Source organism: Gordonia sp. BP-119 (assembly GCF_016924115.1).
Taxonomy (GTDB): domain Bacteria; phylum Actinomycetota; class Actinomycetes; order Mycobacteriales; family Mycobacteriaceae; genus Gordonia; species Gordonia hongkongensis.
This window is the reverse complement of record NZ_JAFFZF010000023.1, coordinates 1-57,671: the sequence shown is the minus strand read 5'-3', so window position 1 is coordinate 57,671 and position 57,671 is coordinate 1. Positions and strand designations below refer to the sequence as shown.

52 protein-coding genes and 6 pseudogenes (1 of these 58 running past the window's edge) are annotated in these 57,671 nt (G+C 64.7%); 43 read left to right on the top strand and 15 right to left on the bottom strand.

Translation table 11 applies throughout. From position 1 onward, the window contains the following. A protein-coding gene (locus JW364_RS14415; RefSeq protein WP_223258964.1) for a cytochrome c oxidase assembly protein crosses the window boundary here: on the top strand, positions 1–1,631 show its 3' portion. 433 nt of this gene lie to the left of the window's left edge; the window shows 1,631 of its 2,064 coding nt (coding positions 434–2,064); its start codon lies beyond the left edge, outside the window; it ends in the stop codon at positions 1,629–1,631. Here JW364_RS14415 and JW364_RS14410 read toward each other — a convergent pair. Further along, a complete protein-coding gene (locus JW364_RS14410) occupies positions 1,569–3,815 on the bottom strand; it encodes a cation-translocating P-type ATPase (RefSeq protein WP_055476901.1) in 2,247 nt (748 codons plus the stop codon). The two genes, JW364_RS14415 and JW364_RS14410, sit on opposite strands and share 63 nt — an antisense overlap. 162 nt (positions 3,816–3,977) lie before the next feature. On the opposite strand from JW364_RS14410, the gene JW364_RS14405 reads away from it, so the two are divergent. Beyond that, positions 3,978–4,349 (top strand): BlaI/MecI/CopY family transcriptional regulator, encoded by a 372-nt coding sequence (locus tag JW364_RS14405; protein WP_055476900.1) that lies wholly within the window; start codon positions 3,978–3,980, stop codon positions 4,347–4,349. A gap of 4 nt (positions 4,350–4,353) precedes the next feature. Further along, complete coding sequence (locus JW364_RS14400) at positions 4,354–5,286, top strand: M56 family metallopeptidase (protein ID WP_055476899.1); 933 nt, start codon at positions 4,354–4,356, stop codon at positions 5,284–5,286. Positions 5,287–5,643: 357 nt separating this feature from the next. Here JW364_RS14400 and JW364_RS14395 read toward each other — a convergent pair whose 3' ends face one another. The 3 genes from JW364_RS14395 to JW364_RS14385 all read right to left on the bottom strand — a co-directional run bounded on the left by JW364_RS14395 (position 5,644) and on the right by JW364_RS14385 (position 8,862). Continuing rightward, the gene (locus tag JW364_RS14395; RefSeq protein WP_055476898.1) at positions 5,644–5,919 is read right to left on the bottom strand and encodes a hypothetical protein; all 276 of its coding nucleotides are present in this window, start codon (positions 5,917–5,919) and stop codon (positions 5,644–5,646) included. Next, entirely contained in the window at positions 5,916–7,706 is a 1,791-nt protein-coding gene (gene ctaD / locus JW364_RS14390; RefSeq protein WP_055476897.1) for a cytochrome c oxidase subunit I, read from the bottom strand. Before ctaD ends, JW364_RS14395 begins: the two co-directional genes overlap by 4 nt. A gap of 229 nt (positions 7,707–7,935) precedes the next feature. Then, complete coding sequence (locus JW364_RS14385; RefSeq protein ID WP_055476918.1) at positions 7,936–8,862, bottom strand: M23 family metallopeptidase; 927 nt, start codon at positions 8,860–8,862, stop codon at positions 7,936–7,938. Positions 8,863–9,305: 443 nt separating this feature from the next. Between JW364_RS14385 and JW364_RS14380 the strand changes: the two genes are divergently transcribed. The 3 genes from JW364_RS14380 to JW364_RS14370 all read left to right on the top strand — a co-directional run bounded on the left by JW364_RS14380 (position 9,306) and on the right by JW364_RS14370 (position 11,874). Then, positions 9,306–9,875, top strand: a complete 570-nt coding sequence (locus tag JW364_RS14380) for a TlpA disulfide reductase family protein (protein ID WP_101821343.1) — start codon at positions 9,306–9,308, stop codon at positions 9,873–9,875. Next, on the top strand, positions 9,872–10,684 hold the full coding sequence (locus JW364_RS14375) for a cytochrome c biogenesis CcdA family protein (RefSeq protein ID WP_055476895.1): 813 nt from the start codon (positions 9,872–9,874) through the stop codon (positions 10,682–10,684). Before JW364_RS14380 ends, JW364_RS14375 begins: the two co-directional genes overlap by 4 nt. Before the next feature lie 248 nt (positions 10,685–10,932). Further along, complete coding sequence (locus JW364_RS14370) at positions 10,933–11,874, top strand: cation diffusion facilitator family transporter (RefSeq protein WP_065629398.1); 942 nt, start codon at positions 10,933–10,935, stop codon at positions 11,872–11,874. A 102-nt stretch (positions 11,875–11,976) separates the two neighbouring features. On the opposite strand, the gene JW364_RS14365 is transcribed toward JW364_RS14370, so the two are convergent. Next, a complete protein-coding gene (locus JW364_RS14365) occupies positions 11,977–12,555 on the bottom strand; it encodes a vitamin K epoxide reductase family protein (RefSeq protein WP_101821345.1) in 579 nt (192 codons plus the stop codon). Between the two features lie 53 nt (positions 12,556–12,608). After that, the gene (locus JW364_RS14360; protein ID WP_055476459.1) at positions 12,609–13,253 is read right to left on the bottom strand and encodes a thioredoxin domain-containing protein; all 645 of its coding nucleotides are present in this window, start codon (positions 13,251–13,253) and stop codon (positions 12,609–12,611) included. Between the two features lie 204 nt (positions 13,254–13,457). Between JW364_RS14360 and lnt the strand changes: the two genes are divergently transcribed. Further along, entirely contained in the window at positions 13,458–14,966 is a 1,509-nt protein-coding gene (lnt, locus tag JW364_RS14355) for an apolipoprotein N-acyltransferase (RefSeq protein WP_226514238.1), read from the top strand. A gap of 15 nt (positions 14,967–14,981) precedes the next feature. Here lnt and JW364_RS14350 read toward each other — a convergent pair whose 3' ends face one another. The 3 genes from JW364_RS14350 to JW364_RS14340 form a co-directional block, all read right to left on the bottom strand. Continuing rightward, on the bottom strand, positions 14,982–17,174 hold the full coding sequence (locus tag JW364_RS14350; RefSeq protein WP_055476458.1) for a cation-translocating P-type ATPase: 2,193 nt from the start codon (positions 17,172–17,174) through the stop codon (positions 14,982–14,984). After that, complete coding sequence (locus tag JW364_RS14345; protein ID WP_055476457.1) at positions 17,167–17,583, bottom strand: helix-turn-helix transcriptional regulator; 417 nt, start codon at positions 17,581–17,583, stop codon at positions 17,167–17,169. Before JW364_RS14345 ends, JW364_RS14350 begins: the two co-directional genes overlap by 8 nt. Positions 17,584–17,780: 197 nt before the next feature. Then, positions 17,781–19,058 (bottom strand): Ig-like domain-containing protein, encoded by a 1,278-nt coding sequence (locus JW364_RS14340; RefSeq protein WP_139104530.1) that lies wholly within the window; start codon positions 19,056–19,058, stop codon positions 17,781–17,783. Between the two features lie 377 nt (positions 19,059–19,435). Here JW364_RS14340 and JW364_RS14335 point away from each other — a divergent pair, with 377 nt between their 5' ends. Together JW364_RS14335 and JW364_RS14330 are read left to right on the top strand one after the other, a co-directional pair. Next, entirely contained in the window at positions 19,436–21,082 is a 1,647-nt protein-coding gene (locus JW364_RS14335) for a cytochrome c biogenesis protein ResB (RefSeq protein WP_374100834.1), read from the top strand. 131 nt (positions 21,083–21,213) lie between these two features. Beyond that, the gene (locus JW364_RS14330) at positions 21,214–21,543 is read left to right on the top strand and encodes a DUF4229 domain-containing protein (RefSeq protein ID WP_055476455.1); all 330 of its coding nucleotides are present in this window, start codon (positions 21,214–21,216) and stop codon (positions 21,541–21,543) included. 253 nt (positions 21,544–21,796) lie between these two features. Here JW364_RS14330 and JW364_RS14325 read toward each other — a convergent pair whose 3' ends face one another. After that, a complete protein-coding gene (locus JW364_RS14325) occupies positions 21,797–22,588 on the bottom strand; it encodes a M23 family metallopeptidase (protein WP_239582609.1) in 792 nt (263 codons plus the stop codon). 518 nt (positions 22,589–23,106) lie between these two features. On the opposite strand from JW364_RS14325, the gene JW364_RS14320 reads away from it, so the two are divergent. Next, positions 23,107–24,129, top strand: coding sequence for an endonuclease/exonuclease/phosphatase family protein (locus JW364_RS14320; protein WP_307814794.1), 1,023 nt, complete (start codon positions 23,107–23,109; stop codon positions 24,127–24,129). A 185-nt stretch (positions 24,130–24,314) separates the two neighbouring features. Here the strand turns inward: JW364_RS14320 and JW364_RS14315 are convergent, their stop codons facing one another. Continuing rightward, positions 24,315–25,850, bottom strand: a complete 1,536-nt coding sequence (locus tag JW364_RS14315) for a long-chain fatty acid--CoA ligase (RefSeq protein WP_055476452.1) — start codon at positions 25,848–25,850, stop codon at positions 24,315–24,317. Positions 25,851–25,965: 115 nt separating this feature from the next. Beyond that, positions 25,966–26,604 (bottom strand): TetR/AcrR family transcriptional regulator, encoded by a 639-nt coding sequence (locus JW364_RS14310; protein WP_055476451.1) that lies wholly within the window; start codon positions 26,602–26,604, stop codon positions 25,966–25,968. Positions 26,605–26,702: 98 nt separating this feature from the next. Between JW364_RS14310 and JW364_RS14305 the strand changes: the two genes are divergently transcribed. The 9 genes and pseudogenes from JW364_RS14305 to JW364_RS14265 all read left to right on the top strand — a co-directional run. Further along, on the top strand, positions 26,703–27,590 hold the full coding sequence (locus tag JW364_RS14305; protein ID WP_055476450.1) for a CoA transferase: 888 nt from the start codon (positions 26,703–26,705) through the stop codon (positions 27,588–27,590). 23 nt (positions 27,591–27,613) lie between these two features. Beyond that, positions 27,614–28,819 carry a thiolase family protein gene (locus JW364_RS14300; protein ID WP_055476449.1) on the top strand — a complete coding sequence of 402 codons (1,206 nt, stop codon included), beginning with the start codon at positions 27,614–27,616 and terminating at the stop codon, positions 28,817–28,819. 52 nt (positions 28,820–28,871) lie between these two features. Beyond that, complete coding sequence (locus JW364_RS14295; RefSeq protein ID WP_006897082.1) at positions 28,872–30,545, top strand: long-chain-fatty-acid--CoA ligase; 1,674 nt, start codon at positions 28,872–28,874, stop codon at positions 30,543–30,545. Beyond that, positions 30,542–31,339, top strand: coding sequence for an enoyl-CoA hydratase/isomerase family protein (locus JW364_RS14290; RefSeq protein ID WP_008382197.1), 798 nt, complete (start codon positions 30,542–30,544; stop codon positions 31,337–31,339). The genes JW364_RS14295 and JW364_RS14290 overlap by 4 nt, the downstream gene beginning before the upstream one ends. A 23-nt stretch (positions 31,340–31,362) precedes the next feature. Beyond that, positions 31,363–32,526 (top strand): acyl-CoA dehydrogenase family protein, encoded by a 1,164-nt coding sequence (locus JW364_RS14285; protein WP_008382198.1) that lies wholly within the window; start codon positions 31,363–31,365, stop codon positions 32,524–32,526. Beyond that, positions 32,523–33,008 (top strand): MaoC/PaaZ C-terminal domain-containing protein, encoded by a 486-nt coding sequence (locus JW364_RS14280; RefSeq protein ID WP_055476448.1) that lies wholly within the window; start codon positions 32,523–32,525, stop codon positions 33,006–33,008. The genes JW364_RS14285 and JW364_RS14280 overlap by 4 nt, the downstream gene beginning before the upstream one ends. A 521-nt stretch (positions 33,009–33,529) precedes the next feature. After that, the gene (locus JW364_RS14275) at positions 33,530–33,817 is read left to right on the top strand and encodes a hypothetical protein (RefSeq protein ID WP_006897078.1); all 288 of its coding nucleotides are present in this window, start codon (positions 33,530–33,532) and stop codon (positions 33,815–33,817) included. After that, complete coding sequence (locus tag JW364_RS14270; protein WP_006897077.1) at positions 33,754–34,659, top strand: tyrosine-type recombinase/integrase; 906 nt, start codon at positions 33,754–33,756, stop codon at positions 34,657–34,659. Before JW364_RS14275 ends, JW364_RS14270 begins: the two co-directional genes overlap by 64 nt. Continuing rightward, positions 34,656–34,889: pseudogene (locus tag JW364_RS14265) on the top strand (helix-turn-helix domain-containing protein); the annotation flags it as partial. The gene JW364_RS14270 and the pseudogene JW364_RS14265, both read left to right, overlap by 4 nt. Positions 34,890–35,416: 527 nt before the next feature. On the opposite strand, the pseudogene JW364_RS14260 reads toward JW364_RS14265, so the two are convergent. After that, positions 35,417–35,638, bottom strand: a pseudogene (locus tag JW364_RS14260) (ATP-binding protein); the annotation flags it as partial. A 17-nt stretch (positions 35,639–35,655) separates the two neighbouring features. Here JW364_RS14260 and JW364_RS14255 point away from each other — a divergent pair. Beyond that, positions 35,656–35,880: pseudogene (locus JW364_RS14255) on the top strand (IclR family transcriptional regulator C-terminal domain-containing protein); the annotation flags it as partial. 31 nt (positions 35,881–35,911) lie between these two features. On the opposite strand, the gene JW364_RS14250 reads toward JW364_RS14255, so the two are convergent. Continuing rightward, entirely contained in the window at positions 35,912–36,826 is a 915-nt protein-coding gene (locus tag JW364_RS14250; RefSeq protein WP_006897072.1) for a LysR family transcriptional regulator, read from the bottom strand. 151 nt (positions 36,827–36,977) lie between these two features. Between JW364_RS14250 and JW364_RS14245 the strand changes: the two genes are divergently transcribed. The 12 genes and pseudogenes from JW364_RS14245 to JW364_RS14190 all read left to right on the top strand — a co-directional run bounded on the left by JW364_RS14245 (position 36,978) and on the right by JW364_RS14190 (position 46,363). Further along, positions 36,978–38,027: an SDR family NAD(P)-dependent oxidoreductase gene (locus tag JW364_RS14245; RefSeq protein WP_101841495.1), complete on the top strand. Its 1,050-nt coding sequence runs from the start codon at positions 36,978–36,980 to the stop codon at positions 38,025–38,027. A 99-nt stretch (positions 38,028–38,126) separates the two neighbouring features. Then, positions 38,127–39,458 (top strand): aromatic ring-hydroxylating dioxygenase subunit alpha, encoded by a 1,332-nt coding sequence (locus tag JW364_RS14240; protein WP_006897070.1) that lies wholly within the window; start codon positions 38,127–38,129, stop codon positions 39,456–39,458. Further along, positions 39,455–39,958, top strand: coding sequence for an aromatic-ring-hydroxylating dioxygenase subunit beta (locus tag JW364_RS14235; protein ID WP_006897069.1), 504 nt, complete (start codon positions 39,455–39,457; stop codon positions 39,956–39,958). Before JW364_RS14240 ends, JW364_RS14235 begins: the two co-directional genes overlap by 4 nt. Continuing rightward, a complete protein-coding gene (locus JW364_RS14230; protein ID WP_006897068.1) occupies positions 39,936–40,247 on the top strand; it encodes a hypothetical protein in 312 nt (103 codons plus the stop codon). Before JW364_RS14235 ends, JW364_RS14230 begins: the two co-directional genes overlap by 23 nt. 48 nt (positions 40,248–40,295) lie before the next feature. Then, on the top strand, positions 40,296–41,282 hold the full coding sequence (locus tag JW364_RS14225) for an alpha/beta fold hydrolase (protein ID WP_137809379.1): 987 nt from the start codon (positions 40,296–40,298) through the stop codon (positions 41,280–41,282). Continuing rightward, positions 41,282–42,154 (top strand): extradiol dioxygenase, encoded by an 873-nt coding sequence (locus JW364_RS14220; protein ID WP_006897066.1) that lies wholly within the window; start codon positions 41,282–41,284, stop codon positions 42,152–42,154. Before JW364_RS14225 ends, JW364_RS14220 begins: the two co-directional genes overlap by 1 nt. Continuing rightward, positions 42,151–42,423 (top strand): hypothetical protein, encoded by a 273-nt coding sequence (locus JW364_RS14215; RefSeq protein WP_006897065.1) that lies wholly within the window; start codon positions 42,151–42,153, stop codon positions 42,421–42,423. Before JW364_RS14220 ends, JW364_RS14215 begins: the two co-directional genes overlap by 4 nt. Further along, positions 42,420–42,665 carry a ferredoxin gene (locus JW364_RS14210; protein ID WP_006897064.1) on the top strand — a complete coding sequence of 82 codons (246 nt, stop codon included), beginning with the start codon at positions 42,420–42,422 and terminating at the stop codon, positions 42,663–42,665. The genes JW364_RS14215 and JW364_RS14210 overlap by 4 nt, the downstream gene beginning before the upstream one ends. 483 nt (positions 42,666–43,148) lie before the next feature. Then, a pseudogene (locus tag JW364_RS14205) lies at positions 43,149–43,655 on the top strand (helix-turn-helix domain-containing protein); the annotation flags it as partial. Beyond that, a pseudogene (locus JW364_RS14200) lies at positions 43,655–44,356 on the top strand (ISL3 family transposase); the annotation flags it as partial. The pseudogenes JW364_RS14205 and JW364_RS14200, both read left to right, overlap by 1 nt. Positions 44,357–44,490: 134 nt before the next feature. Then, a complete protein-coding gene (locus tag JW364_RS14195) occupies positions 44,491–45,405 on the top strand; it encodes an alpha/beta fold hydrolase (RefSeq protein WP_235621849.1) in 915 nt (304 codons plus the stop codon). Positions 45,406–45,700: 295 nt separating this feature from the next. Beyond that, positions 45,701–46,363, top strand: a complete 663-nt coding sequence (locus tag JW364_RS14190) for a polysaccharide deacetylase family protein (RefSeq protein WP_307814793.1) — start codon at positions 45,701–45,703, stop codon at positions 46,361–46,363. On the opposite strand, the pseudogene JW364_RS14185 reads toward JW364_RS14190, so the two are convergent. Further along, positions 46,360–47,133, bottom strand: a pseudogene (locus JW364_RS14185) (IS630 family transposase); the annotation flags it as partial. The gene JW364_RS14190 and the pseudogene JW364_RS14185 sit on opposite strands and share 4 nt — an antisense overlap. A 28-nt stretch (positions 47,134–47,161) precedes the next feature. Between JW364_RS14185 and JW364_RS14180 the strand changes: the two are divergent. From JW364_RS14180 to JW364_RS14130, 11 genes are all read left to right on the top strand, one after another. Continuing rightward, complete coding sequence (locus JW364_RS14180) at positions 47,162–47,818, top strand: N-carbamoylsarcosine amidohydrolase (RefSeq protein WP_055476446.1); 657 nt, start codon at positions 47,162–47,164, stop codon at positions 47,816–47,818. A gap of 101 nt (positions 47,819–47,919) precedes the next feature. After that, a complete protein-coding gene (locus JW364_RS14175; protein ID WP_020171244.1) occupies positions 47,920–49,062 on the top strand; it encodes an MFS transporter in 1,143 nt (380 codons plus the stop codon). A 75-nt stretch (positions 49,063–49,137) separates the two neighbouring features. Further along, positions 49,138–50,004, top strand: a complete 867-nt coding sequence (locus tag JW364_RS14170) for an aldo/keto reductase (RefSeq protein ID WP_006897059.1) — start codon at positions 49,138–49,140, stop codon at positions 50,002–50,004. Between the two features lie 138 nt (positions 50,005–50,142). Next, a complete protein-coding gene (locus JW364_RS14165) occupies positions 50,143–51,606 on the top strand; it encodes an aromatic-ring-hydroxylating dioxygenase subunit alpha (protein WP_006897058.1) in 1,464 nt (487 codons plus the stop codon). A gap of 2 nt (positions 51,607–51,608) precedes the next feature. Beyond that, complete coding sequence (locus JW364_RS14160) at positions 51,609–52,220, top strand: 3-phenylpropionate/cinnamic acid dioxygenase subunit beta (RefSeq protein WP_006897057.1); 612 nt, start codon at positions 51,609–51,611, stop codon at positions 52,218–52,220. After that, positions 52,217–52,522: a hypothetical protein gene (locus JW364_RS14155; RefSeq protein ID WP_006897056.1), complete on the top strand. Its 306-nt coding sequence runs from the start codon at positions 52,217–52,219 to the stop codon at positions 52,520–52,522. The genes JW364_RS14160 and JW364_RS14155 overlap by 4 nt, the downstream gene beginning before the upstream one ends. Positions 52,523–52,570: 48 nt before the next feature. After that, on the top strand, positions 52,571–52,768 hold the full coding sequence (locus tag JW364_RS14150; RefSeq protein ID WP_006897055.1) for a ferredoxin: 198 nt from the start codon (positions 52,571–52,573) through the stop codon (positions 52,766–52,768). Continuing rightward, positions 52,765–54,000, top strand: a complete 1,236-nt coding sequence (locus JW364_RS14145; protein WP_006897054.1) for an NAD(P)/FAD-dependent oxidoreductase — start codon at positions 52,765–52,767, stop codon at positions 53,998–54,000. The genes JW364_RS14150 and JW364_RS14145 overlap by 4 nt, the downstream gene beginning before the upstream one ends. Next, a complete protein-coding gene (locus JW364_RS14140) occupies positions 53,997–54,746 on the top strand; it encodes a class II aldolase/adducin family protein (protein ID WP_006897053.1) in 750 nt (249 codons plus the stop codon). The genes JW364_RS14145 and JW364_RS14140 overlap by 4 nt, the downstream gene beginning before the upstream one ends. Positions 54,747–54,792: 46 nt before the next feature. Further along, positions 54,793–55,593 (top strand): IclR family transcriptional regulator, encoded by an 801-nt coding sequence (locus JW364_RS14135; protein WP_016895390.1) that lies wholly within the window; start codon positions 54,793–54,795, stop codon positions 55,591–55,593. 292 nt (positions 55,594–55,885) lie between these two features. Next, positions 55,886–57,289 (top strand): IS1380 family transposase, encoded by a 1,404-nt coding sequence (locus JW364_RS14130; protein WP_006897051.1) that lies wholly within the window; start codon positions 55,886–55,888, stop codon positions 57,287–57,289. Positions 57,290–57,671 lie beyond the last annotated feature (382 nt).

The window sequence follows — 57,671 nt, the reverse complement described above, 5'->3', positions numbered from 1 at the left end:
GCGGCAAGGTTGGTTACGCGTTCAGTGTGAGTTTGCCGGCGCTGGCGTGGCTGGTTGTGGCGGCAGCGGGTGTCGTGGTGCTGGTCGGTTCGGTGTCGCTGCGGTGGTCGGTCCAGGTGGCGCTGGTGGTTCCCGCGACGGTCGGGGTGCTCGCGCTGCCTGTGGTCGGTAATGCCGCGCAGGGGCCTGACCACGATTACACGACCGGCGCGGTGATTGTGTTCGCGGCGAGCTTGGCGGTGTCGGTGGGGCTGCGGTGGGCCGACCGGTTTAGGGCTCGTGGTTTGGGGTCGGCGACCATCGACAGGGCGGCCGACCGACGTGTCAGCTATGTCGTCTTGGGCGCCGATGTGACAGCTCTGGTGGGCGCGGTGTGTGTGGTGGTGCTGCTGCGGACTCCGGGCGTGTGGTCGTCGGCTTTCGGTCGCGCTGCGGGGCTGTTGGTGGGTGTACTGGCGGTGCTTGTGATCGCCGATGTTGTGCGCCTGCGCCGGGGTGTGCCGATGTCGGCAACTGCTTCTTCCCTTGCCGCGGGGGCTGCGCTGGCAGCGGTGGCGTGTTGGGCGGTGATGGACACCCGGGTCGCACCCGGGTTGATTGCCCACCCATTCACTGCGTGGGACGTGTACCTGGGTTATTCGCTTCCTGGCCCGCCCGGTGTCGGGTCGCTGGTGTCGTTGTGGCGTGTTGATCTTGTGGTGGGTGTGGCAGCGGTGGTGAGCGCCGTGGGATATGTCGTAGCCGCCAGGCGGGAGCGGGGCGGTGGACATCGCTGGCCGATACGGCGGACCGCGTCATGGGTCACGGGCTGCGCTGTGGTGGTGGTATCCACCAGCTCCGGATTGAAGGCCTACGGCAATGCTCTGTTCAGCGTGCACATGGCCGAACACACGGCTTTGACCATGATCGCACCTATTCTGCTGGTGGGTGGCGCACCGATCACGTTGCTGTTGAGGGTGCTGCCAACGGCAGGTAACACTGGTGGAGCGGCGTGCCGGCGGGGACTGCTGACTCTGCTCGGCTCTGGAGGCGTGCACCTACTGCTCAATCCAGTTGTCGCGTTCGCGTTGTTTGTGGGCTCGTCGTTTCTGGTGTACTTCACACCGGTGTTCGACGTACTCGTCCGCTACCACTGGGGGCACGTCTTGATGAGCGTGCTGTTTATCACCCTTGGGTACCTGTTCTTTTGGGTCTCTGTGGGGATCGACCCGGGCCCCAAGCAGTTGCCGATTCTGGCGCGCCTAGGTCTGCTGTTCGCCGTCATGCCTTTTCACGCCATTTTTGGTATCGCACTGATGACCTCCACGACGGTGATCGGTGAATCCTTCTACAGCCAGTTGCAACTGCCGTGGGGTCCCGACCTCGCGCGCACGCAGTGGGCGGGCGGTGTGGTGGCCGCAGTGATCAGCGAGATTCCGATGGTGGTGGTCTGCCTGGTGCTGTTGGTGCAGTGGGTGCGTGCCGAACGCCGGCCCGATCTGCCCGAGTCCGTCGCCATTGATGGCAGCGACTCTCGAACCGTCGCAGCGATGGTGTCTCAGCTGGCACCGACCCAGCAACTGTCACCCTCAGTGGTCTACACGCGCGAAGTTCTGCAGACGCAGGCTGTTGGAGACGACGAAAAACGATGACAAGGCCATTGCCGCCCCGGCGATCAGGGGGTTGAGCAGTCCAGCGGCAGCAAGCGGCAGTGCGGCGATGTTGTAACCGAACGCCCATGCCAGATTGGTGCGCATCGTCCGTCGGGTGGCCGAGGCGAGGTGCAGGGCCAACGCGACGGTGGTGAGATCGTCGCGCACCAACACGATGTCGGCGGCGCCGATAGCGACATCGGTACCGCCACCGATAGCAATGCCCAGATCCGCCGAAGCCAGAGCGGGCCCGTCGTTAATGCCGTCACCGACCATCGCCACACAGGCACCGCTCCTGCGCGCGTCGTCGATGATGGCCACTTTCTCAGCCGGGAGCACCCCGGCGGTCACGTCATCGATGCCGACCTGCGCTGCTACGCGCTGCGCTGCGCCGGCGTTGTCGCCGGTGACCAACAACGTGCGAAGTCCCATGCGGTGCAACTCATCGACTGCCTGGCGAGCAGAGGGTTTGGCGCTATCGCGAATGTCGATGAGGCCCCGAACTGCATCGTCGACCGCGACGTACACCGCGGTGCCACCAGAGCGTTCGACGTCAGCGCGCTGCGCGTCGAGCGCGGCAGGCACCGCAGCGGTACGGGCAATCCACGTCGGCGAGCCCACCTGCACCCTCAGGCCGTCGATCACTCCACGCACGCCACTGCCGACGTCGGTGACCACCTCGACCGGTGCAGGAAGGGACTGCGGACCGGCCGCTGCGGCGATAGCGGTAGCGATGGGGTGGCTGGTGTGCTGCTCGAGTGTCGCGGCCCAGCCAAGGATCAACTCCGTGCTGTTGTTGTCGACGGTGTACACGCCGCTGACCTGAGGTCGCCCATTGGTGAGAGTGCCGGTCTTGTCGAAGACCACCACATCGATCGTCCCGGACAGTTCCAATGCGGAATGCCCTTTGAGGAAGATTCCCAGTTGGGCGCCGCGCCCGGTGGCGATCACCAGGGCCATCGGCATGGCCAGGCCCAGCGCGCACGGGCAGGCGATGACCAGCACGGCCACCGCGGCGCTCACGGCGTGCTCCCAGGACGCTCCGGTTAGTGACCAGCCCACGACAGTGCTCACAGCCAGGGCGATGACGCATGGTACGAAGATCGCGGCGATACGGTCAGCGACCCGTTGAGCGCGGGCCTTGGCCATCTGTGCGCTATCGACCAGCGCGATCATCTCCGCAAGGCGTGTGTCGTCACCGACTGCAGTGACTTCCACCCGTAATCGCCCGTCGAGGCAGGTAGTGCCCCCGACTGCGGTGGAGCGGTGGTTGGCTGATACTTGCACCGGCGTCGTCTCTCCGGTCATCGCACTGAGGTCCACACTGGCTGTGCCCTCGATCACATGCCCGTCCGAGGGAATGGTCTCACCCGGCAGCACGATGAGTCGTTGACCGACTTTGAGTTCCGCCAGGGGTATGAGCATGCTCGTACCCCCTGCACACTCGACGCGGGCCTCGGTTGCGCGTAGCGCGGCCAGCGCGCTCAATGCCTGGACAGCTTGTGTGCGGGCACGCGCTTCGTAGTAGCGTCCCGCCAGCACGAAGACCGTCACGCCGGCGGCAACTTCGAGGTAGATCGAGTCACTGGAGAAGATCGCTGACCACACCCCCTGACCCGCGGCAGACATCGCATCGGCCGAGAACATCGAATACATCGACAGGGCGGTCGCGGCCAGCACTCCCAGGGAGACGAGCGTGTCCATCGTGGCCACACCGGTCCGCAACGTACGCACCGCGGTGCGGTAGAACGGCCACGCACAATAGGTCACGACTGGTGCGGCAAGCGCCACCAACACCGCTTGCCACCCGGGAAAACGCAGGTCCGGGATGACGGCGAGCACTACGGAGAGGTTGGCCAGCGGCACGAACAGGGCCAGCGCGACGATCAGTCGGGTGAACAGCGCCTTCGCCGTCGACGCATCCTCGTTGACAGGAGGAGCCTGCTCGGTCAGTTCCGTAGCCGAATAGCCTGCCGTGTGAACAGCGTCGATCGCATCGGCCACGCCTGCGTGGCTATCGAGTTCCACGGTGGCCCGCCGAGTAGCGTAGTTCACCGAGGCGCGTACGCCGTCAATCTTGTTGAGTTTGCGTTCCACTCGGGCTGCGCACGCACCGCAGGTCATGCCACCTACATCGAGTTGGATGCGGCGGGTCGAGTACGTGTCGTCAACGAGGTCGGTCACGAGTGGCGCTTTCAGTAGGCGGTGAGGTGAGTCATGGCACCGCAGGAAATGCGAAAAGTGTGTCAGATGGTGGCGGCCAACCTGGCGAAGCCACCTTCGGCTACTAAGCAGGGTAGTTTGTTCTAGACTGGCAGCAAAGACAAGGCGATCAGGCAGGCGACGGTGACTCAATTGGGTTCGTTGGAACGCGCAGTGATGGACGTGCTGTGGGGCGCTTCTGCGGCGATGAGTGTGCACGACATTGTCGATGCGTTGGCCGATCGCGATCTGGCGTACACGACGGTGTTGACCGTGGTAACCAATCTGCACAAGAAGGGCTTCGCCGGACGCGAGAAGATCAGCCGCGCCTACAGGTACTTCCCGTTGCAGTCGCGGGAGGAGGCGACGTCGCAGACACTGCGACGGGTGCTCGATGCCAGCGGCGATTCCACGGCGGTCCTGATGCATTTCGCGCGGATGGTTACCCCCGAGGAGCGCGAGGTCCTTAGCGAACACTTGTCCCGGACGCGGACGGATCGTCCGAGAAGGCGCTGAGAGTGTGAGCGTTGCTTTGGCCCACCTGGTGGGCGCGGCCGTGCTGGGTGTGTTGGGTCCTTACGTTCTCGACCGATTGCCACAGCGATGGTCACCGCGGGTAGTGATCACCGCATGGGTCAGCAGCATTGCCACTGCGGTGGGACTGCTTCTCCTGTCGGCGCTGTCGGCCTTATGGCCCGATGCGCCGCCTGCGGAGCGTTTCGTCGACACGTTGGCTCGGTGCGCTGGCGCTGTCCTGCATGCGGTGCGCGACGATTTCAGCCAGGTGTATGGCATCACCGTCGCCGTCGTGCTGTTCGCCGTGGTCGCTCGCACCGCGATGTCGTGCGCTCGTCACACGCGCGATGTGCAACGTGTGCAACGCCTTCATCGCGACGTCGTTGCGGTGGTAGGCAGCACCGAACCCGATACCCCCGACGTACTCTGGATCGATCATCCCCACCCCATGGCCTACTGCGTCGGCGGACGCAGCGGTTTCGTGGTAGCCACCAGCGCGCTGCGCACACGCGTGCCGGCCGAGGCGCGGGCAGCAGTACTGGCACACGAGTTCGCCCATCTAAGGTCTCGTCACGACCGGGTCCTGGCGGTCTGCGACGTCATGGCACGTGCTCTGCCCTTCGTACCGCTGTTTCGGCGGGCGCCAGCGGCGGTCGCGGCCCTGATCGAAGTGGATGCCGACATGTCGGCAGCCCGGGTCACCAGCACGGCTGCGGTACGCAGCGCACTGGCCCATGTCACCGGTCAGGGCGTAGGCCCCGGGACCCCCATGCAGCACTCCACGCGCTACCGGCTGCGCATGCTCGACAATGGCGTGATCGAGCCGACCAAATCGAAGTACGCAGCGGCGAGTGTACTGCCACTTCTGGGTGCCGCATTGTGTACCGTTGCAGCACTTCCGGTGCTCTCAGTTGTTGCGCATGGGCTCACCGCGTGAGTCCCCGCACCGCCACGTTCACTCTTCAGCAGTTAGTGTCGCAAACCCGGTGACGTTTCGTTCATCTGCGCCACCGGTAACGACGACCTTCACCGGCGCGTGTCTCATGGTGTTGCGCGCACGCCCCGCGCGCGCCGCCCCCGCGAGGCCCAGAGTGCATCTTCGCCATCGGACCCGCCAGCCGAGAGACTGTCGCAACAGGATGCATAATCCACGTCACCAGGGTCATACCGGGATCGCGTCAGCTATGCATCGGGGCGTGCAGTCTCGACATGGCCCACGTGGCGCTGTGCAGCACCACGCCCCGCAGGCAAGGCTCTGATCACGCAGAGTTGGGCCGATGGATGACGCGACCGGCTACCGCCGCAGCGCACGGCCGCGCGCTGGTTGTGCTGTGCGGGCCGCGATCGCGGCTGCTCCGCGGGCCGCGCAGGCTGCCGCGGTCGCCGCGATCAGCCACAGCAGCAGGGGAGTGCCCTGAGCGAGGACAGAACCCGCGAGCAGGGTCAACGCAAAGGTCATCAACGCGGTGTAGCCGACTGCGAGGATGGCGAACCATCGAGGAACGGTCAGCGGGCGGCGCGATCGCGGGACGGCGGCCTGGTCGAGGGCAGGGAAGGGGGAGTTGTTCACGGTCGGCTCTCCGGGTCGGGATCTGTAGATGCTTCATGGTCTCCGGTGGTCAGCGGCGCACGGCGGACTTCTTCTGCGGTCTCGCTGGGTTCACCGTGCCGTGTGCCGACGTGAGCTTCGGCGCGCATCCGCTCCACCATGTGCGGGTAGTGCAGTTCAAACGCTGGACGCTCCGACCGGATGCGGGGGAGTTCGGTGAAGTTGTGGCGCGGCGGTGGGCAACTGGTGGCCCATTCCAGGGAGTTGCCGAAGCCCCATGGATCGTCGACGGTGACGACCTCGCCGTAGCGGTAGCTGCGGAAGACGTTCCACAGGAACGGCAAGGTCGAGATGCCGAGGACGAACGCGCCGGCGGTGGAGATGATGTTGAGCGTGGTGAAGCCGTCTGAGGGCAGGTAGTCGGCGTACCGGCGGGGCATGCCTTCTGCTCCGAGCCAGTGTTGCACCAAGAAGGTGAGGTGGAAGCCGATGAACGTCAGCCAGAAATGGATCTTGCCCAGGCGTTCGTCGAGCAGACGTCCGGTCATCTTCGGGAACCAGAAGTAGATGCCGGCGTAGGTGGCGAACACGATGGTGCCGAAGAGGACGTAGTGGAAGTGGGCCACCACAAAGTAGCTGTCGGAGAGTTGAAAGTCGATGGGTGGGCTGGCCAGGAGCACACCGGTGAGTCCGCCGAAGAGGAAGGTGACCATGAAGCCGACCGAGAACAACATCGGTGTCTCGAACGTCATGTGGCCCCGCCACATTGTGCCGATCCAGTTGAAAAACTTTACGCCCGTCGGCACCGCGATCAGGAACGTCATGAAGGAGAAGAACGGCAACAGCACGGCGCCGGTGACATACATATGGTGTGCCCACACCGCGACCGATAGGGCGGCGATGGCGAGGGTGGCGTAGACCAGTCCTGAGTACCCGAACAACGGTTTACGGCTGAAGACCGGGAAAATCTCGGAGACGATGCCGAAGAACGGCAGCGCGATGATGTAGACCTCGGGGTGGCCGAAGAACCAGAACATGTGCTGCCAGAGAATGGCGCCGCCGTTGGACGGATCGAACAGATTCGCGCCGAATTGACGGTCGACTTCGGCGCCGAGCAGTGCCGCGGTGAGCAGCGGGAACACCAGCAAGATCAGGACACTGGTGACCAGGATGTTCCACGTGAAGATCGGCATGCGAAACATCGTCATTCCCGGTGCGCGCAGACAGATGACCGTGGTGACCATATTGACCGCGCCCAGGATGGTGCCCAAGCCGGACACTGTCAGTCCGAGAAACCACATGTCCGAGCCGACGCCGGGTGAGTGAATGGCATCGCTGAGCGGGGTGTAGGCGGTCCAGCCGAAGTCGGCGGCACCACCGGGGGTGATGAAGCCGGCGATCGCGATGGTCGAGCCGAAGACGAACAGCCAGAAGCCGAGGGCGTTGAGCCGCGGGAAGGCGACGTCGGGAGCGCCGATCTGCAGGGGCAGTACGAAGTTGGCGAAGCCGATCACGATGGGGGTGGCATACATCAGCAGCATGATCGTGCCGTGCATGGTGAACAGCTGGTTGTACTGCTCGGTCGAGAGGAACTGCATGCCCGGCGTCGTGAGCTCGCCGCGCATCAGCAGCGCCATCAGGCCGCCGATGAGGAAGAACGCGAAGCACACGACGATGTACATCATGCCGATCAACTTGTGATCGGTCGTGGTCAGCAGCTTGTAGATGAATGACCCTCTGGACTTGCGCCGCTCGGGGTAGGGCCGCGTAGCGACCACCTCGGGTGGGCGCGGGGACACCGCGGTCATCAGGCCTCCATCTGAGTCGGACAAACGGTGGCCCTGATCGAGCAACACGCGCATCCTGCGTGCGACTTCCCGGGCCGTAACTACGGACTGTAGTCGATTAACTACTAGGTAGCATAGTTGGGCCCGGAATCCCGAATCTCGGGCGAGTACCGACATGGCGGCAACGAAAAGTCGGCTCCCTCACCAATATCAGGCGCGGAGGGTCATCGCGGTTACGCGGCGCTGCTCCCTACCGCCAGAGGTCTGCACTTCCGCTGCTCGGCGGTTCGTTGGGAGGGATAGTAGGTTCGCCGTCGGCGGGCAGACGGACGCCGCGTTCGGCGAGCCAGCTCACCGGGTCGAGGGCAGCACCGGATGCATCGGCCACCTCGAAATGCAAGTGGGGGCCGGTTGAGTTACCTCGGTTGCCAACCGTGGCAATGGGTTGGCCGACCGTGACCGGAGCCGCTACCTCGATGAGGTTGTCGTCGTTATGGCCGTAGGTGGTGACTGTTCCATCGGCATGTCGGATACGTACCCACAATCCGAAGCCTTGGGCAGGGCCGGAGTTGATCACTTCGCCGTCGGTGACCGCGAAAATCGGCGCGCCGAGGTCGTTGCCGATGTCCATGCCCTGATGACCTCGACCGTCACCGAAGGTGGAGGTGATTCGACCATTCGTCGGAGCGACTACGGACCCCGGCGACGGCGACGAATAGACGGGTGGACCGTTCGGTGCGGGATGCGGGGTCGCAGGATCGTGGGGACGCATCTCAAATGCCAGCAGCGCCAGCAACCGCCCGATCGGTAGCGCGTCGACAACCAGTTCGGCGGCTGCTCGTCCCGCACTGAGAACGGCGGCAAAGCAACCCACCGCAGTGATGGGGTCATCCGTTGGCTCCGACGGCTCGACTGGGCGCGCACGATCGGCCAGACATGTGCTGACGGTCCGGATCTCGTCGGCTAGTTCCCCCATCGCCGGCCCCCCCAAGGATGCCGAGATCGTCTCGGCGACCAGTTGGGCGAACTGCTGGGCCACATGGGTGTCATCTGCGTCGGCGCGCGCTCGAGCGTCAAGCGAGAGGCTCAGCAGAACCGCAGCAACAATTCCCACGGCCCCCAGCCTCAGACAGGGCCGTGCAACGCCGCAGCGGCGAATGAGGGACGACATAGGCATGCCAGCGAGACCTTCCGGAGACGGGCGCGACGCACTGACGTTCAGCACCGCACGCCAGGTGCACATGAGGCCCCGATTGGCAGCCCTCCGTTCGAACCATAGGCCCCACAGGTCACAGCAGTAACACGATCCGGTTGAGCGTCAGTCGCAACTGGCGGCCTCTATTACTAGGGAACGTAGTTGCAGATAAGCAATGATGCCCAGCCTCGGGACCTCGACCGAATCAAGCGTAATCACAGCTGAGCGCACCGATACGTCAGATGAACGCGGCAGAACCCTCGCCGCGGGACGTGGGCCTACGGGCCGGTGCAGATCGCAAAAACTACGGCTATGTTGACAACGCGAACGTTAATCTACCACGCTGCGTAGTAGATCAAGGTCAAGGAGTGCTGGTGCAGCAGGAGAGAAGGATATCCGCGGTGCGGGCGGCAATCCTGGCGCTGATGTGCGTGGTGCCGTGGGTAGCGTCGGGTTGTGGTAGCGCTGGCGACGACGCCGTTGCGCAGGGGGGAACCTTTCAGTTCGTCTCACCCGGCGGGCAGACGGTCATCACCTACGACCCGCCTGCAAGCCGTCAGAGGATCGCTGACGTCTCAGGCCCTGATGTGGTGACCGACCAGACCGTCGGACTCAACGACTTCGCAGGCAAAGTCGTCGTCATCAACGTATGGGGTTCGTGGTGCGGACCCTGCCGGGGAGAAGCCGACGACCTCGAGCATGTCTACGCCCAGAACAAGACCTCGGGGGTCGAGTTCCTCGGTATCAATCTGCGCGACAACCGGCAAGCGGCGAAGGACTTCATTGTCGACAGGAAAGTCGCCTTTCCCTCGATCTACGACTTTGCCGGCATCACTCTGGCTGCGCTGACCACTCCAACGTCGGTGGTGCCGACGACCATCGTGCTCGACCGCGACCACCGTCCGGCCGCGGTGTTCCTCAAGGCCATCACCGCCGACGAACTCGGGGCAACAGTTCAGCGCGTCGTCGCTGAGCCTGTGACACAACGCCCATGACGGCGCAGTCAGTCGAACTGCAAGCCTCGGTCGGCGAGACGTTTGCTGACGTCGTCGCCAGCGGTCCGCTACTGCTGGCGCTGCTCGCATGCATGATCGCCGGGCTGGTGTCGTTCGCCTCACCGTGTGTGGTCCCGCTCGTCCCGGGGTATCTGTCTTATCTGGCTGGCGTGGTCGGCGCCGAGGCGCCGGCGGTGTCGGTGGGGGAGTCGAATAAACGGGGTCGCTCGCGTGTGGCGCTCGCCGCAGGCCTGTTCGTCATCGGTTTCACCGTGGTTTTCGTGGCAGCGACCGCCACAGTACTTGGGGTCACCACGACTTTCGTGGTGAATCGTGAAGTCCTGCAACGTATCGGCGGTGTGGTCACCATCGTCATGGGCTTGGTGTTTATCGGGCTGGTGCCGGCACTGCAACAGGAACGACGGTTCGCCCCCCGCCGCGTCTCCAACATCGCCGGCGCCCCGCTGCTCGGCGGGGTCTTTGCACTCGGGTGGACCCCGTGCCTGGGGCCCACACTCGCGGCAGTCATTGCTACGGCCAGCGGCACCGAAGGCGCCACCGCAGCCAAGGGCGTCGCGCTGATCGTGGCGTACTGCGCCGGCCTTGGCATTCCTTTTGTTGTGCTTGCGTTTTCCTCGGCGTGGGCGTTGCGAAGCCTCGGCTGGTTGCGCACCCACGCCCGCATGATCCAGATCGCCGGCGGGGCCATGATGATCGCGGTGGGCATCGCTTTGATCACCGGCCTGTGGGACCAATTCATCGTGTGGGTGCGCGACGCGTTCATCACCGATACTCAACTACCCATCTGAGCCCTGTGGTGGCGGCCCCGATTCGACGTCCACAGCGTCCCCCTGTTTCCGGTCACCGCACCCTCACGAGACCGAACAACCACCGCCTCCACGCCGCCAACGTCGGGCCATCTCAGCACATCCCGAGTCAGTCGTGACGTGATCCGCTGGTACCGTTCCGGCCCGGTCTGTCATATAGTCACATGCGCATGTATTGATATATAGGGGTAGCGTGGCTATCTGGGTGTGGATGAGAGGGAGTACGAAGTATGGGAGCCGGACACAACCACGGACCAACCGATCCTGCGTCCAGCGACTCGTCGCTGCGTGTCCGTCTGGCGATAGCGTTTGTTCTGACGGGGATCATTGTCGTGGCCCAGTTGGTCGGGTCGGTGATCACGGGAAGTCTGGCGCTGCTGACCGACACCGCGCACGCTGCGACAGATGCGATCGGGTTGGCGGTCGCGCTGGTCGCAGCAACCGTGATGCACCGTCCGGTCAGCAAGACTCGCACATGGGGACTGCGGCGCATCGAGGTCATCGCCGCTCTGGGGCAGGCCTCGCTGCTGCTTGCTGTCGGGCTCTACGCCGCTGTTGAGGGCGTGCGGAGACTGTTCGCTCCGCCAGAGGTTCCCTCGACCGAACTGCTGATCTTCGGAATCATCGGGCTCGTGGCGAACATCGTCGCCATGCTGGTGCTTGCCTCAGGACGCGGGGCCAACTTCAACATGCGAGCGGCGTTCCTGGAGGTCCTCAACGACGCACTGGGATCGCTGGGTGTAATTGTCGCCGCGATCGTCATCGCTACCACCGGCTTCCAACAAGCCGACGCACTGGCCGGCCTGTTCATTGCGCTACTGATCGCACCCCGCGCCCTCAAGCTCATGGCAGAGACGACGCGAGTGCTGATGGAGTTCACGCCCAGGGAGATCGATTTGGACGACGTCAGGGCCCACATTCTCGAGATGGACCGCGTGCAGGACGTGCACGACCTCCACGCATCGACGGTGGCCACTGGTCTGCCGATCATTAGCGCTCACGTGGTGGTCGATGACGACTGCTTCCAGGACGGGCACGCCCCCACGATCTTGAATGACATCCGAACGTGCGTGGCGACCCACTTCGCCATCTCCTTCGAGCACTCCACCTTCCAGCTCGAGACCAGTGCCCAGCGTCACCAGGAGGAAGCCTTGGCAGCCCATCACCCGTGAGGGGTGGCGCATCGACGACACCCACGCCGCCGGTCTGCGCACGAAGTGCACGATCGTTGCCAGGGGAGAGACGATGCTTCACCCCTGTCAATCGGGCCACGGTCACACCAGCGTGGACCAGTACCACCAGAAGCGTTCGATGATGAGGGCGATCACCGCCATCGCCCACACCAGCGGTACTACGGTGTGCACCGTGAGGACCACATCGAGGGCTCGGCGTGCTCTCCCGGATGGGCAGACATGGTCGGCATTGCGCAGGCTCACATACCAAAAGGCAACCACGACAACGACCCACACGGCCATGCAGTACGGGCAGAGTGCATCGATTCGATACAGACTCTGAAATATCAGCCAATGGACGAACACCACCGCACCCGTCAGGCCGATCTGCAATCCGATCATGACCCACAAGGCCGGGCGGGGTCCTAGCAGGACGGCGATAGCGATCAGAGCTGTGAAGCCTGCGATTCCGAGCAGTGAGTTGGGGAACCCGAAGACGGCTGCTTGGGGGGTGTCCATGACCGATCCGCAATTGACGATCGGGTTGATACTGCAGGTCGGCGTGTAGTTCGGATCGGTTGCCAGTTCGAACTTTTCGACGGTCAGTGCGAACGCAGCGACAAGTCCAATGCCTCCGCAGACCGCAAGAATCCACGGGAGCAGCCGCGGGAAAACCGGGATCTGCGTGTCGGGCGCAAAGCCTGACGGCTCTGAGGTCTGCCGGGGTGTGATGGTCACTGACGTATCGCGGATTCGAGCGCAGAGCTCAGATCGTCATAGCCTTCGGGCTTGATGAGTTCGTCGTTGATGAAGAACGTGGGGGTTCCGGTCACGCCTAGTGCTTTGCCGTCAGCGACATCGCGGTCGATGAGCTCGCGGGTGGCCTGTGAGTCATAGGCGGCGGCGAATCGCTCCATGTCCAGGCCCAACACCTGGGCGTAGGAGAAGAACAGATCGTCCAGCGGCACCTTTTGTTCGCCCCAGCTGCGTTGAGTGTCGAACATCTTGCGGTACATCGGTTCGAATTGGCCTTGTTCGGCCGCCGCGGCCACGGCCCGTGCCGCGCGGTCGGCGTTGAAGTGCCCGGGGAGGGGGAAGTAGCGGACCACGAAAGTGACTTGATCGCCGTAGGTTTGGCGAAGCTGCTCCACCGCCGGGTACGCCGCCCCACACCCTTCACACTCGAAGTCCAGGAACTCGACAAATGTCGCCTTGGACTCGGTCGGAGCCGATAGCCGTGGAGAATCAGGCCGTACCGTCGTATACGCCTGGTCGCCGGACTGTTCGCTCTCTCCGGCCCGGGAGACCACGAACACCACTGTGAGCGCCAGGCAGAACACGAAGACTGCCGCGAGCGACATCTTGACGTTGCGACTCATCGAGACATCCCTCCGCGTCGAACCTTGACCGCTTGAGCTGGCACGATCATCACTCCCGTCACGATTACTACTACGTTGGCTAGTAGTTTACAGGGCGTGCGGTGTCGTCCGGGCGATTGGCGTGCATATCACGCACGACCGAACCGGTGAGGGGAGCGGTGGGCGGTGAGTCGTCACTCGGATGCTCGGCATGCCGGCGCAGGTCTGCCACCGATATGTGCATCTGCACTACGTATCGCGGCTGCGGCCGGTTCGGGCGGGCTGCTGTATGTGAGCTTCCCTCCGCGCCAACTGTGGTTCCTTGCCCCGGTGGCGATCGCGGTCCTGGTGGTGACACTGCGTGGGCGGTCGCTGTGGGCGGCGTCAGGCTACGGCTATCTCGCTGGGCTGGGCTTTTTCGTGCCGCTGCTGCCGTGGGTCGGTACGTATGTGGGTGCGGTGCCGTGGCTGGCCTTGGCGGCGGTCGAGGCGGTGGCGTTCGGTGTCTTCGGGGCGGTGGCGGCGCTGGTCGGCAGATGCCGCGGAGCGCCGGTGTGGCTAGCATGCGCCTGGGTGGCAGTCGAAGCCGTCCGCTCCCGCGTGCCTTTTGGCGGTTTTCCCTGGGGCCGAATAGCATTCGGTCAGCCGGACGGGTTCTTGCTGCCGTTAGCGGCCTTGGCTGGCGCGCCGGGGTTGTCCTTCGTTGTGGTGCTGCTCGGCGCACTCCTGGCCGCGATCGCAGTGGCGGTAATCAACGTGCACCCTCGGGCGTTGGCCGGCCCAGGCGTAGCAGTCGCCGTAGTGGGAGTGCTGACATGGACCCTGGCGCCGTCGCAGACAGCAGAACCGGAGGAGCAGTCGGTGACGGTGGCGTTGGTGCAGGGCAACGTACCGCGGTTGGGTTTGGACTTCAATGCTCAGCGACGTGCAGTGCTCGACAATCATGTCCGGCGCACTCTCGACCTGGCGGAGGAGGTCAGCTCTGGGCGGGTCGTGCGTCCCGATGTGGTGGTGTGGCCGGAGAACTCATCCGATATCGACCCGTTCGGTAACCGTGATGCTGCGGCGCAAATTGATCGTGCCGCGCGGGCGATCGAGGTGCCGATCCTGGTGGGCGCGGTGATCGCCGGGAGCCACAGCACGTCCCGCAATACGTTGGTGGTGTGGGATCCCGTCACCGGGCCTGGTCAGGAGCATGACAAACGTCAGCTGGTGCCGTTCGGGGAGTACTTGCCGCTGCGGGGACTGATGACACAGCTTTCGTCCTACGCCAGCCGGGCTGGCAACTTCATTCCTGGCACAGGCGATGGCGTTGTCGATCTTGCCGGGGTGCCCGTGGCGGTAGCGACCTGCTACGAAGTCGCGTTCGACGATCTGGTGACCGAATCGGTGCGCGCCGGTGCGCAGCTGATCGCGGTTCCGACGAACAACGCGACGTTCGGGCGCACCGAGATGACCTACCAGCAACTCGCGATGTCGCGAGTTCGGGCAGTCGAACACGATAAGGCGGTGGTCATCGCAGCAACCAGTGGCGTGAGCGCGGTCATCGAACCTGATGGGACCATTGCACAACGCACAGAATTGTTCTCCCCCGATGTTCTCATCGCGCGGGTGCCGTTGAGGACAACGACGACCCTGGCGACGCGGATCGGAGCAGCAGGAGAAGGGATCTGTGCTGCCGCCGTCCTGGCGGCACTGATTGTACGCACGTGGAGATCACGCCTACGCTCCTGACGCGGCGTGGCTCCCTCAGTGACGCTCGCGATGAAACGTTGGCGAGCTACTCGGTACGTCATCGGCGCCATCCGACGGGCTCGAACAGCAACTGCACCCTGGTTCTGTTGTGGCCGAACAGCTCTTGCTGGTCGCCGCGCCGCGTGCTCGTGGTGTCGGCAGCAGGGGTACCGCGGGCACCGACCGTGGTTGAACGGGGGTGGTGGCTGGTCCTGGAGCGCAACAGGCGTCGCCTGTGTCGTGGTAGGCCGACACCGAGATGTTGAGCGTGCCGGGGGATACCCGGGGCACGGCACCGGTGCCCGGCAGCGCTTTCGTCCGGGCGGCACGAATCGCGTTGGCGATCACCAGCACTTCTGCGAGTTCGTGGACGAAGACCACTGTGGCCAGGCCGAGGACGCCCGTGGCGGCCAGCGGAATCAGCACACCGATGATCGCTAGGGAAAATCCTATGTTCTGCATCATGATTCGGCGTGCGCGCCGAGCATGGGACAGTAGTTGCGGGAGATGGCGAAGATCTTCGCCCAGCAACGCCACATCGGCGGTTTCGATAGCGACGTCGGTACCCATCGCTCCCATCGCAATACCGACATCGGCGGTGGCCAACGCCGGGGCGTCGTTGACGCCGTCGCCGACCATGGCGATCGCCCGCCCGCGCGCTAGCGTGGCCAGCAAGTCGGCTTTGTCTTCGGGAAGGAGTTCGGAATGGACGGTGCTGATTCCGGACGCAGTGGCCAAAGCATGTGCGGTGCGGTCGTTGTCCCCGGTCAGCATGACCGAGTCGACACCCAGCGCCGTCAGTTGCCCGATCGTTTCAGCGGCCTCGGGGCGAAGCTCATCGCGGACCGCGATCGCGGCGACGACGGTGCCTTCCCGTTCGATCAGCACGACGGTGGCGCCGTCGCTCTGCAATCGAGTGACGTCTCCGGCGAGCGCGCCGGGATCGAGCCACCCGGGTTTGCCCAGGCGCAGTTGCTGTCCGCGTATCCGGCCGGTGAGGCCGTGACCGGCGATCGCGGTGACGTCATCGGCAGGTGAGCCCAGAGCAGGTGCGGCCGCGAGAATCGCGCTCGCCAACGGGTGCTCGCTGCGAGCCTCGAGCGCGGCGGCATAAGACAACGCGTCCTCGCGGGTGACCTCGGGTGTGCTCACCACGTCGATGACCTCCGGAGTGCCGCGGGTCAAGGTGCCGGTCTTGTCCAGCGCGACGACGCGGACCTGTCCCAGCTCTTCGAGTGCAGCACCGCCTTTGACGAGTGCGCCATGGCGGCTGGCGGCGCCGATCGCGGCGACCACCGTCAGCGGCACCGCGATCGCCAACGCACACGGGGACGCGGCAACGAGCACCACCAGGCCGCGTTCGAGCCACAGCAGCGGATCACCGAGTAGCGCACCGATACCGGCCACGAGTGCGGCTAGCACCATGATGGCCGGGACCAGGGGGCGGGCGATGCGGTCGGCGAGACGTTGGCCGGCGCCCTTGCGTTCCTGCGCTTGCTCGACGATGTGCACGATGCGGGCTAGGGAACTGTCGGCGGCGCGGGCGGTTACGCGGACTTCGATCGCACCGCCACCGTTGATCGCGCCGGCGTAGAGCAAGTCACCCGGACCCGCCTCCACGGGCACAGATTCGCCGGTGATCGCCGACAGATCTACGCTGGTAGTGCCAGCGGTGATAGTCCCGTCGGTCGCCGCGCGCTCACCGGGACGCACCACCATCACATCGCCGAAGATCAACTCATCCGGTGACACGGTGACCTCGAGACCCCCACGAATCACCGATGCGGTCGGTGGAACCAGCGCGAGCAGCGCCCGCAGGCCTCGCCGGGTCTTGGTGACCGCGTAATGCTCGAGTCCTTCAGCGACCGAGAACAAGATTCCCAGCAGCGCGGCCTCGGGTATTTGGCCTAGCGCCACGGCGCCGATTGCGGCGATCGTCATCAGCGTTCCGACACCGATGCGCCCGTGGCGCAGCGATCGCAGTGTCGACGGCACGAACGTGGAGGCGGCAACAACTGCCGCGAGCAGTTCCAGGACGACGCCTGCGGTGTCCGATAGCGAGCTTCCGATGATCCAGCCGAACGCGAGGAAAACTGCTGCTGCGCCGGCGAAACGCAACTCGCGTACTTGCCACAACCGGACCGGTCCCTGATCGGCCTCAGCCTCGAGGGCGGCGGAATCTGAGGGTCCGCAGCATGCGTCACTCATGTGTATGCCCCTGCACTATGGCCGCCGCCGGTTTCGTCGCGGCTGTCGTGGAGACCCCGGCGACCGCCAGAACCGCTGTCACGAGAGCATGACCGGACGGAGTCAACGCATACATCACCAACCGTCCGTGGCGACGCCCGGTCACGAGGCCGGCACTCTTGAGCAGGCGCAGATGGTGTGAGACAAGGTTCTGCGCCATGCCGACCACCCACGCGAGGTCGCAGACACACAGTTCGTCCCCCGACAGCAACGCTGTCGCTACGCGCAGACGAGTGGGATCGCCGAGCGCACGGGCCCCGGTGGCGGCACGGTCGACCGCCGTCGCATCCGGCAACGCAGACCGGATACCTTCTGCGTGAGGCAAATCGAGGCACAGCAAGTCGCATGTATCCACCGGCTCCCGGGTCATATCGACATCCTTACGTTCGTTGATATGTCGCCATGTAACCACCTTCGGGCAAATACCTCAATATCCGTTGATGTGGCGGATGGCATACCCGCGGGCACGGACCGGTCGGGGCCGGCCCGTAGGCGTCCAGGGTCAAGGCCGGACGAGCTCAGTCGACTGGACCGTGATGGAGTGTCTGGATCGAGCCAGCCCGATGCCTAGGTGTCTGCGTTGCCCTTCTTCCACTGTGCCCACGGGATGTTCCAGTCGCCGAGTCCATCGACTCCCGATAGTGTTTCGGCGTTGGTGTTCTTCACCGTGACGGGGTCGCCGCGCATCGTGTTCTTCACGAGCCATTCCGCGTCCGCGGGACTCAGATTCGGGCAGCCGTTGCTGACATTGCTGTTGCCCTGCGCCGACAGAGACCACGGGGCACCGTGCATGTAGATGCCGCTGTAAGACATCTGCACCGCCCAGTCGACGGGTGTGCGGTATCCCGCCGATGACTCGACAGGAACTCCGTAGGTGGAGGAGTCCATGACGATGTGCTCGACGCGATCACCGATCATGTAGATGCCGCGTGGAGTCGGTGTGCTGTCTTTGCCGAACGACGTCGGCATCGTTCGGATGACCTTGCCATCCCTCTTTACGACGATGGTCTTGGTGTTGTCGTCGGCTTCGATTGTCTGAGCTCGGCCAATGGTGAAGTCGTAGGACAGATTTCTGTTGCCATAGAGCCCGTCGCCGAGGTCGACTCCGTAAATGTTCACGGCGACACTGACCTTGGTCCCCGGCATCCAGAAGCGCTCGGGCCTCCATCGGACCTCGGAGTCGCTGATCCAATAGAACGCGCCTTGCATCTGTGGATCAGAGGCCACGGTGATTGCAGCCTGCGCCTTCCGGCGGTCAGGGATGGGATCCGAGAATCGAACACCAATCGTGTGCGCAATTCCGACGGTCTTCTCGCCCAGAATGGCCGCGCTGGTCAGCGACTCCGGCGAGGCTGTGGTGAAGCCTTGCGAGACGCTCGTTCGACCACCCACACCCACGGCTTCAGCTCGAACGGAGTACTGCTTCGAGTACCCCAACGGCTGGGTGCTTGTCCAGGTACTGCCATCCTCGCTCAGCGAGCCCGCCAACGCACGCCCGCTAGATGTTGGGATATCGACGTCGGTCAACGCGCCGCGACTGGCCGTCACAACGATAGGAAGCCCAGGTTCGACAACCGCGTCGGGAGCGAGCCGATCGCCTCCTTCGGTGGCCACAGCGATGGAGGGTTGTGCGATGGCCGCAAAACTGTCGACGGCCGAAATCTGGTCACTGTAGGTAGAGCTACCGCCAGCCGAGCTGCACGAGGTCAGTACCACCACGACGGCCGTCAGCGCCGCCAATACCAGTACATGCCGAGCCTTGACCTGCGCCGAACGGTGGCGTCGAAGGGTTCCCAGACGTTGCCGCAGCTGACTATGGCCAGTCGATCGGCGGTCGCGACGCATCGTCCTCGGAGTGCCAAAGCGGCCCATCAGTTACAAAGCCCTTCATCCGGAGCACACACCGACGACCACAGAATGTAGGCGCCGCCACAGGTCTTACTAACAATGATAGTAGTTTACGGCTCACCAGGCCTCACCGCTCCGATCGAGCAAGCAAGACCCAACGTGGTTGCCATCCGGGTTCTATAAATACTACGGTGCGTAGTAATCCGGGTAGGTGAGGGAGAGCAGGTGAGACCCATAGTGGCGGTGCGGGGGAGTATGTCCCGGCGACCCACCGCGCTCGTGGTGGCGGGTGTCGATCGGCACTCGGCCGGCGACTTCGACGTCGCTCCTGCAGTCATGGACTGTCGGAGTGCGACGACGTTACCCCCACCACGATGATGGGAACCGAAGCGCCGACGCCGCGCCGAGCGCACCCGGCGCTTGGCTCCCTGCGCAGACTGTGGCGATCGCTCACGTCGATGAAAACCGCACTCATGCTGCTGTTCCTGTTGGCCGCAGCCGCGATCCCGGGCGCCATGCTGCCACAACGACCGCTCAACGAGCAGAAAACAACCCAGTACATTGCCGACCGCGGCACGCTCGGGGTGTGGATGGACAGACTGCAGCTGTTCGACGTCTTCGCCAGCACGTGGTTCACCGCGATCTACGTCCTGCTGTTCGTATCGCTTGTGGGCTGCCTCACCCCCCGAATTCTCGAGCATGCGCGCGCAGTGCGCGCTCAGCCGGTCCCCGCGCCACGCAACCTCATTCGTCTGCCGCGGCACGTCGAGGACACGGTGCACGGAGATCCTGACGAGGTTGCTGCCCTGATAAATACCAATCTGCGTGGCTGGCGCCGAGTCACCACCACGCGCCCGGCGACGGGTGCCCAACCCACCGAAGCCGTGGAGATCTCCGCGGAGAAGGGCTACCTCCGCGAGTGGGGCAACCTCCTGTTCCACTTCTCACTGCTCGCCCTGTTGATAGCGATCGCGGCCGACAAACTTTACGGGTACGAGGGCACCCGCAGTCTCATCGCCGATGGCACGCAAGGCCTCTGTAACACCTCGACGGCCGTCTATGACTCGTTTCGAGCAGGCAGCCTTGTCGACGGCACCGATCTCTCACCATTCTGTGTTCGTGTCGAGGGCTTCGATGCGAGGTTCCTGCCGAGCGGCCAGCCCGACATGTACGAAGCCGACGTCAGTTACACCGACGACGTACGACAGTCCGACCCCACTACCTGGAACGCTGCGCGTATTCGAGTGAACGAGCCTCTGCGAGTAGCCGGTGACCGCGTCTACGTCCTAGGCAATGGCTTCGCACCTACATTCACAGTGACCTTCCCGAACGGTGAGCAGCGCACTCAGACAGTACTTTTCATTCCCGACAACTTGCAGACGATGTTGTCCTCAGGCGCGGCCCGTTTTGATACTCCCGCGGGGCTTTACCCCGACGCGGATGAACGGCGCCGCCGACAGATCGCGATTGAGGGTCTGTTCGCGCCGACCGCGGCATTCCAAGGAACGCTTCTCACCTCGTCGTTTCCCGTGCCGAATGATCCGTATGTAGCGATCAGGATCTACCAGGGCGACACCGGACTGGATACCGGTCGTCCGCAGAACGCATACTCCTTGAACCAATCACTCATCGAGCAGGGCCGGCTCCAGCAGCGGGCCCAAGTCAATCTCGGCCCAGGAGAGACCCACACCATCGCCGACGGCACCGTAGTGCGCTTCGACGGGTACGAACGGTTTGTGTCCATGCAGGTGTCGCACGGGCCGGCACAGAACTGGGTCCTGCTGACCGCGACTGTGATGCTGGCTGGGCTACTTGTGTCCCTGCTTGTCCGGCGCCGACGAATCTGGGTGCGGTTGGTGCCCACCGAGATCGATGGCCAACGACGCACTGCTGTCACCATCGCCGGTTTGGCCCGCACCGATCAGGCTGGGTGGGGCGAAGACTTCAACGAGCAAGCGCGGCGATGGATGACCGAGCCAGCGTCAGCGAACCGCCGACTACGACGCACACGTCACGAATGAGACTCACATCAGCAGAGATTCATCCTGCGGGGATCGATGTCCCCCAGTTGAAGCACTCGACGAGAGGGCGTGCCACGTCACACATACATCCGATCGCATTCAACAAGCAGCACACGGAAGGCCTACCGAACATGAGCAGAAGCACTTCTGACCATGCCGCCCCCTCGCCCGCCCCTTCGGGCAAGTCACTCGTCGCGATTGCCCTGCTGTATAACGCCGCGCGGCTAGCACTCGCCGCTGCGCTGTGCGGATTGATCCTGTTGATTTCCTTCGTATTTGACGTGAAAATCCCGATTTTCGGAGCCGTCGTGCTCGCAGTAGTGCTCAGTAGTCCAGTCTCGATGCTCGTCCTCAAACCCCTACGAACTCGCATCAATCACCAGGCCGAAGCGATGGACGCCCACCATGCGAGCAAGAGGGGACTCGCGAAGAGCCGCTCGGTGAACCTGCCAGATAGTTAAACCACAACCCAGGCACGTACGCACCTCATCATGGGGTACGACCACCAACCAGCAAAGAGCGGCTGCCACTGTCCGCCGCGGCCTGTGACCACGATAGATTTGCACACCGTTGCGATCCGATCGATCGGGCGCATTTGCCAGAAGCTTGCCGTCGGTAAAGCTCAGTAAGACCACGAGACTGGCAACGTCGGCTTGGCTTACGCCCGCACACCTGCCACGAAATCTCCAGCAGCTTTGCACCGTTCACGCCGGTTCAGCCGACGACGTAGACGCCCCGGGTTCTCAGCCACTGTGCCGGATCAAGTTTGGGTCCGTCTTGCTGCCAGACCTCATAGTGCAGGTGTGGTCCAGTGGAGTAGCCGCGGTTTCCTACCGTTGCGATCTGCTCGCCGGCCCGGACTCGTTGTCCGACGCTCACCAACGCCTCGTTGATGTGCCCGTACACGCCGATCGTGCCGTCGTCTTGCAGCACGCGTACCCATAAACCGAAACCATCGGCCGGACCGGATTCGATGACCTGCCCATCGCTTGCGGACACCACCGGCGTGCCAATCGCGTTGGCGATGTCAAGGCCATAGTGCGTGGTACTCCAGCGTGCCCCGTAGCTCGAGGTCACGGTGCCGTAGGTAGGTGCCGCCGACCGCGGCCGTTGTGGCGCAGGGGGATCGGAAGGCCGCAGACGATCTGGCTGCACCAACTCTCGCACGGCCGCGGTCAGCTCATCGAGTGACGATGTCCGCGCCGGCGTGGTGTCTTGTCGATCGTCCACCGATCCGAGGGCTACAGGTGATGGCGTTGCCGCGGATCGGTCGTCGGCGGACACGCCAGCCTGGAAAACTGGGGTGACTGTTGGGCTGTGACGATCGGCGAGCGCAGTGGCCGCGGTCCCGCCGGCGACGCAAAGGACCACCGCAGCCGCGAGCGATCCACTGACCCCGGCTGCGGCTACGGACCTGAGTGGTGTTCCCGACGTCTTCTCCTCGTCGAGCACATCGAGAAAATCAGAGTGAACTGGCTCATTGTCATGGTGATCGAGAACGGACATCGCCCGCTCCCATGGCGCGGTAGGCGCTGCAACCCTTTGGTTCCTGCCGACGTCGACCGAGCGTGGTGTGCGCCACGGCCCATACGCGTCATGGTCGAAACGGGCCGCGTGCGGCCGTGCATGATGCGAGGGGGACGGGTGTGGGCGGGCGCCGCGAGGCGGGTTGGGAGGAGACGTCCTGGGCGCACTCACCGATGAAATCTGCGGCGAGCGCGTGAGGGCCGGGGCAGGTGAGGGGACTGCTCGGGTGAACCCGACCGCAGTCTCAGGGGGGTGGGGTATCCGATGTCGCCCCGACGCCCGCGCGATACCCGAATGCCGTGGCACCGAAGGCCCGCGGTCGAAAGCCGCCGACGCAGGGCGGCGGGACGCAGGTATACCAGCAGGAGGTGGGCTGGGGTCAGATTTGCGATGCCGTGCCAATGAAGGTCCCTCAGTTCAAGCGTCGTTCCGGATGAAACAGTTCGATATCGAACGGGCCACGGACAGATTACTACTACCGTGGTTAGTTTCTCCGAGTGGGCGTCAGAATCGTCATCCTGCGCCTCTATCAGCGTTCTGAGCCTGACGGCGATCGTGGCATGATCGACCGCATGCGTGGACTCCTACGAGCACTCGGCTGGGGTGCGGTCCTCGCCGCTGTCGTCGGGATTGCTGCTCACTACTCTGGCCTGGTCAGCAATACCGCGTCCCGGGTGGCGGCGTTCACGCCGGTGTTAATCGGCGTCGGTGTCCTCGGCCTGGTGCTGTTGCTCGTCGCGCGCGCCTGGATCTCCGCGGTGGCAGCTGTGCTCGTCGTTGCCGTGGGCGTCACGGCGCAGGCCCCGCTGTATTGGGGAGTGGACGAACTGGTCTCGGACTCGGACTTGACCGTTATGCAGGCAAACATCTTTCGCGGGCAGGCCGATCCGGATGAGATGGTGTCGCGGGTACGCAGCTCGCGAGTCGACGTCATGACGGTGGTCGAGCTGACGCCCGAGTCGGTGGGGGCCCTCGATCGCGCCGGGTTGCGCCACGCCTTGCCGTTCGCGTTTCTCCGTCCCCGCGAGGGTGGAGGTGGAGCCGGCATCTATGCTCGGTCCCCGCTGACTGACGGGCAACTCCTGCGCGGATTCGAACTGTCGAATCTTCATGCGCGACTTACGCTACCAAACCGCTCGCCCATCTCGGTCTATGCACTGCATCCGTTGCCGCCCTATCCGGAACCATCGTGGCGCTGGAATGCCGAGCTCCGCGAGCTACGCTCGATCCTGTCCGCCGACACAGATCCGCTGATCATCGGCGCCGATGCCAACTCGACCTACGATCACCGCTCCTTCCGGCAGCTGCTCTCCGGACCGCCGGATTCACCCCAGCTGACCGACGCCGCCGAGCATCTCGGATCCGGCGTCGTCGCGACCTACCCCGCCGGCCGACCCTACCCGCCCCTGCTCGCGCTCGATCGGGTACTCACCCGCAACGGCCCGACACCGACATCGTTCCGGCGGATCGATCTGCCGGGCTCCGACCACCACGGGGTGCTCGCGAGCATCCGGCTTTGAGATTGAATCGCGGTCTGGCCGAGGCCGCCCGACTGGTGACGAAACACGTTGATTCGCATCAAGATTCGCCGATAATCTACGTTATGTAAAGTAGGCGATGCCGAGTATCCCGCGAACTCGACCTCTCCCAGAGCGGGCCAAATGGCAGGTGGCTTGGTAGAGGAGCCTAACGAGCTATCCGATTGTTAGCTGGTGGCGACTGTGCCTTCCGTGATTGCATCACGCAGCACGTGCTTGAGAATCTTCCCCGAGGGGTTACGGGGAATGGGCCGGGTGATGAGCTCGCGCGGAAGCTTGTAACCCGCAATGAACTGGGATCCGTACTCGCGGAGCGACTCCAAGGTGACCTCGCGGCCCTCGACCGGGGTGACGACGGCGATGAGGCTCTCCCCGAGCATCTCGTCCGGCCGCCCGACGACCGCCACATCGGCCACGTCCGGGTGGCCGGCGAGGGCCTGTTCGACCTCCACCGAGTACACGTTGCGCCCGCCCGTGATGATCATGTCCTTCATCCGATCAACGATCGTGATAAACCCGTCGGCGTCCCGGACCGCCACGTCGCCGCTGTGCAGCCAGCCGTCGCGGAGCGCATCGGCGGTGGCCTCGGGCTTGTTCCAGTAGCCCTTCATGATGGTCTCGCCTCGGTAAATGATCTCCCCGGGCTCGCCGACCGCGGTGTCGTTGCCCTCGTCGTCGACGATCCGCGTCTCGGCGTTAGTGATGGACGCCCGTCCGGTGGCATCTGGGCGGGCGCGTACTTCGTCCGGAGTGAGGAAGATGCCGGTCGGGCCGCCTTCGGTTTGGCCGCACAGCTGGAAGAACTGCACGTGCGGCAGGGTGGCGAGCAAGCTGGTCGCCGCGCTCGGCGGCATTGGTGCGGCGCCGAAGAAGCCCAGCCGCCACGCGGACAGATCGCGCGTGCCGAGCTCGGGGTGCTGCAGCAGTATCTGGTACATGGTGGGCACGCCCAGGAACACGGTGATGCGGTGCTTCTCCAGCGCATCCAGGACCGCCTTGGGCTCGAACGCTGGCAGCACCACGTGAGTGGTGCCCAGGCTGAACCCTGACATAACGAACAGGACCAGCTCCGCGCAGTGGTACATCGGCGCGACGTGCAGATTCCGGTCGAAGATATTCATACCGAGTGCGGAAACCGAGTTCCCCACCCACAGCATGCGGTGATGGTCGAACAACGCTCCCTTGGGACGCCCGGTCGTGCCCGAGGTGTAGAGGATAATGCAGTCGTCGTCCTCGATGACCTCCACTTCCGGCGCGGTGGTCGGCATGGTGTCTGCGAGCCGCGCGATGCCCTGCGCGGCGGGCTCGTCCAGCACCAGACTTTGCGGCGCGGACGGCAGCGGATCGAGTTCGTCGAGGCCGGCCACCACCACCGCGAGCCCCTCGGAGTACAGCAGCACCGTCGCACCGGAGTCCTCGAGCAGGTAGCGAAGTTCGCGGGCCGGCACGCGAGGGTTGAGAGGCACGGCGACGGCCCCCAGTCGGAACGCTCCGTACAGGCCCAGGATGTACGCGTCGGAGTTCGGACTCAGCAGTGCCACCCTGTCGCCCTTGCCGACTCCGAGCGACGCCAACGCGTGCGCATACTGATTGATCCGGGCCGCGAGCTGCTCGTACGAGTAGGTGCTCTCGCCGAAGATCAGTGCGGTCTTGTCCGGGTGCCGGCGGGCATTGAGCGCGAGGGCGCCTCCGAGAGTGGCCATGGTGACTCCTGAGGTGTCGATGACTCCGGGATCGGGTATGTGACCCCGGACACAGCAGGAACAGTAACCGCCAGCGTGATGCTTGTACAGATGTTCAGTGAAAGTGAAACTCGGGTCAGGTGGCTGACCCGTGGGAACGATCGACAGCTCCTCCCCCGGACACGCTCACGCCGAGTTCGGGCTTGCTGTGCCCCTCGGTGTGGGTGAAGGTCCCGAGGTGGGTCCAGACGGCATCCACCAGCGGCTGCAGGAACAGTCGGCCCATCTGGTTGATGATCACGTCGACCACCTGGACGGAGTCGGCGCGACCTCGCGAGGCCGCGCCGGTCTCGCGCATCGCAACGACCTCCCGGTGGGTGAGTTCGGTGAGCCGCTCCAGCAGTTGCCCCCGCTGGCCGCCGGGTTCGAGTAGCGCCCGGCGGAGGTAGTTGACCACCTCCGGGTTTCTGAACAGCATTTCCGCGACGGATTCATTCCGGACGCGAGCGATTTCTTCGCCGGCCCCGTCGGTCGGCGCCGAAGCAAGGGCCGACGCAAAACGCTCCACGACGATCTGCTCCACGGCCTCGCGGAGGCCGTCTTTGGACCCGTAGTGATGGACCACCAGCCCGACAGTCACCCCGGCGGCGGCCGCGACCGCCCGCATCGGTGTGCGGTCCTCGCCGTTGGCCGCGTAAAGCTCGAGAGCGGCGTTGCGGATTCGCGCTTTGGCGGTGAGATCTTGGTCGCCGGAGTGCTGGGCGGGGCGGTCCACGCGGTCTCCCTTCGGTCGACAAACGAGTCTACGGGGACGCGCCAATCGCTAAAGCTATACAGTGGCTAAGTTTACTGACTACTTGTATAGTCGCTGGAATGAGTCTTCGATCGCTCCGACCCCTGGCCGGCATACAGGTCGTCTCTTTGGCTACCAACCTGCCCGGTCCGCTGGCCGTGGCAGGCCTTCGTGACCTCGGCGCAGCGGTGATCAAAGTGGAGCCGCCGGTGGGTGACGCCTTGGCCGTGGCCGCGCCCTCCTGGTACGCAGAACTGACACAGGGGGTGGAGGTTCGTCGGGCCGACCTCAAGAGTCGTAGCGGCCTGGAGGAGCTGACCAGGCTGCTCGATACGGCGGACGTGTTGGTGACCGCCATGCGCCCGTCAGCGTTCTGCCGACTCGGCCTCGGCGATCTCAGCGACCGCTACCCGCGGTTGTGCCATGTGGAGATCGTGGGCTACGACGGCGCCGACGAGGAGGTCGCGGGCCACGACCTGACCTATCAGGCGAGATACGGCACCATCCGGCCGCCGCACCTGCCGCTGGTCCCGGTCGCCGACACCGTCGGTGGGGAGCGGGCCATCTCGGCCGCCCTGGCACTGCTGCTGGCGCGGGGACAGCACGACTCCGGTGGACATCAACGCATCACTCTCGACGCGGCCGCGTACGACTCCGCGGCTGCCCTCCGGCACGGCCTGTTTGGCAATGGAGCACCACTGGGCGGGGCTCTGCCCTCCTACAACATCTATGCCACCGCCGACGGCCATATCGCCCTGGGGGCACTCGAGCCGCACTTCGAGGCCCGCACCAGAGAGGTACTCGATTGCGACGGCACATCCGCCGCCTACACCCGCGCCTTCGCCGCGCGCACCACGGCCCACTGGGAGGATCTGGCCGCGCGCCACGACATCCCGCTCAGCGCCGTTCGCGATGCCCACCCGGCCACAGCGCAGACCACTCACGCGCTCACGGCGACTACCGCCTGACCACCTTGAGGAAGGACCCAGTCATGACCGACTCCCCCCAGCCCCGTAGTTCCCGAGCCACCCGCGAGGCGGTGATCGTCGATGCCGTCCGGACCCCGGTCGGCAAGCGCGGCGGGGCGCTGGCCGCCTGGCATCCCGCCGATCTGCTGGGGGCCACCCTCAGTGAACTGGTTCGCCGCAGTGATGTGGCGCCGGAGAAAATCGACGACGTGATCGCTGGCTGTGTGATGACGCACGACCAGCAGAGCTCCAACATCGCCCGCCATGCTGTACTCTCCTCCGGCCTGCCCGATTCGGTGCCGGCCGTGACCGTGGACCGACAGTGCGGCTCGGGGCAGCAAGCTGTCGCATTTGCCGCCCACGGTGTGGAGGCGGGGTCCTACGACCTCGCCATCGCATGCGGCGTGGAGTCGATGTCACAGGTGGCGCTGCCATCCTCACTACAACCCGGCGCCCCGCTCGGCCCGCAGTACTCCCCCCGGGAGCTGGCCCGCTACGACGGCGGACTGCTGGTGCAGGGCCCGTCCAGTGAGCTGATGAACACCCGCTTCGACCTCAGCCGGGAGGAACTCGACGCGTTCAGCCGCCGGAGCCATGAGCGGGCGCTGGCTGCCACCCGCGACGGCCGCTTCGAGACCCAGCTGGTTCCGTTGCGCCGCGACCCGCTCGATGACTCCAGCGAGCCCGTGACCGCGGATGAGGGGATCCGGGCCGAGCTCGACCCGGAGAAGATGGCGTCCCTGCGGGCGGTGTTCGCCGAGGACGGCAAGACCACCGCAGCCAACTCCTCCCAGCTCAGCGACGGTGCCGCCGCACTACTCATCGCCGACCGTGAGTTCGCCGAGGCCCACGGGCTCACCCCCCGCGCCCGCTTCGTGGTCCACGCGGTCGCCGCGGCCGATCCGATCATCCAGTTCACCGCGATCCTCGAGTCCACCCGCAAGGCCCTGGTCCGGTCGGGGCTCACGGTGGACGATATCGACCTGTTCGAGGTCAACGAAGCGTTCGCGGGAGTACCGCTGATGTTCCAAAAAGAGTTCGGCGTCCCCGACGACAAACTCAACGTCAACGGCGGCTCGGTGGCCGTGGGCCATCCCCTCGGATCCACCGGCGCCCGCATGATGACGGACCTGCTGACCGAGCTCGAACGCACCGGCAGCCGATACGGGCTACAGACCATCTGCGAAGCCCACGGCACCGCTAACACCACCATCATCGAACGCCTCTGACGAGCCCCCTCCGTCCCAGCCACCGTCCCAACCCCACTTCAGGAGCACCAACATGACGTCCCACCCCATCGTCACCGGTCTGCCGTCGACACACGGTGACAGTTACCAGCTCAACACCACCACCCTGCTGCGGCACTCCGCCCGGACCTACCCCGAGCAGGAGATCGTATTCCGCACCATCGACGGGGGCTGGGACCGCTACACCTACGCAGACATGTTCGAGCGGGTCGGGAAGTCAGCCCACGCGCTCACCGGGCTGGGGGCCGGCCCCGGAACGGTGGTGGGAATCCTGGATTGGAACTCCAAACGCCATATGGAGCTGTACTGGGCGATTCCCGGTATCGCATCGGTGATGCTGCAGATGAACCTGCGGCTCGCCCCGGTGGACCTGGCCTATGTCACCGACCACGCCGAAGCCTCGATCGTGCTGGTCGACGAGTCCCTGCTGCCCGTGGCCGAGGCGCTGGTCGAGCAGGGCGTCGGGGTGAAGACCTGGGTGGTCATGACGGACAAGCCACTCTCGGAGATCTCCACCACCCTGCCCGGGGTCGTCCACTGGGAAGACGCGCTGACGGCCGCGGAATCGACCTTCGACTGGCCGATGATCGACGAAACCTCGGCGTACAGCGCGTGCTACACCACCGGCACCACCGGCCGCCCCAAGGGCGTGTACTACTCCCATCGCGGGATCTACCTCCACACTCTTGCCGAGGCAGCGCAGTTGAAGATGGGCGACGACGACACCGTCATGGTCATCACCCCGATGTTCCACGGCCAGGGCTGGGGACTGCCGCAGTCGGCCATCTACTCGGCCGCCAAGGTCGTGCTGCCCGGACGGTATACGGCCGAGGACACCTCTGTGCTGGTTGACGCGATGATCTCCGAGTCCGTCACCGTAGCCAACGGTGCCCCCGCGATCTTCGAGCCGATGCTCGACTACATCCGCACACTCAAGACGCGCCCGGACTTCAGCCGCGCCCGTCTGCTGTCCGGGGCGACCGAACCGTCGTTGACGCTCATGCGCGGCTTCCATGACCTCACCGGCGCCGACATCATCCACGCCTACGGCGCCACGGAGACCACTCCGCTGGTCACCGTCAACGCAGGCCTGAAGCACACGCTGCGGGACGTGCTCAGTGAGAAGGAGAAGTGGGATCTCAAGCGGGCCCAGGGTCTGCTGGTCAACGGGATCGACATCAAGGTCGTCGGACCGGACGGAACCGAACTACCCCACGACGGTGTCTCCCAGGGCGAGGTGCTCATGCGCGGCCCGTGGATCATCGAGCGCTACCACAAGATGGAAGACAAAGGCGGCGCGTTCGCCGATGGGTGGTGGCGCAGCGGCGATGCCGGCACGATCCGCCCCGACGGCTACCTCAAGCTGACCGACCGCATCAAGGACGTGGTCAAAAGCGGCGGCGAATGGATCTCCTCGATCGACATGGAAAACGCGATCGTCGCCCACCCACAGGTCCGCGAAGCCGCCGTGGTGGGGATCGAGCATCCCAAGTGGCAAGAGCGCCCGGTTGCGATCGTCGTCCAAGAAGACGGTGCCGATCTTGACGTCGACGACATCCACGCCGTGTTGGAAGACAAGTTCGCCAAGTGGCAACTGCCCGACATCGTCATCTTCGCCGACGCGCTGCCGCGCACCAGCGTCGGCAAGTTGGACAAAAAGACGCTACGCACCGACCACGCCGATCTCTACCGGGGAGCCGAGGAATGAACAACCGGAGCGGACACGATGATGTGGTGCGCAGCGAACGACGCGGAGCCGTCGCGATCCTGCGCATCAACCGACCCGAGGCCCGGAATGCACTGAACGCCGCGGTGTTCGCAGCCTTGAACGGGCACCTAGCCGAGCTGCGGACCGATGACTCCGTGCGCGCCATAGTTTTGGCCGGCGCGAGCGGCGTGTTCTGCGCTGGAGCAGACATCACCGCGTTCGACGCCCTGCGGGCCGATCCGTTGATCGGGCAGCGGCGGGCCTCCGGGGGGACTCTATGGGCCGACCTGGAGAACTTCCCCAAACCGGTGATCGCAGCCGTCGAGGGCCTGGCCCTGGGGGGCGGGCTCGAACTCGTCCTGGCCTGCGACACCAGCATCGTCGGCCAGGGTGCCCGCCTTGGATTACCCGAGGTCAAGCTCGGCGTCATCCCCGGCGGCGGCGGCACCCAACGACTCATCCGGGCGCTCGGCAAACCTCGCGCCATGGCACTGCTGCTCAGCGGCGACCTGGTCACCGGGACCGAGGCCGCCACCCTCGGCCTGGTGGGAAAGGTGGTCGACGACGACGAGGTCGTCGAACAGGCGATCGCCCTGGCGCAGCGGATCTCGGCTAATTCCCCGCTGGCCGTGGCCCTGGCCAAAGACGCCGCCCTGGCCGCGCAGACCGGGTCGATAGCCGCAGGGCTCGAGCACGAAAAGCGCAACTTCGTCTATTCACTCGCCTCAGACGACAGCCACGAGGGCCAGGCCGCCTTCGTGGCCAAGCGTTCGCCGAACTTCACCGGCCGCTGACCCGGCCCGACAAGGACAAGATCATGACCACCACCCTGTTCCCCGACCACCGCCCCACCTGGCAAACCGAGTCCCACGAGTTGCTACGGGACCACGCCCGCGCCTTCTTCGCCAGAGAAGTCACCCCCCGCCAGGCGGACTGGGCCCGGCAGGGCCACGTCGACCGCGAACTCTGGAACAGAGCCGGAGCGGCAGGCCTACTGCTCACCGACATCGCCGAAAAGGACGGCGGCGGGGGAGGCGACTTCGGCCACGAGGCTGTAGTGGCCCAGGAACTGGCGTACGCGCACGACAGCGCGTTCGGCTTCACCGTGCACTCCACGATCGTCAGCCACTACATCAACGCCTACGGGACCGAGGAGCAAAAGCGCCGCTGGCTACCCGGGCTCGCCTCCGGCGAGAAAGTGGTGGCCGTCGCCATGACCGAGCCTGGTACCGGCTCAGACCTGCAGAACGTCAAGACCACAGCGATCCGCGACGGCGACCACTACGTGGTCAACGGCGCCAAGACCTTCATCTCCAACGGCACCCACTGCGACTTGGTTGTCATCGTGGCCAAGACCGATCCAGCGGCCGGCGGCAAGGGCATCTCCCTACTAGTCGCCGAGGTCGACAATAACGTCGCGGGCTTCTCCCGCGGCGCCGTCCTCGAGAAGATCGGCATGCACGGATGGGACACCCGCGAACTCTTCTTTGACGACATGCGGGTACCGGTGGAGAACATCCTTGGCGAGGAGGGCTCCGGCTTCGCCGAACTCATGACCCAGTTGCCGCGGGAGCGACTCATCATCGGAGTCGCCGGCGTGGCAGTGGCCGAGGCCGCGGTGATCGAGACCATCCGGTACGTCAAAGAGCGCGATGCGTTCGGCAAGAAACTCCTGGACTTCCAGAACACCCAGTTCGTACTAGCCGAGTGCAAGGCCGACGTCTACGCCGGCAAGGCGCTGATCGACGACGGCATCCGCCGCCAGATCGACGGCACCCTCGACGCCGCCGGCGCCTCGATGATCAAGCTGTGGGCCACCGACATGCAGTGCCGCGTGGTGGACAAGTGCCTACAGCTGTTCGGTGGCTACGGCTACATGATGGAGTACCCCATCGCCCAGATGTACACCGCCTCCCGCGTGCAGCGGATCTACGGCGGCACCAACGAGATCATGAAGCTGCTCGTAGCCAGGTCGCTGTGAACGCCACTCCCCCAAGTCCGTCCGTCTACGCCGAAGACTTCACCCCGGGCCAGATCCTCGAACTGGGCGATCACACCGTCTCCAAGGCCGAACTGGTGGATTTCGCCACACGCTGGGACGCACAGTGGTTTCACATCGATGAGGAAGCGGCCGATCAGGGACACTTCCGCGGACTCATCGCCAGCGGGGTACACACCATCGCCATCGCTCAACGGCTGCTCACACAAACAGTGCTCAACCAATGGGCAGTGATCGCCGGGCTCGGATTCGACCGGGTCCGGTTCCCGGTGCCCGTCCGACCCGGGAACGTTCTCACCGGAACCGTCCGGATTGCCGAGGTCACTCTCGACGGAACACGCGGGCGAGTGAAGATGGAGATGCGGCTGACCGATCAGGACGACCACACCGTCCTCTACGCCGAACTGACCATCGTCATGTGGCAAAGAGAGCAGGCCACGACACCGTCCGGAGGCTTCAACTGACACACGGCAGGACGTCACCAGAAAGAGCCACGGTCCCGCCCTACATCGACGAAGCGACCTTCATCTCGTATCCGCAAGTCAGCGTGGGACGTGACGACCCCACCTCACGACGGTGGCTCAAGGTAGTCAAACCCCCGTCCGAGCGCGTCCGCTAGCTAGCGATCGATTTCGCGACACTCACAGAACCAGTCGTTTCCGCAGGGCAGCAGTGTCCGAAAACTCGTGTCGCCTTGCCACCCACATCGAGCACCGGTAACCAGACGTTATGACAAGTAGCGGGTGCTGAGTTGTAAGTTCTGCGAACTCGACACCTCCCGGACATTCTCTCGCCCGCCCTGTCCGGCACCCCGACTGACCTGCACGTCGTCACGTGACGGACCGCTTCCCGGGGCCGCCTCTGAGTGCAGTGGCCCAACCTCCGCGGACTGACTGGCAATGCCGCTACCTGCGACCTCTTGTGTTGATTCGCGCAAAGTGCGATACTTTCGCATATATCGCGAACCATGTTTGGGTGGTGCGAGATGGCAGATCAGGATCCTCCGCCGGGGTCGGCGCGGCTGCAATTGGCCGACGGCATCGCTGTCCTGCGGCCGGAAGCCGCGGTGTTCGAGGCGATGGTCACCGGGTGGTCGCACCAGCAGATGGCCCGGAACCTGTCCGTTGGCACGATCGCGGCCCAGGTCGCCACGATCCGGCGGTTCCAGGACTTCTGCGGTGTCGCCGGCCCCTGGCACTGGACGCCCCGATGGTCGATGACTGGTTCACCGAACTGCGCGGGGTCCACGGCCTGGCCCTGGGCACGGTGCTGAGCTACCAGGGTGCACTGCGGCATTTCATGGACTACCTGCTCGATCCGGCCTACGAGTGGACCCAGCAATGCCAGGACCGATTCGACACGCATCCGATACAGATCATCACCGAGGCCAACTCGGCCCGCCACACCTACGAGGGCCCCGACAATCCACTCAAACGGGCCTACACCACCGATGAACTGCAGGACCTTTGCGATTTCGCGGACGATCAGGTCAACCACCGTTTCGAGGCTGGCTCGAAGGGCGCGATGGTGGCCCTGCGGACCGCGACGATCATCAAGGTCGCCTACGCGTGGGGCCTGCGTCGCAACGAAGTCCGCATGCTGGATCTGACAGACTTCGGACCGAACCCTCGAGCACCACAGTTCGGCCAGTTCGGGTTCTGCTACGTCCGCCACGGCAAACCCGGCAAGGGATCTGCGGCCAAGCGGCGTGGCGTCCTGACGGTCCCGGAGACCGCCTGGGCGATCGACTGCCTCAAACGATGGATCGACCAGGGCCGCACCACCTTTGACCACCCGGTCGGGACCGCATTGTTCCCGACCGAGCGATCCGAGCGCATCTCGAACGGCGCGTTGTCCCATAGCTTCGCCGACCTCTGCGACACCGCCGGCCTGACCGATCCCGGACTGGATTTTCACTCCCTGCGCCGCAGCTACGTCACGCTGCTGGTCGAGTCCGGATACGACACCCGCTTCATCCAGGAACAAGTCGGACACAAGTACGCCTCAACCACCTCGCTCTACACCTTCGTCTCCCCCGACTACCGCAGCCGTGTCGTGGCCGCCGCACTTCGCGCCGCGGCCAAACGCCTGCCCGAAAGGACCGACCAGCAATGAAACACCGGATCGCCTACCAGTGGCGACTACGCCAGGTCATGACCGACCGAGATATGCACACCCTGTCCGACCTGATCACGCCATTGCACGACGTGGGAATCGAACTCTCCGCCTCCCAGCTCTACCGCCTCCTGGGACGCACCCCTGAGCGACTGCCCCTGGCCCTACTCGGAGCGCTGTGCCACGTCCTGGACTGCACCGTCGAAGACCTCTGCGTCTTCCACGTCGACACCTCCCCCTCCAGACGCACCGCCACAGCCACCGACGCCTCCCCCGCAACCGACGTGCCACTGCGACCGAAGCGGGCACACATCCACCGACCCGGACCGACGGCGTAGACCCCCAGGCAGGCGGCGGACACATGGCTGACACATCGAAGTACCACTGCACACGGTGCAACGACGAGCAGCAGCATCGCGGAGTGCGCTGGCCCGAGGGCTTCGTCTGCCGCCGCTGCTACCAACAGGCCACCCGCCGACGCGGCACCTGCCCCCGCTGCCAACGCCCGGATCGACTGCTGCCTGGCCTCGCCAACGACCAGCCCATCTGCACTGACTGTGCCGGAATCGACGACCCCCGACTGACCTGCACCCGCTGCGGAGACCAGGACGAACCCCACCGCCGAGGACTGTGCGCACGATGCTGCCTCACCGACGACCTGACCGCTGAAGTGCCCCGGGTTTGATGGAGACATCGATTACCCGGGGCACTTCAATGGGATCTGCCCAGAAGTTGGCCATCTCGGGTTTTCGGGTTGTCAGGACAAGGGCTTCACTCCCTGGCCTGCGAGTGCTTCGGAGAGGCGGACGGAGTCGCCGCTGGTCTGGCAGACGTGGGCGCGGTGCAGTAGCCGATCCACTGTCGCGGTGGCGATGGTCTTGGGCATGAGTTCGTCGAAACCGGCCGGGTGCAGGTTCGAGCTGATCGCGATGGCACGTTTCTCGTAGGCGGCGTCCACCAGGCGGTAAAGCCCATTCGCTAGGCACCCGGACCGAACTTCTCGACGCGGTGCGCACGATCCGTTCCCGGGGGTTCGCGTCGAGCAAGGAGGAGAGCGAGGAGGATGTCGCCTCCCTCGCCGTCGCACTGGCCTCGACCCGCTCTCCGCGGTTGGCTGTCAAGGCCTCGCTGCCGCTCAGTCGCATGAGCTCGGCGACCGAGCAGGACATCCTCACTCGGCTGGTAGCTGCGGCGGAGGAGATCGACCATCTCCTGCTCTGATCGGCGTGGTCAGGCCGAAGTCGGCTGGGCCTCAGGCTGGACTGGGCTGCCCGCCGTCCCGGTCCAGCCGGTTGCCGGTCCCCTGGACGTGGCGCACGAAGGACCGTACCGCCGGGGCGATGCCTCCTTCGCGTGACCAGTAGATCCACAGCGGGGCGCTCATCGGGGTGTGCTCGTCGACCAGCACTGGCCATCTGGCCGAGTCGTCGGCACTGAGGTTGTCGTCGGCGATGACGGCCACGCCCAGCCCTGCCCGGGCGAGCGCAACGATGGTGGTGGCGTTGACGCTCTCCGACGTGATGTCGAGCCCGAAGCCCCCTGCCCGCAGCGCCGGCTCCAGCAGGCGCCGGGTGAGGCTATCGGCGTGCCCGGTGAGCACCGGCTGGCCACGCAATTCAGCGACCAAGACGTGGCTCCGGCCCCGCCACGGGTGGTCGTCGGAGGTCACCACCGCCAGCCGCACGTCGCCGAGCTGGTGGCCCGCAAGACGCTGGTCGGCCTGCCCGAGGCCCGTCACGAGATCGACGTCCCCGTTAAGCACCTGTTCGATCGCGGGCAGGCCCGAGTACTCGTGGACGGCGACGTGGATAGCGGGATGCGCCGACCGGAAGGTGCCGATCAGGGGCGCGAGGAACCGTGACACGTGCGGATATGCGCAGGCCACCGTGACGACGCCCGCTCGACCGCGAGCGAGTTCGTGGGCAAACTGGGAGACCGACTCCGCTCGATTCAGCAGGTAATGGGCGCGGGGCAGCAATTGATTCCCGGCACCGGTGAGCTGTACTCCGCGGCCGGACCTCTCGAAGAGGGCGATGCCCAGCTCCGCCTCCAGCGCCTTGATCGAACGCCACAGCGAGGGCTGCGGCACATCGAGGGTGGCGGCGGCGCGGAGGAACGACCCCTCGCGGGCCACCGCAACGAGATACCTGAGTTGACGCAGCTCCACGCACGGCTCCTAGTTTCACCAGTGAATAGCTCGATACCAAAATAGCCCATAGACAGCCTGTGATGAAGGTCATACTCTTTTATGTGTACTGCAATGCAGAAAGCCGTCCTAACTTGAGGAGAATTGGATGTCGGAGTCTGGTGGAGAAACCGTGGCCACTGCGCGGCAGCGTCAGCTGGTCGAGCGGGCACTCGGTGAGTGGCAGGGCGAGGCGGCGGGTCGAGTCATCGTTGTCACCGGTGGAGCCCGCGGCATCGGCCGTTCCCTCTGCGAGGGACTGTTGCGCGCCGGCGCCAAGGTCGTTGCAGCGGACCTGACGTGGGACGACGCTGACGACTTCCGCAAGCAGCTGGAGTCGGACGGCAGCGGCATGGCCGTCGACATGGACATCACCGACGACGACGCCCTCGACGCCGCCCGAGACGCTGTAATCGACAGGTTCGGGACCGTCGACGTCCTAGTGAACAACGCGTCTCTGGTCTCCGAAACCCTCTTCCCGCCCACAGGCCACCGGAACACCCTTGACACGACCGACCGCGACTGGGAGGTGATGTTCGGCGTCAACGTGTTCGGCACGCTGAAGGCCATCCGCCGGTTCATCGAGCCGATGCGGGCCCAGCAGCGGGGCAGCATCGTCAACGTCGTCAGCAGTGGCGTCCTGGCCGTCGCCGCCGGCGGCGGCTACCACGGGCTGCGCCCGTGGACGGTCGAGATGCCTTACCAGGCCACCAAGGCCGCCGTGATGGCGCTGACCTTCTACCTCGCCGAGGAAGTGCGCGGCGACGGGGTCGCGGTTAACGCGATCATGCCGGGGCACACCCGAGCGTCGTGGTTCGACGCCACCGCCCGGGCCTTCAACGAGCAGGGCATTGCCTACTTCATGCGCCCGGCGATTCCCGAGCACCTGCTGCCGATCTCGCTCTTCCTCGCCGCCCAGGACAGCGCGGGGACGTCCGGGCGCCTCTACTACGTGCCGGAGTGGAACTACGACCACGGCTACGGGGACTACGCCGCCTGGCAGGACCATGAGCTGCCTCCGGACATGGAGGAGATCTACAGCCGGCTGGAAGCCGCGACCCCGTCATACGAGCGGGCCGGCGTGGCCCACCTCCCCTTCGACGCGCAGGGTGCCCTGTACGCCGCGGGCATGGCAAACCTCGGGGCCCAGAACAGTTGGACCAGCAATGACAGCGCTCAGTGATACCGCAGACGCCCAGACGATCCGCCTACAGGTGGGCCGTTCGGGTCCGCCCTCCCATCTCACCTCACGCAACCCGTCAGACCCCGAGAGGACCCGATCATGACCAGCATTAGCGAACGCCCCGTTGACGTGGCCGCCGCAAGACTGCACGACCTGGTGAAGCCCGACGAGGGTGCCGTCAGCAGAACAGTCTTCGTCGACGAGGCAACCTACCGCAAGGAATTGGACCGGGTATTCACCAAGACGTGGTTGTTCATCGGCCACGAGTCCCAGTTGAGTGAGCCGGGCGACTACCTGACGAACTTCATGGGCGAGGACCCTGTGATCGCCACTCGCGGTGCGGACGGAGTGATCCGGGTGATGCTCAACTCCTGCGCCCACCGGGGCATGGCCGTGTGTAGCACCGACGCCGGGTCCTCGAAGTTCTTCCGCTGCCCCTACCACGGCTGGACCTACAGCAACAACGGCGATCTGATCGGTGCACCGCGCGCAGATACCGTCTACCATGGCGAGCTGGACAAGCCGCGCCTAGGTCTGAAGGCCGTTCCGCGGGTGGAGAACTACAAGGGCTTCATCTTCGCCAATTGGGACGAGGACGCCATCCCGCTGGTAGACTACCTCGGCGCTGACCAGCTCTGGTATCTGGACCTGGCCTTCGAGGCGCCGCTCGGCGGGCTCGAGGTGATCGGCCCCACGATGAAGTTCCGGATCAAGGCCAACTGGAAGCTGGCGGCGGAGAACTTCGCCGGCGACGACTACCACGTGCTCTACACACATGGGTCGGCCTTCCAGATCGGCTTCCTCCCCGATTACGACACGCTCGGCGACTACATCGCATACTTCGACCACGGCCACGGGATGGGCGACATCAGCAAGCCCGGCCGGGCCTATCAGAACGACGTCGGGATGGCTCAGCTCCTCGGGCCGGAGGCGATCGAGTACGTCAACGCCGTGCACGAGCGGCTCAAGGCCCGGGTCTCCCCGCTGCAGGCGGAGATGCACGGGCTCGGTCAGGGCAATATCTTCCCGAACCTGTCATGGATCAAGTTCGGCGTCTTCCACGTCTTCGGGCTCTTCCAATGGCACCCGAGGGGACCGGGTGAGATCGAGGTCTGGCAGACGGCGCTCTTCGACCGCGACGCGCCGCAGTCGGTCAAGGACTTCGCCCGCACCCAGATGTCCCAGGAGAACGCCGCGGCCGGGATCTTTGGCCAGGACGATGGCGAGAACTTCGAGCAAATCACCGAGTCCGCCCGAGGGGTGGTCTCCCAGACCCGGGATTTCAACTACGCGATGGGCCTGGGGCACGAGGGCGAGATCCACGAGGAGGGATACCCCGGCCATTTGGGGCCCCACTATTCGGAGCAGAACCACCGCAACTTCTATCGCTACTGGCTCGAACTCATGACCACCCCGGGAGAGCAGAAATGACCAATTCCCTCACCGATCTGCGCCGCGACGTCGAGGACTTCCTCTACAGCGAGGCCAAGATGCTCGACGAGCAACGCTACGACGAGTGGCTCGACCTGTTCACTGAGGATGTCCATTACTGGATGCCGATCACGGAGACCCGTGAGGTGCGGCAGCACCGGGACCACGTCCCCGGCGAGTGGTCGCTCATGGAGGAGGACGCCCGTTTCCTCGCCAAGCGGATGGAGCGCTTGGCCGGTGGCCTTGCCCACGCGGAGCAGCCGCGGTCGCGGACGCGCCGGTTCATCAGCAACGTCCTGGTCACCCCCGGGCCGGACGGCGACCTGGTAGCGGAGTGCAACTTCATCATCTTCCAGTCCCGGCGAGCCAACTCCGAGCAGTTCTTCGTCGGCTCCCGTCGCGACCGGATCGTGACCTCCGGTGAGAGCTGGAAGATCGCCGAACGGACCGTGCTCCTCGACCACCGGGTGTTGCCCCGTGCCATCTCCATCTTCTTCTGAGGCCCAGGCGGCTGACCTCGACGGCAGTCGGGACGTCGGGGCTGATGGCGCACCAGAGCCGAGTTCTTGGCTGCGCATCGGCTCTGCCGACGGCGAGCTCGTAGTCCGCAACGAGTTCGCCCGGGTGCGGGTACGCGCCGACCGAGACGGCAACGACCTTCGCCTGGCCATCCGTAGCCTGCGCACCGGCCGCGAGGTCTTCCTTGACGCGCTGCAGCTGGAGAGCCTCACCTGGCTCGACGAGAGGGCCTACACGACATTGCTCTCCGAGCCGTTCGGACCGGAGTGACCGACCATCCCGCACCGGCCGCACGGCCGAACAGAGAGGAGCTTCAACGTGACGAGCACTGAAGGGGGAATGGCCCAGCCCCAGGGGAACTCGTTCTGGGTGGACCTGCTGGGAACCGAGGTCCGGTACCGCCAGGCGAGCTCTTACCGCACCCGCAGCATCGAGGCAGGCGCCGGTGAGCCGGTAGTCCTGCTGCACGGCGTGAGCGGGCACGCCGAGACCTGGGTGCGCAACGTCGCCGTCCTCGGCCGGGACTTCCGCGTGCATGCCATTGACATGCTGGGTCATGGCTTCACCGACAAGCCGCAGATCGAGTACTCGATCCGCGCGCTCGCCGAGCACGTGCTCGGCTTCCTCGACGAGATCGGCGCCTCGCGAGCCCACCTGGTCGGGCAGTCTCTCGGTGGCTGGGTCGCGGCGTTTCTCGCCGTCCACCACCCCGAGCGGGTCGCCTCGCTCGTCAGCGTCACCGGGGCGGGGCTGCAGGTGGACGCCGACGGTGCCACGCTGACCGAGAACGTCGGCCGGCAGGTCGCGGAGGCTACCACCAAGGCTCTGGACACCCCGACCCGGGAGAAGGTCCGGACTCGGCTGGAATGGCTGGTCCATGACCCGTCCGTGGTCACCGACGAACTGGTGGAGACCCGGTACCGGATCTACGCCAGCCCGGACTTCGCCGCCACCGCCGGTGACATGGTCGCCGCATTCACCTCCCGGCCCCGGCCGGAGGAACTGCTGACCGCCGAGCGGCTCGCGACGATCAACTGCCCGACGCTCGTGCTGTGGACCCGGCAGAACCCGACCATGCCGTGGACGGTGGGGGAGGCGGCCAGCCGGATCATTCCCGATGCAACGTTCCGTCTGATGGAGGACGCCGGTCACTGGCCGCAGTTCGAGAAGCCGGCGGAATTCCACGCTGTCGTCGGCGGTTTCGTGCGTTCGGTCACCGCGGGGCGCCGAGGTGGGCGCACCGACGGCGACGGCGACGGCGGCCCCACGGATCCGGCCACCAACCGGCAACGGGCGGCCCGCTGATGGGCAGGCTGGTAGGTGCGTACGCGACGTCCCACACGGCGATGATGATCCGAAAGCTCCAACCGGACAACGACGTGCACGCCGCAGTCCATCAGGCCTTCGCTCAGGTGCGTGCGGAAATTGACCGGCTGTCCCCTGACGTGCTCGTCGTCGTCAGCAGCGAGCACCTAGCATCCTTCAGCTACGACAGCTTTCCGCAGATATGCGTCGGAATCGGAGAGATAGCCACCGGTTGGGGCGATGGAGGAGTGGCCAGCGCCGAGGTCCCACTTGCTGGCGCCTTCGCTGCCCAGCTGCTCTCCGAAGGGGTGGCCGCCGGATTCGACCTCGCGTTCTCCGCCAACCCGAAGATCGACCATGCGTTCATGGCACCATTGACCCTGATCCGACCAGAGATGGACATCCCGGTGGTCCCGGTGTTCCAGAACGCCAACACCGAGCCTCTGCCACCCCTGTGGCGCAGCGCCCAACTGGGGGAACTGCTGCGCGACGTCATTACGCGGCGGCCCGCAGCCGAAACAGTGGTCGTGCTCGGGACCGGCGGGCTCTCCCACTGGGTCGGCACGCCGGAGATGGGCCAGATCAACTCCGCCTTCGACGAGCGATTCCTGCAGCACGTGCGCGCAGGGGACCTCGGCGCGATCCTCGCCATGAAGACCGCCGACGTCCTCGCTGAGGCCGGCAATGGTGCCCCGGAGATCTGCAACTGGGTCACCGCGATGGCCGCCGCGTCCCGTCAGGAGGGCTGGGGAGTGTCGGAGCCTGAGCGGACGGCCCGTGGGCCGAGAGGGGTCGTCCTGGCATACGAGTCCGTCCCGGACTGGGCGACCGGGATCGCGCTGGCTCGGTTGGCCCCCGAGGAGGAACCGTGAACTTACCCCTGGACCAGGTCATCCGCCGGGTCGTCCGGGATCCGGAGTTTCGTTCTATTGCGGAAGAGTCGGGCCAGCTCGCGGCCGACCTCGCAGGCGTACGGCTGGCCGATCTTGCGGCCGTCCTGGAGGGCGACCTGGTCACCCTCCAGCAAAGGGGCGCCCACCCACTGCTGATCATGCAGCTGGCCGGCGCGCTCAGGATCGATCCGATGCGGCGCTTCGCCGCCGAACAGACTGCCCATGACTTAACCACGGAGGGACGATGAACATGATGAACATTACGGTGGACCTCGAGCGGTGTGAGGGCTTCGCCTCGTGCGTTGTGACCGCGCCCGAGCTCTTCGACCTCGATGACGAGCGAAGCGTCGCCGTCGTTCTGGAGCCTGTTGACGGTGGCCCCCGCACCCGCGCCTTAGCGCTCGAGGCCGCCGCGAGCTGCCCGATGCGGGCCATCACCGTCTCCGACCCCCTGGTGGACGAACCATCGCTGCCGCGGCGCGGCCGGTGACCGACGGAGTTTCGCCGGACGCGGTGGCAACCGCGGTCGAGAACGAACCCCGTCGGGCGGCGGTGGCCGGTACGCCCTGTGCCCCGGTTCGTGAACGTGCTACCACCGACGTTAGCGGCCGGCTGCGCCGTTCAGCAGGTTCTCTCCGCTCGCGCTCTCGGTTGGAGGGGTGGCAGCCGCAATGGCCGATCGCTGAGCGGGTCAACGACCACGTTGTCAGACCGGGCGACTCGCGATCCGGGGCTCGATGCCAGCATCCCGGGCTGCCACGCGTACAGCATTTGGTCGCCGCGGCGGGCATATCGTTGACGCCCAAGAGGATACCGGCCTGCCTTCCTGCCGCACCTCGGGCACTGGCCCAGTCGGCTAGATGTACTGACCACGGAGGTTGTGTCTCCGGTCGGCATGGCGAGATGAAATGAGGAAGACCTCCGTGTGAGGTGTGAAAGCGACCAAGCAACCACACCCACAACGGAGGTCTTCGTGTCCCACGCTAACGCGACCTTGACGCCCACGGGAAGACTGCGCCTGGCCCGGTGTGTCGTCGAAGACGGCTGGCCCCCGGCCCGAGCTGCGGAACGGTTCGGTGTCTCGGTCACCACGGCCCGACGCTGGGCCAGCCGGTATCGCGAGCAGGGCAAGGCCGGCATGGTTGACCGCTCCAGCCGGCCGCACACCTGCCCCCACCGCACCCCGCGTCGTCGGGAGCGCCGGGTGATCGGCCTGCGCGTATCGCGCCGGTGGGGGCCAGCCCGAATCGCTTACCACCTGGGAATGCACCCCTCGACGGTGCACAAGATCCTGTCCCGCTTCGGGTGCGTGCGCCTGGCGTTCACCGACCCGGCCACCGGCGCCCCGGTGCGCGCCACCAAGCGACGCCCGCAGCGCTATGAGCACGCCGCACCGGGCGATCTGGTGCACGTGGACATCAAGAAGCTCGGACGCATCCCCGACGGCGGCGGGCACAAGTTCCTCGGCCGCGCCAAAGGATGGTCCCGGGCCGTTCGGCGAAGGTCCTCACCGAGTGGCTCAACGCCCGCGACCAGGCATTTCGAGACCGAGTCAAGGTGGTCACGATGGACGGGTTCGCCGGCTACCACTCCGCCGCAGCCAAGGCCGTGCCCGCAGCACGCACGGTGATGGACCCGTTCCACGTCGTGCATCTTGCCGCCGACAAGCTCACCGTGTGCCGCCAACGCATCCAGCAGGCCACCACCGGGCACCGGGGCCGCACCGGCGATCCGCTGTACGGCATCCGCAGGACGCTCAACACCCGGGCAGGGCTGCTGACCGACAAACAGAAAGTGCGCTTGTTCAAGGCGTTCACCGCCAACGATGCGCACGCGGCGGTGGAGGTCACCTACGGCGTCTACCAGCGACTCATCGCCGCCTACGAGGCCTCGGGCAAGCGGGAGGGCAAGATCGCGATGTACAAGCTCCTGCGCTCGATCCGGACCGGGGTGCCCACCGAGCTGCCCGAGCTCGCCCAGCTCGGCCGGTCGCTATGGAAGCGGCACCGCGAGATCCTCGCCTACTTCGACGTGGGTGCCTCCAACGGCCCCGTCGAGGCCATCAACGGCAGGCTCGAACACCTCCGCGGAATCGCCCTGGGCTTCCGCAACCTCAAGCACTACATCTTGCGGTCACTGATCCACTCCGGACAGCTTCAGGATCGGATCAATGCACTCTGAATCCGGAAGGGCCCTTTCTATTGACAGTCGATGCGGAGGCGCGTAGCTTTCAGGCACACGCAGAAGAGATTTCTACTGGCCAGAACTACCACGTCGGTAGGGGTCGAACTGCGATGAATTGTTCAATCGTTATCGTGCACAGAAAGGCGTTATCCGTGCCAAGCTCTTCAATCACCCAGAAGTTCCATACCGTCGATGTGAAAGGGGTTCAGACGCGTTATTTCGACGACGGCCAGGACAAGGATCCGATCCTCCTCATCCATGGGGGGCATTTCGGGTTCTTCATACCGGTCGGAATCGAATCCTGGGGCAACGTTCTAGAGGATTTCGGCGAGTACGGCCGTGTCCTCGCGGTCGACAAACTCGGTCAGGGCGAGACTGGTCTCCCGCTGAATGACGAAGACTGGACTGTCGACGCGGTCGCCGAACACGTTGCGAACTTTGCAACTCAGTTGGGGCTCAAGAACCTGACCCTGGTGGGTCACTCGCGCGGCGGCATGACGGCGGTCCTTCTCGCGTTGAAGTACCCTGAGATGGTAAAGAAGCTGGTCATCATCAGCAGTGCGACTGCGGCACCGGCGCCGCCCGTCGGAACCGACATGGACTTCTACGAGCGAGTCGAAAGGACTGCCCCCGGAGGTTCGGCCGAGTTGATCCGTCACTATCATGCTGCCCAGGCGGTTAATGAGGGAGATCTGCCCGAGGACTACATCGGGATCGCCACAAAGTGGCTCGAGAGCGAAAAGCAGCTCGACGCTGTCGCCGGATATGCACGCAATGCGGAGGAGCACTGGTTGCCTAGCCTCAGCGAGGGCAGGCGCTGGGTTCAGGAACGGCTTGCCGACGCAGGAATCCCGGTGCCGACGCTGGTTGTGTGGGGAGTCAATGATCGATCGGCGCCGGTGTCGATGGGTAAGGGGCTCTTCGATCTGATCGCTGCCAACACCCTGGATAGCTCGCTCTATCTCATCAACAACGCTGGTCATCACGTGTTCAGTGACCAGCGCGAAAAGTTCAACGCCGCGGTTGGTGCGTTCATCTCGCTTTAGCAGAACCCTTCGTCGGTCTTTCGTGCTCGAAAGACCAGATGTCTGATACAAACAACTTCGAAGAGGAAGCTGGAATCTAATGCACAACTCGCTTTACGACTATTCACCGATTACTGAGCGTCCACGATTCGAGTGGCCGGGCGGGAAGAAGGTCGCCTTCTACGCGGGCGTCGCGGTGGAACACTATCCGGTCGACAAGCCGTCGACATCAATTTTTGCCGGAACAGCTGGGCTGACCCCGGACCCCCTCAACTATGGGTGGCGAGACTATGGAATGCGGGTGGGGATCTAGCGGATGATCGAATCGCTCGATCGTCACGGAATGCGGGCGACCGCCTTTGTGAACTCTGACGCATGTTCGCTTTATCCCCAGGTCATCGCGGCCGGAAACGAGCGCAACTGGTCGTGGGTGGCTCATGGTCGCGACAATTCGACCTTCCAGAACGGGATGGAGAAGAGCGTAGAGAGAAAATATCTTGAAGAGGTCGTGGACGAAATCGAGCGGCACACGGGGACTCGTCCGACTGGTTGGATCGGTCCCGCGCTTACCGAGACATTTGAGACACCTCAGATTCTCGCCGAACTGGGGCTGGAATATGTGCTGGACTGGTGCGCCGACGACCAGCCGTTCTATCTCAATGGCGAGAAGCCGATGCTCAGTGTTCCGTACTCGACCGTTTTGAATGATGTGATGCTGTTCGGCGGAAACGGTCTCAGCGGTGAGGGCTTTGTCCAGCTGATTAAGGACCAGTATGAGCAGCTGTCTAAGGAAGCGGATGACCATGTGCGAGTAATGGGCATTGGCCTTCACCCGTTCATCATCAACCAGCCGTTCCGTCAGAAGTACCTTGACCTGGCCCTGGATTTCATCGCCGAACAGGACGATGTTTGGATTACTACGTCGGATGATATCGCGGCTCACTTCAAGAATAATGTTGCGGATCGTCCTGCGGCCTAGTGTCGCGTTTCTGAAGTTGGTTTAGGGTTGGCTTTCGCGAGGATCTGTTCGGGAGTTTTGGTCCAGACGAATGGGTGTTTGCGGTCGTTCCAGCCCGTGATGAACTGGCGAATCTTGGCATTGAGGTCCTTGACGGATGTAAAGACACCGCGGCGGATGGCCTGCCGGTCGATGATGCCGAACCAGACTTCCACGAGGTTGAGCCAGGACCCGGACGTCGGGGTGAAGTGCACGTGGAACCGCGGATGCTGTGCCAGCCACACCTTCACCGCCGGGGTTTTGTGGGTGGCGTAGTTGTCCATCACCAGGTGCAGGTCCACCTCCGGGTAGGCGCGGTCGAGCTGACGCAGGAACGCCAGGAACTCCTGATGGCGATGCTTCGGCTTGACCGCGCCGGTGACGTGCCCGGTCGCAATGTCCAACGCGGCGAACAGAGTCGTCGTGCCGTGCCGCTTGTAATCGTGGGTGTGCCTTTCGATGCTGCCGGTGCGCATCGGCAGCATCGGCGCGGTCCTATCCAGCGCCTGGATCTGACTCTTCTCGTCAACACACAACACGATCGCGTTGTCCGGTGGCGCCAAGTACAACCCCACCACGTCGGTGACCTTCGCGACCAGTTCGGGATCGGTGGAGAACTTGAACGTTCCGGCCCGCCAAGGCTGCACGCCGAACTTGCGCCACGCCCTGGCCACGGTGGCGTTACCGATCTTCAGATGATCCGCCAGCAGGCGTGAGGACCAGTGCGTCACCCCGTACTTCTTCGGCGGAGGAACAAAGCAGAGAAGAGAAGAGACAACAATGTCTATCAGCAATGCCGTTGAAGAATACGAACGTCTTCGAGCAGATTTCCGAGCCAAAGGTTTGGGCGGCCGGACCGGCTTCGGGCAGCGGCCAGCGCTGCTGGTCATCGACCTGATCCGGGGGTTCACCGACACCAGATCCCCCCTGGCCGGCGAACTCGACTCTCAGTTGCAGGCCACCCAACAACTGCTTGCAGACGCACGCGATGCCGACGTGCCCGTGATCTTCTCGACGGTCGCCTACGATGCGGACCTTCAGGAGGCCGGCAAGTGGATCCGCAAGATCCCTTCCAACAGCTGGCTGATGGAGGGAAACGAGTGGGTGGAGCTGGATGAGCGACTGGGTCGTCGCGAGAACGAGATGCTGCTGGTCAAAAAGTACGCGTCCTGTTTCTTCGGTACCGATCTGGCAGCTCGTCTGATCTCCCGGGGCGTGGACACGGTGATCCTCCTCGGATGCACGACCAGCGGATGCATCCGCGCCACCGCTGTGGACGCGTGCTCCTACGGATTCCACACAGTCGTTGTGGAAGAGGGCGTGGGAGACAGAGCAGAGCTGCCACACCTGGCAAGCCTCTTCGACATCGACAACAAGTACGGTGACGTCGTGAGCCTGGAGGACGCCAGCGCCTACCTCCAGCATGTCCACCAGTAGAGACGCCGAATACGGACACCGGTGACGAAAGCTCATCGGCCAGCGCATCAGCGGATCCTTGAGGACGTCGATGCGAAAGAGTTACCACCACGGGAAAGCACATGGACTCCGTCAACTATGACAGGGCCTTGAGCGCGCTGGCCATCATCTTGTTCAGCTTCGCGCTGGGCACTTTGTCCGTTGTCGTCCCTCTTTTGGGTGTGCATGCGGGCTACACCCCCAGTGAGATCGGGCTGCTGGTCGCCGTGGCTGCCATCGCACAGCTGATCACCCGCCTGTACATGGGCGCGTTGATGCGTCGGATTCCGGACAGGTCCTTCCTCGTGGGATCCGGGCTGATGATCGCGATCTCGTGCGCACTGCTCGCGATTTCTCCCGCGGTCGTGTTTTTTGTCGCGTCCCAGTTGGTCCAGGGAATAGCCCGGGCGTTCTTCTGGACCAGCAGCCAGACCCACGCCGTTCGTACATCCGCCGCACCGGTCAGTGGCCTCCGGGACGTCAATCTGGCGGCGGGGATCGGTGCGCTTCTCGGCCCCACGGTGGCCGGATACCTCTGGGAGGCCTCGGTGCAACTGCCACTCATGATGGGGATCGTCGCAGGTTCCGTCGCCGTCGTCCCCGCGGCCTTGTTGATCAGGTTTCCCCCGTTCGCGGCCAGGCCTTCTTCACCCACTGGCAGGGATGTCCGTCTGTGGCGACGACCCGGTGTCAACGCTGCCTGCTGGATGAACACGGGCGCAGGGGTTTGGAAAAGCCTTCTGGACTCCTACGTCCCTTTGGCCCTGTCCCTGGCAGGCCAACCGGCTGCAGTCATCGGTATCCTGCTCTCCATCGCCAACGCCACCGTTCTCGTCGGTAGTACCGCCAGCGGGTGGGTCCGGCGCCGGGGCGTCAGGGCGTCTCTGGTCATCGGGATGATAGCTACAGGGCTGGGACTGGCCGCAGTGGGACCGTTCGCCGGTCTGACCGCCCCGGTGGCCATTGCCCTGGCCATCTCCGGCATCGGTGCCGGGGTCCTGCAGACCGTCGGTCCGGCCATCGCAGCGGAGAAGGTGCACCCAGAAGAACGCGGAGACGCCCTCGCATTGACGGGCACTTTCCGCGCCACGGCGCTCTTCCTCTCACCGCTGGGCATGGCCGGGCTGGTCACCCTCGTTCCGGTGACCGCGGCCCTGCTGGCCGCGGGCCTGCTCATCATCACCCCAGCTGCAACCACCTGGAGATCCAACAAAGATGTCGACTGACCGACACAGACCCCGAGGCTCGCGCTATTTGCCTCCGGTGACAAGAAAGCAAGACGTTTCGACGAGAGGCTGTCCATGACGACGAAAACCCATCCGAGCGATGACCCCGCAACGGTCCCGAGGCTCCGACTGCGGCACGGGCATAGCATTCCGCATCTGGGCCTGGGCACCTGGCCACTGGTGGGGGAAGAGTGCGAGACGGCCGTCCGCTACGCCATTCAAAGCGGCTACCGGCTCGTCGACACCGCGTTCCAGTACCGCAATGAAGACGCGGTGGGACGCGGTGTCCGCACTGCCGGCGTTGCGCGTGAAGAGCTGTTCGTCTCCAGCAAGTTCAACAAGGAGTCCCACAGCGTCGACGGTGTGCAGAGGGCCTACGACCGCAGTCTCCAAGCCTTGGGCCTGGACTACCTGGACATGTTCATGTGCCACTGGCCCGTGCCGGCCTTGGACCAGTACACCGAGGCATGGAGAGGCCTCGTCAAGCTCTTGGACGAAGGCCGTGTCAAAGCGATCGGTGTCTCCAATTTCAAGCCGGACCATTTGGAGAAGGTCATTGCCGCGACCGGCGTGGTTCCTGACGTGAACCAGATCCAGCTCAGCCCCGATCTCGCACGGCTACCCCCGCGGGCAGTGCACCAGGACCTGGGCATCATTACCGAGGCCTGGAGCCCTATTGGTCGCGAATCGGGACTGCGTGACCACCCCATCGTGGTGCAGATCGCGCAACGGACAGCAAAGAGTCCGGCGCAGGTTCTGCTCCGCTGGCACGTCCAGCAAGGAATCGTCCCGATCCCGCAGGCCGCCAAACCCGCATGGCTGGTCGAGAACATCTCGGTGTTCGATTTCTCCCTGACTGCCGAGGAAATGGCCGCCCTGGCGAGGCTGGACCGCGGAGAGAACGCCGCCCGCGACTCCGACTCCCCCGAAAACGGCCACTGACCCTTGCCGCACCCACCCGTACCTGGCACGAAGAGTGGGAGGGGTTGACGTAGATCACAAAATGCGGAAACCTCTTCACGACAGAGTGGACCTCTGCTCTACAGACTGACTGATCGATGATCGAGAAGGAGCTCTCCCATGGCAGACCATCACGGCGTCCTCGAGGACGTACGGCGGGGCATGATCCCTGCACATATCTACAACGACAAAGAGCTCTTCGAACTCGAGAAGGAACGTCTCTTCAGCCGCAGCTGGCTGTTCGTCGCCCACGAGTCGGAGGTCCCCGAGGCTGGTGACTACGTGGTCCGCAGGGTCCTCGAGGACTCGTTCATTATCTCTCGGGACGAACAGGGCCAGGTCCGGGCCCTGTTCAACATGTGCCTCCACCGGGGCATGCAGGTGTGCCGGGCGGAGATGGGCAATGCCTCCCACTTCCGTTGCCCGTACCACGGTTGGTCTTACCGCAATGACGGGCGCCTCGTTGGCCTGCCGTTTCACAAGGAGGCATACGGCGGGGAGGAAGGCTTCAAGAAGAAGGGCCAGACCTTGTTGCCTGCTCCCTCGCTGGCCACGTACAACGGTCTGATCTTCATCAGCATGGACCCGGATGCCGAGCCCCTGGAGGAGTTCCTGGGGGACTTCAAGTTCTACCTGGACTACTACACGAAGCAGAGCGCGGACGGCATCGAGCTGCGTGGCCCTCAGCGTTGGCGGGTCAAGGCGAACTGGAAGATCGGGGCCGAGAACTTCGCCGGGGACATGTACCACACGCCCCAGACCCACACCTCGGTGGTGGAGATCGGCCTCTTCCGCGAGCCCAAGGCGGAGAAGCGCAAGGACGGCACCACGTACTGGGCTGGCAACGGTGGCGGCACCACTTACAAGCTGCCCGAAGGTGGCCTGGAGGAGCGCCTGCGCTACGTGGGCTACCCGGACGAGATGATCGCCCGGATGAAGGAGCAGTGGACCCAGGAGCAGCTCGACGTGGTCGGCAAGGACGGGTTCATGATCTCGGCGGCCTCACTGTTCCCGAACATGAGCTTCGTCCATAACTGGCCGCGGGTCGAAGAGGGCTCCGACGAGGTGCTCCCCTTCATCTCTATCCGCGTGTGGCAGCCGATCAGCGAGAACGAGACGGAAGTCCTCTCGTGGTTCGCCGTCGACAAGAACGCGCCGGAGGAGTACAAAGCGCTTTCCTACAAGGCGTATCTCATGTGCTTCGGCAGTGGCGGCATGTTCGAGCAGGACGACGTCGAGAACTGGGTGTCCCTCACCAATACTGCCGCCGGCTCCATGGCACGGCGTCTGCTGCTCAACAGCCGGATGGGCATGCTCGAGAACGGCGAGAACGTCGTCGAGGCCCTGTCCCCCGAGGAATACTCGGGACCCGGCGCCACCCGTGTCGGCTACAGCGAGTACAACCAGCGGGAGTTGTTGCGCCGGTGGGCCGATCACCTCGAACGTCCGGTAGAAGCCGCAGCGCAGGTGCACGTGGGCTCGGACCCGGTGCAAGCGCCACCGGCCGCCGGATCGGGGCCCGCCCGCCCGGCCTGCGGCAGCGCAGAGACCGCGCCCGCAGCAACCCTTCACGAGGAGGTCTGATCATGAGTGTTGGAACGGCACACGAGAACGAGAACTTGACGCTGTCCGAACAATCGGCGCTGGGAGCCCACGCCCCGCGTACTCAGCGGACGGGGCAGACCCTGCCTTTCAACGATGAACTTCACCTGGAGGCGCATCGTTGGCTGGTCGATGAGGCGTACCTGTTGGACGCCCAGGACTACGACGAGTGGCTCTCCCGGATCGCCGATGACGTGCACTATCTCATGCCCGTCCGCGTCACCACTGCCCTGGGCGCCGGATACTCCACCTCACCGGGGATGGCGCACTGGGACGAGAACAAGTACTCGCTCAGTCGCCGCGTGGCACGCTTCGCCACCGAGCACGCGTGGACCGAAGACCCCCCATCACGGCTGCGCCACTACATCACCAACGTGCGCACCTTCCGCACCCCCGACCCGCAAGAGATCATCGTGGACTCGGCGGTTCTTCTCTTCCGCAGCCGTGGTGACGTCGGGGAGTCCTCCACTGTCTCGGCAGGACGCGAGGATCTCCTCCGCCGTACCTCATCCGGGTCCGGGTGGGAGCTGGCCCGTCGCACCATCATGGTCGACGAGTCGGTCATCCGCATGCAGAACCTGGCGATCTTCCTGTGAAACTGGAATGGGAAGGCGAGGAGGAAGACCGCCTCGCGGCGATCCAGGCCACCGAGGAACGCCGCCGGCTCGAAGAGCACGTCACCGGCAAGCCGATCGTGATCGCTAACGAGTTCTCGGAGGTCCAGGTCACCCGCATCGAGACCCGCAACGGTTCGCGGCTGATGATTCAATCTCCTCGTTCGGGCCAGTGGGTAACGCTCTGTCCGCTGGAACTGGAGTCCCTGACCTGGCAGGCCCCGGCCACGTTCTCGGCCATGATCGGACACCCTTTCGGGCCGCTCGTGGCCGAAGACGAATAAACACCCCAACCGCCAGAGCACCACCGTCTCAAGCTAAGGAGTTCGACCATGCCCGTTGTAAAAGCCGATCTGCAGGCCTGTCAGGGATACGCGAACTGCGTCGTCGGAGCCTCTGACTACTTCGACCTGGACGACGACGGGATCGTCGTGCTGCTCCAGACCGAAGTCCCCGAAGCCGACCGCGCCCGCGTCACCGAAGCCGCGCGCAGCTGCCCGGTCTCCGCACTGGTGGTAGAGGACGCATGAGCCCGGGCACCGTCGTCGTCGTCGGGTCCTCCATTGCCGGGGTGCGCACCGCGCAGTCCCTCCGGCTGGAAGGCTATAAGGGGGAGATCATCCTCGTGGGAGAAGAGACCGAACTTCCCTACGATAAGCCGCCATTGTCGAAATCCGTTCTTGCGGGATCCGCCGACGAGGACTCTATCCGGCTGCTGACACAGGAGCAGGCCGATGCCGAGGACATCCAACTCTTGCTGGGGCACCGCGCTGTCGATCTGGACGTCGCCGAGAACCTGCTGAAGCTTGAAGGGCATGACCCCCTTCGCTACGACAACCTCGTCATTGCCACCGGAGCATCACCCCGGCCCTCTCCCTGGGGCCAGTCTCCAGGGATTCACGTGCTGCGCACCCTTGAGGACGCCCGCGAACTACGTGGGGACCTTCTCCGGGGTGGGGCGCTGGCCGTTATCGGGGCAGGGTTCATCGGCGCCGAAGCGGCAGCCACCGCCCGCGGCCTGGGATTGGAGGTCACCGTCATCGACCCGGTGCCCGTGCCCATGAGCCGCCTCTTTAACCCTGAGATCGGCCAGTGGTTCGCAGACCTTCACCAGGACAACGGGGTCGACACCATGTTCGGCACCGGAGTGGAAGCTATCGAAGGCGAGGAGGGCAACTTCTCCCTCCACCTGACCAACGGTGAGAGCGTTCAGGCGGCCACCGTGCTGATCGGTATTGGCGTCATCCCCAATGACTCCTGGCTTAGCGCATCCGGCCTGCTGGTGGACAACGGGGTCGTGCTCAACGAGTACTGTCAAGCCCTCGACGCTGCGAACGTGTACGCCGTCGGCGACGTAGCCCGCTGGCGCCACCAGAAGCACGGCGAGGACGTCAGGACCGAGCACTGGACTAACGCGGTGGAACAGGCCGCCTGCGTGGCCTACAACATCATCCATCCGGAACAGCCGCGCGCCTACACGCCCATTGAATACGTGTGGAGCGACCAGCACGACTGGAAGATCCAGGTCGTGGGACGCGTCGGAGGCAATGTCGACCACGTCCTCATCGGACACCCGCAGGTCCACGGCAAGTTCGCCGCCCTCTACACCATCGACGGCACCACCGTCCGGGGCGCAGCCATCGTGAACTGGCCCAAAGCCCTCATTGCCTGCCGTCTGGGCATGGCCAGGGGCATCACGGTGCAGGATCTGCGCGCCAAGCTCGAACCCCAGTTGGAGCCACCGCCGAGGAGGGCGTCATGACACCCGGAAACTTGCTGCCCCAGACCGAGAGCGTCAGCCGGGAACGTATCGCCCTCGCCTGCCGGGTCTTGGCCCATCGGGGCCTTGCAGATGGAATCTTGGGTCACATCAGCCTGAAAATTACCGACAGCACATTGCTGGTGCGCTGTCGCGGCCCGTACGAACGCGGACTGGCGTATACGCAAGCCGAAGACATCCGCATGGTGGACCTCGACGGCAATCCCGCCGCCGACGGCGAGCTCGCGGGCGGATACACGGTCCCCAACGAACTGCCGCTGCACACCGAGCTCTTCCGGCGCCGCCCAGACATCCGGGCTGTCGTTCACGCCCATCCCCCGCGAGTGGTTGCCGCCGACCTGGCAGGGCTTGCAGTACGCCCCATCGTAGGGGCGTACGACATTCCCGGAGCCCGCCTCGCCGCCAACGGGGTGCCCGTCTATCCCCGCGGAGTACTCATCCGCGACCGTCGGCTCGCCACCGAAATGGCCGATGCTATGGGAACAAGGCCCGTTGTTGTGCTGCGGGGCCACGGCCTCACCAGCGCGGCCGAAACCGTCGAGCAAGCAGTTCTCCAGGCCATCAGCGTGGACGGCCTGTCCGGGTTGGCACTGCAAGTGACTTCGGCTGGTGGGCACCTCGTCGATCTGCCCGACGCCGATATGGCCGAACTGCCCGACCTCGGAGGAGCATTCAACACAGAGACTGCTTGGAGACATGAACTCGCACGACTTGGTGAGCCTCGTTGATGGCCTGCGCCCTAGCCGGACAGAGACTGAACCCCCGGTCAGTAACATGAAGCTCATGTCCGCATCACGGGCGGAGGACGACTCCAGATACGGCCCTCCTCCGCAGTACCCCATCGAATCCGTCGACAACGCACTCCGATTGTTGCTGCTCTTCGAGACTCGGCCGAGCATCCGGCTCACCGATGCCAGCAAGTACCTCGGAGTGGCGTCATCTACGGCCCATCGCCTCATGGGGATGCTCCTCTACCGAGGTTTCGTACGGCAGAACCCTCAGACCAAAGCGTACGAACCCGGACAAGCACTCAGCTCCATCGCCTTCGCCATACGGCGCCACGTCGACATCGGAACGCTAATTCGTCCAGCAATGGAAAGGGTATTCGAGGCAACCGGAGAGACGGTGCACTTTGCCGAGCTCAAAGGCTCGAACGCACACTTTCTGGAGGCCATCGAAAGCCAACGTGCCGTCCGCGTTGCCTCACGTCAAGGTGCGATGCTTCCTGCCAACTGCACTGCAACGGGCAAAGCAATGCTGAGCCTACTCACCACGGAACAACTGCATGCCCTGTACCCGTATGAGGAGCTCCCGGGTCTCACCAAGGGATCTATCATTTCCCGTTCCGATCTGGAGCGTGCCCTCGAAACGATTCGGCAAACCGGGTACTCAACGAGCCAGGAAGAAAGCGAAGACGGCGTCATGTCAGTCGCTGTTCCCATCACCAGCCCGAGCGGAGGATACTACGGGATCAATGTATCCGTGCCCGCTCACCGCATGACTGAACAACTCCGCACAGAACTCGGAGCTATGCTCCAGACAGCCGCCAAAGAAATCCAGAACTTGCTCGTTTAAGGATCTCGACGGCCGGTGACGGTGGTGCTGTGGACAGGACCACCTCAGGCCAGCGGCGATTCCAGAGAGTCGATTCTCCGCAGTCGGAGCCCGAAGAAGAAGGAAATGACCACGGCGACGGTTGCCATAGTGACGAGCATCGCCCAGGTCAGTGTCGAGTTACCGAGGCTAACCCGGGTGATTCATGGGAATCTGCGGATCGCTGGGCGAAAATAGACCGAAGTGCTTCCTGAACAGGGGAAACTGGGACTTGTCTAAGGTTCCATGTTCTCCAGCAGAAAGCACTCGGTAGGTGAAGCGTACTTCGTGGTCGGCCGGTCTGTCCGTTACTGCAGATGGTGTCGGGGTGGTCTCGCATGCCGGGGCTATCGTGCCTCGACTTCTGGCTGATCAGGTCGGTCTGACCGCCGAGCTGTCAGGGGCCATGGCTCGCCGCCGGTTCATCCCGATCCACGATCGCGGCCGGGTGTTGATCGATACCGCGGTGATGCTCGCCGATGGCGGCGAGTCCATCTCCGACATCGGCGTCCTGCGCCACCAGTCCGGCGCCCTGGGCCCAGTGGCGTCGGCGCCGACGGTGTGGCGCACGCTCGATGAGGTCACTGCCGGCAAGCGCAAGAAGATCCAGGTGGCGCGGGCTCGCACGCGGCGGCACGTGTGGTCCCACCTGCCCGGCGGAGTGCCCGCATCGGCGTGTGCGGGGCGGGATCTGGGATCGACGGTCGTGCTCGATGTGGACGCCACCATTGTGGTCACTCACAGCGAGAAGGAGCTTGCTGCGCCGACGTATAAGCGCACGTTCGGGTACCACCCGATCGGCGTGTGGTGCGACAACACAGAAGAGTTCCTCGCCGCGAGCTTGCGCCCAGGCAACGCCGGGTCCAACACCGCCGCCGACCACATCGACGTCCTGGGCCAGGCAATCGCGCAGATCCCCGCCAGTCATCGGCGTGATCTGCTGATCCGCTCCGACGGTGCCGGCGCCTCCCACGACCTGATCGACTGGATCACCGAGCAGAACCGCGTCCGTGGTCGACAGGTGGAGTACTCGGTCGGCTTCTCCATCACTGCCCCGATTCGCCGGGCCATCGCGACCTGCCCCGAAGCCGCGTGGGGACCAGCGCTCAACCCCAACGGGGACATTCGTGACGGGGCCGACATCGCGGAGCTGACCGGATTCCTCTCCCAACGGATGCTCGCCAAGTGGCCAGACGGGATGCGGGTGATCGTGCGCCGCGAGCGGCCCCATCCGGGTGCTCAGTTGTCGATGTTCGAGGAGATCGATGGATGGCGCTACCAGGCTTTTGTCACCAACACCACCGCCACGGGTCAGCTGCAATTCCTCGAGGCCAGGCATCGGGCTCACGCCCGGGTCGAGGACCGGATACGCCACGCCAAGGACACCGGGCTCGGGCGGCTACCTTCGCGGGGGTTCGCGCTCAACCAGGCCTGGCTCGTCGCGGTGATGATCGCAGCGGACCTCGTTGCCTGGACGCGGATGCTCGCTTGCACCGGCGAGGCCGCAGTCCTGGCGTTGTGCGAGCCCAAGGCACTGCGCTACCGCTTCCTTCACGTGGCAGCCCGGCTGGTCCGCAGCGGCCGACGGCGAAAAGTGAAGATCCCGGAAACATGGCCCTGGGCCGTCGCGATCGTCGCTGTGTTCAACACGATCGCCGCGATCCCCAAACCAGCCTGACCTCACATGCCCGCCCACGACATCACCACCCGGGGACCCGCCCACCGGCAGCGCCAGCCGGCACACACGCACGCCCACCCACGAAATCGATCCCGCCGTCACCCGACAGCAGCAGTCACACCGGCCCGTGAATCAGCGGGGCTAAGGGCCACCCCGGTGAGCACGGGGCCGATGGTATTGCCGATGTACGTGCCGGTCTGGACAATGCCGGTGGCCGCTGCGGTGGCCCCAGGCGCCATGTGCGAGATGAGGAAGTGAACCGTCCTGGATCGGATGGAGACCTCGTTTAGGCCACCGCCATCTCGGAGGTGGCTGTCTCACGGTAGCGCCTCTCGTACTCAATGGGCGGGCAGTAGCCGATCGATGAGTGCAGCCGCTCGGT

Excerpts from the sequence above, each read along its gene's own strand:
- JW364_RS14335 (WP_374100834.1), top strand. The coding sequence starts at position 19,436 with ATGATGGGAACCGAAGCGCCGACGCCGCGCCGAGCGCACCCGGCGCTT.
- JW364_RS14340 (WP_139104530.1), bottom strand. The coding sequence starts at position 19,058 with ATGCGTCGCGACCGCCGATCGACTGGCCATAGTCAGCTGCGGCAACGT.
- JW364_RS14350 (WP_055476458.1), bottom strand. The coding sequence starts at position 17,174 with ATGAGTGACGCATGCTGCGGACCCTCAGATTCCGCCGCCCTCGAGGCT.
- JW364_RS14360 (WP_055476459.1), bottom strand. The coding sequence starts at position 13,253 with ATGAGTCGCAACGTCAAGATGTCGCTCGCGGCAGTCTTCGTGTTCTGC.
- JW364_RS14235 (WP_006897069.1), top strand. The coding sequence starts at position 39,455 with ATGACCAATTCCCTCACCGATCTGCGCCGCGACGTCGAGGACTTCCTC.
- JW364_RS14330 (WP_055476455.1), top strand. The coding sequence starts at position 21,214 with ATGAGCAGAAGCACTTCTGACCATGCCGCCCCCTCGCCCGCCCCTTCG.
- JW364_RS14275 (WP_006897078.1), top strand. The coding sequence starts at position 33,530 with ATGGCAGATCAGGATCCTCCGCCGGGGTCGGCGCGGCTGCAATTGGCC.
- JW364_RS14315 (WP_055476452.1), bottom strand. The coding sequence starts at position 25,850 with ATGGCCACTCTCGGAGGCGCCCTCGCGCTCAATGCCCGCCGGCACCCG.
- JW364_RS14375 (WP_055476895.1), top strand. The coding sequence starts at position 9,872 with ATGACGGCGCAGTCAGTCGAACTGCAAGCCTCGGTCGGCGAGACGTTT.
- JW364_RS14305 (WP_055476450.1), top strand. The coding sequence starts at position 26,703 with ATGAGTCTTCGATCGCTCCGACCCCTGGCCGGCATACAGGTCGTCTCT.
- JW364_RS14140 (WP_006897053.1), top strand. The coding sequence starts at position 53,997 with ATGACACCCGGAAACTTGCTGCCCCAGACCGAGAGCGTCAGCCGGGAA.
- JW364_RS14210 (WP_006897064.1), top strand. The coding sequence starts at position 42,420 with ATGAACATGATGAACATTACGGTGGACCTCGAGCGGTGTGAGGGCTTC.
- JW364_RS14385 (WP_055476918.1), bottom strand. The coding sequence starts at position 8,862 with ATGCCTATGTCGTCCCTCATTCGCCGCTGCGGCGTTGCACGGCCCTGT.
- JW364_RS14220 (WP_006897066.1), top strand. The coding sequence starts at position 41,282 with ATGGGCAGGCTGGTAGGTGCGTACGCGACGTCCCACACGGCGATGATG.
- JW364_RS14240 (WP_006897070.1), top strand. The coding sequence starts at position 38,127 with ATGACCAGCATTAGCGAACGCCCCGTTGACGTGGCCGCCGCAAGACTG.
- JW364_RS14190 (WP_307814793.1), top strand. The coding sequence starts at position 45,701 with ATGATCGAATCGCTCGATCGTCACGGAATGCGGGCGACCGCCTTTGTG.
- JW364_RS14175 (WP_020171244.1), top strand. The coding sequence starts at position 47,920 with ATGGACTCCGTCAACTATGACAGGGCCTTGAGCGCGCTGGCCATCATC.
- JW364_RS14290 (WP_008382197.1), top strand. The coding sequence starts at position 30,542 with ATGAACAACCGGAGCGGACACGATGATGTGGTGCGCAGCGAACGACGC.
- JW364_RS14180 (WP_055476446.1), top strand. The coding sequence starts at position 47,162 with ATGTCTATCAGCAATGCCGTTGAAGAATACGAACGTCTTCGAGCAGAT.
- JW364_RS14145 (WP_006897054.1), top strand. The coding sequence starts at position 52,765 with ATGAGCCCGGGCACCGTCGTCGTCGTCGGGTCCTCCATTGCCGGGGTG.
- JW364_RS14285 (WP_008382198.1), top strand. The coding sequence starts at position 31,363 with ATGACCACCACCCTGTTCCCCGACCACCGCCCCACCTGGCAAACCGAG.
- JW364_RS14270 (WP_006897077.1), top strand. The coding sequence starts at position 33,754 with ATGGTCGATGACTGGTTCACCGAACTGCGCGGGGTCCACGGCCTGGCC.
- ctaD (WP_055476897.1), bottom strand. The coding sequence starts at position 7,706 with ATGACCGCGGTGTCCCCGCGCCCACCCGAGGTGGTCGCTACGCGGCCC.
- JW364_RS14135 (WP_016895390.1), top strand. The coding sequence starts at position 54,793 with ATGAAGCTCATGTCCGCATCACGGGCGGAGGACGACTCCAGATACGGC.
- JW364_RS14325 (WP_239582609.1), bottom strand. The coding sequence starts at position 22,588 with ATGTCCGTTCTCGATCACCATGACAATGAGCCAGTTCACTCTGATTTT.
- JW364_RS14150 (WP_006897055.1), top strand. The coding sequence starts at position 52,571 with ATGCCCGTTGTAAAAGCCGATCTGCAGGCCTGTCAGGGATACGCGAAC.
- JW364_RS14380 (WP_101821343.1), top strand. The coding sequence starts at position 9,306 with ATGTGCGTGGTGCCGTGGGTAGCGTCGGGTTGTGGTAGCGCTGGCGAC.
- JW364_RS14345 (WP_055476457.1), bottom strand. The coding sequence starts at position 17,583 with ATGACCCGGGAGCCGGTGGATACATGCGACTTGCTGTGCCTCGATTTG.
- JW364_RS14295 (WP_006897082.1), top strand. The coding sequence starts at position 28,872 with ATGACGTCCCACCCCATCGTCACCGGTCTGCCGTCGACACACGGTGAC.
- JW364_RS14170 (WP_006897059.1), top strand. The coding sequence starts at position 49,138 with ATGACGACGAAAACCCATCCGAGCGATGACCCCGCAACGGTCCCGAGG.
- JW364_RS14370 (WP_065629398.1), top strand. The coding sequence starts at position 10,933 with ATGGGAGCCGGACACAACCACGGACCAACCGATCCTGCGTCCAGCGAC.
- JW364_RS14165 (WP_006897058.1), top strand. The coding sequence starts at position 50,143 with ATGGCAGACCATCACGGCGTCCTCGAGGACGTACGGCGGGGCATGATC.
- JW364_RS14300 (WP_055476449.1), top strand. The coding sequence starts at position 27,614 with ATGACCGACTCCCCCCAGCCCCGTAGTTCCCGAGCCACCCGCGAGGCG.
- JW364_RS14160 (WP_006897057.1), top strand. The coding sequence starts at position 51,609 with ATGAGTGTTGGAACGGCACACGAGAACGAGAACTTGACGCTGTCCGAA.